This window comes from Streptomyces sp. NPDC041713, from assembly GCF_055591085.1.
Genome location: NZ_JBVIZY010000007.1, coordinates 283,445 through 341,115, shown reverse-complemented (window position 1 = coordinate 341,115; position 57,671 = coordinate 283,445). Strand labels below are relative to the sequence as shown.

At 71.3% G+C, this 57,671-nt stretch carries 44 protein-coding genes and 1 pseudogene (2 of these 45 running past the window's edge); 19 read left to right on the top strand and 26 right to left on the bottom strand.

The window, feature by feature from the left end:
- Positions 1-1,687: the 5' portion of an SF1B family DNA helicase RecD2 gene (recD2, locus tag ACZ6CV_RS23655; RefSeq protein ID WP_469252698.1), read on the bottom strand. It extends 617 nt beyond the left edge of the window; the window shows 1,687 of its 2,304 coding nt (coding positions 1-1,687); its start codon is at positions 1,685-1,687; its stop codon lies off the left edge, out of view.
- 309 nt (positions 1,688-1,996) lie between these two features.
- Here recD2 and ACZ6CV_RS23650 point away from each other — a divergent pair, with 309 nt between their 5' ends.
- Positions 1,997-2,539 (top strand): DUF937 domain-containing protein, encoded by a 543-nt coding sequence (locus ACZ6CV_RS23650; protein WP_469252697.1) that lies wholly within the window; start codon positions 1,997-1,999, stop codon positions 2,537-2,539.
- 65 nt (positions 2,540-2,604) lie between these two features.
- Here ACZ6CV_RS23650 and ACZ6CV_RS23645 read toward each other — a convergent pair whose 3' ends face one another.
- From ACZ6CV_RS23645 to ACZ6CV_RS23635, 3 genes are read right to left on the bottom strand one after another with little or no spacing between them, the layout of a single operon-like run.
- Positions 2,605-3,471 (bottom strand): sugar phosphate isomerase/epimerase family protein, encoded by an 867-nt coding sequence (locus tag ACZ6CV_RS23645; protein WP_469252696.1) that lies wholly within the window; start codon positions 3,469-3,471, stop codon positions 2,605-2,607.
- Positions 3,468-4,640: a dihydrodipicolinate synthase family protein gene (locus ACZ6CV_RS23640; RefSeq protein ID WP_469252695.1), complete on the bottom strand. Its 1,173-nt coding sequence runs from the start codon at positions 4,638-4,640 to the stop codon at positions 3,468-3,470. Before ACZ6CV_RS23640 ends, ACZ6CV_RS23645 begins: the two co-directional genes overlap by 4 nt.
- Positions 4,637-5,797: a Gfo/Idh/MocA family protein gene (locus ACZ6CV_RS23635; RefSeq protein WP_469252693.1), complete on the bottom strand. Its 1,161-nt coding sequence runs from the start codon at positions 5,795-5,797 to the stop codon at positions 4,637-4,639. The genes ACZ6CV_RS23640 and ACZ6CV_RS23635 overlap by 4 nt, the downstream gene beginning before the upstream one ends.
- A 175-nt stretch (positions 5,798-5,972) precedes the next feature.
- Between ACZ6CV_RS23635 and ACZ6CV_RS23630 the strand changes: the two genes are divergently transcribed.
- Positions 5,973-7,016 (top strand): LacI family DNA-binding transcriptional regulator, encoded by a 1,044-nt coding sequence (locus ACZ6CV_RS23630; protein WP_469252691.1) that lies wholly within the window; start codon positions 5,973-5,975, stop codon positions 7,014-7,016.
- A 227-nt stretch (positions 7,017-7,243) separates the two neighbouring features.
- Here ACZ6CV_RS23630 and pdxR read toward each other — a convergent pair whose 3' ends face one another.
- The gene (gene pdxR, locus ACZ6CV_RS23625; protein WP_469252689.1) at positions 7,244-8,803 is read right to left on the bottom strand and encodes a MocR-like pyridoxine biosynthesis transcription factor PdxR; all 1,560 of its coding nucleotides are present in this window, start codon (positions 8,801-8,803) and stop codon (positions 7,244-7,246) included.
- 28 nt (positions 8,804-8,831) lie between these two features.
- Between pdxR and ACZ6CV_RS23620 the strand changes: the two genes are divergently transcribed.
- Both ACZ6CV_RS23620 and ACZ6CV_RS23615 read left to right on the top strand, forming a co-directional pair.
- A complete protein-coding gene (locus ACZ6CV_RS23620) occupies positions 8,832-9,431 on the top strand; it encodes a LysE family translocator (RefSeq protein WP_362368998.1) in 600 nt (199 codons plus the stop codon).
- Positions 9,432-9,487: 56 nt separating this feature from the next.
- Positions 9,488-10,153: pseudogene (locus ACZ6CV_RS23615) on the top strand (sugar phosphate isomerase/epimerase family protein); the annotation flags it as partial.
- Here the strand turns inward: ACZ6CV_RS23615 and ACZ6CV_RS23610 are convergent.
- On the bottom strand, positions 10,152-11,144 hold the full coding sequence (locus ACZ6CV_RS23610) for an EamA family transporter (RefSeq protein ID WP_469252687.1): 993 nt from the start codon (positions 11,142-11,144) through the stop codon (positions 10,152-10,154). The pseudogene ACZ6CV_RS23615 and the gene ACZ6CV_RS23610 sit on opposite strands and share 2 nt — an antisense overlap.
- 91 nt (positions 11,145-11,235) lie before the next feature.
- Between ACZ6CV_RS23610 and ACZ6CV_RS23605 the strand changes: the two genes are divergently transcribed.
- Together ACZ6CV_RS23605 and ACZ6CV_RS23600 are read left to right on the top strand one after the other, a co-directional pair.
- Positions 11,236-12,132 (top strand): LysR family transcriptional regulator, encoded by an 897-nt coding sequence (locus tag ACZ6CV_RS23605; protein ID WP_469252686.1) that lies wholly within the window; start codon positions 11,236-11,238, stop codon positions 12,130-12,132.
- 1,204 nt (positions 12,133-13,336) lie between these two features.
- On the top strand, positions 13,337-15,154 hold the full coding sequence (locus ACZ6CV_RS23600; protein WP_469252760.1) for a glycoside hydrolase family 3 protein: 1,818 nt from the start codon (positions 13,337-13,339) through the stop codon (positions 15,152-15,154).
- A gap of 37 nt (positions 15,155-15,191) precedes the next feature.
- Here ACZ6CV_RS23600 and ACZ6CV_RS23595 read toward each other — a convergent pair whose 3' ends face one another.
- The 8 genes from ACZ6CV_RS23595 to ACZ6CV_RS23560 form a co-directional block, all read right to left on the bottom strand.
- Entirely contained in the window at positions 15,192-16,697 is a 1,506-nt protein-coding gene (locus ACZ6CV_RS23595; RefSeq protein ID WP_469252685.1) for an aminopeptidase, read from the bottom strand.
- 110 nt (positions 16,698-16,807) lie between these two features.
- Positions 16,808-17,215 (bottom strand): hypothetical protein, encoded by a 408-nt coding sequence (locus ACZ6CV_RS23590; protein ID WP_469252684.1) that lies wholly within the window; start codon positions 17,213-17,215, stop codon positions 16,808-16,810.
- 168 nt (positions 17,216-17,383) lie between these two features.
- Complete coding sequence (locus ACZ6CV_RS23585) at positions 17,384-21,145, bottom strand: ABC transporter ATP-binding protein (protein ID WP_469252683.1); 3,762 nt, start codon at positions 21,143-21,145, stop codon at positions 17,384-17,386.
- Positions 21,146-21,309: 164 nt separating this feature from the next.
- Complete coding sequence (locus ACZ6CV_RS23580; protein WP_469252682.1) at positions 21,310-22,263, bottom strand: serine hydrolase; 954 nt, start codon at positions 22,261-22,263, stop codon at positions 21,310-21,312.
- 185 nt (positions 22,264-22,448) lie between these two features.
- Entirely contained in the window at positions 22,449-23,225 is a 777-nt protein-coding gene (locus ACZ6CV_RS23575; protein WP_469252681.1) for a M48 family metallopeptidase, read from the bottom strand.
- Between the two features lie 5 nt (positions 23,226-23,230).
- Positions 23,231-26,833, bottom strand: coding sequence for a type I restriction endonuclease subunit R (locus ACZ6CV_RS23570; RefSeq protein ID WP_469252680.1), 3,603 nt, complete (start codon positions 26,831-26,833; stop codon positions 23,231-23,233).
- A 94-nt stretch (positions 26,834-26,927) separates the two neighbouring features.
- Positions 26,928-27,338, bottom strand: a complete 411-nt coding sequence (locus ACZ6CV_RS23565; protein WP_469252759.1) for a hypothetical protein — start codon at positions 27,336-27,338, stop codon at positions 26,928-26,930.
- Positions 27,338-27,598, bottom strand: a complete 261-nt coding sequence (locus ACZ6CV_RS23560; protein ID WP_469252679.1) for a hypothetical protein — start codon at positions 27,596-27,598, stop codon at positions 27,338-27,340. The genes ACZ6CV_RS23565 and ACZ6CV_RS23560 overlap by 1 nt, the downstream gene beginning before the upstream one ends.
- Positions 27,599-27,762: 164 nt before the next feature.
- Between ACZ6CV_RS23560 and ACZ6CV_RS23555 the strand changes: the two genes are divergently transcribed.
- Positions 27,763-28,557 carry a helix-turn-helix domain-containing protein gene (locus ACZ6CV_RS23555; RefSeq protein ID WP_469252678.1) on the top strand — a complete coding sequence of 265 codons (795 nt, stop codon included), beginning with the start codon at positions 27,763-27,765 and terminating at the stop codon, positions 28,555-28,557.
- Positions 28,550-28,771, top strand: a complete 222-nt coding sequence (locus ACZ6CV_RS23550; RefSeq protein WP_469252677.1) for a DUF397 domain-containing protein — start codon at positions 28,550-28,552, stop codon at positions 28,769-28,771. Before ACZ6CV_RS23555 ends, ACZ6CV_RS23550 begins: the two co-directional genes overlap by 8 nt.
- Before the next feature lie 75 nt (positions 28,772-28,846).
- Here ACZ6CV_RS23550 and ACZ6CV_RS23545 read toward each other — a convergent pair whose 3' ends face one another.
- The 7 genes from ACZ6CV_RS23545 to ACZ6CV_RS23515 form a co-directional block, all read right to left on the bottom strand.
- Positions 28,847-30,073: a restriction endonuclease subunit S gene (locus ACZ6CV_RS23545; RefSeq protein WP_469252676.1), complete on the bottom strand. Its 1,227-nt coding sequence runs from the start codon at positions 30,071-30,073 to the stop codon at positions 28,847-28,849.
- Positions 30,063-32,681 carry a type I restriction-modification system subunit M gene (locus tag ACZ6CV_RS23540; RefSeq protein WP_469252675.1) on the bottom strand — a complete coding sequence of 873 codons (2,619 nt, stop codon included), beginning with the start codon at positions 32,679-32,681 and terminating at the stop codon, positions 30,063-30,065. Before ACZ6CV_RS23540 ends, ACZ6CV_RS23545 begins: the two co-directional genes overlap by 11 nt.
- 69 nt (positions 32,682-32,750) lie before the next feature.
- Complete coding sequence (locus ACZ6CV_RS23535) at positions 32,751-33,434, bottom strand: RloB family protein (protein WP_469252674.1); 684 nt, start codon at positions 33,432-33,434, stop codon at positions 32,751-32,753.
- The gene (locus tag ACZ6CV_RS23530) at positions 33,434-34,702 is read right to left on the bottom strand and encodes an AAA family ATPase (RefSeq protein WP_469252673.1); all 1,269 of its coding nucleotides are present in this window, start codon (positions 34,700-34,702) and stop codon (positions 33,434-33,436) included. Before ACZ6CV_RS23530 ends, ACZ6CV_RS23535 begins: the two co-directional genes overlap by 1 nt.
- 126 nt (positions 34,703-34,828) lie before the next feature.
- A complete protein-coding gene (locus ACZ6CV_RS23525) occupies positions 34,829-36,523 on the bottom strand; it encodes a thiamine pyrophosphate-binding protein (protein ID WP_469252672.1) in 1,695 nt (564 codons plus the stop codon).
- Positions 36,520-37,512 carry an agmatinase gene (gene speB / locus ACZ6CV_RS23520; protein ID WP_362368975.1) on the bottom strand — a complete coding sequence of 331 codons (993 nt, stop codon included), beginning with the start codon at positions 37,510-37,512 and terminating at the stop codon, positions 36,520-36,522. Before speB ends, ACZ6CV_RS23525 begins: the two co-directional genes overlap by 4 nt.
- A gap of 77 nt (positions 37,513-37,589) precedes the next feature.
- Positions 37,590-39,053, bottom strand: a complete 1,464-nt coding sequence (locus ACZ6CV_RS23515; protein WP_469252671.1) for a sodium:solute symporter family protein — start codon at positions 39,051-39,053, stop codon at positions 37,590-37,592.
- Between the two features lie 191 nt (positions 39,054-39,244).
- Between ACZ6CV_RS23515 and ACZ6CV_RS23510 the strand changes: the two genes are divergently transcribed.
- Both ACZ6CV_RS23510 and ACZ6CV_RS23505 read left to right on the top strand, forming a co-directional pair.
- Positions 39,245-40,705, top strand: coding sequence for a PucR family transcriptional regulator (locus tag ACZ6CV_RS23510; RefSeq protein ID WP_469252670.1), 1,461 nt, complete (start codon positions 39,245-39,247; stop codon positions 40,703-40,705).
- Positions 40,706-40,846: 141 nt separating this feature from the next.
- Positions 40,847-41,644: a phosphatase gene (locus ACZ6CV_RS23505; RefSeq protein WP_469252669.1), complete on the top strand. Its 798-nt coding sequence runs from the start codon at positions 40,847-40,849 to the stop codon at positions 41,642-41,644.
- On the opposite strand, the gene ACZ6CV_RS23500 is transcribed toward ACZ6CV_RS23505, so the two are convergent.
- The 4 genes from ACZ6CV_RS23500 to ACZ6CV_RS23485 form a co-directional block, all read right to left on the bottom strand.
- The gene (locus tag ACZ6CV_RS23500) at positions 41,605-42,573 is read right to left on the bottom strand and encodes a cation diffusion facilitator family transporter (protein WP_469252668.1); all 969 of its coding nucleotides are present in this window, start codon (positions 42,571-42,573) and stop codon (positions 41,605-41,607) included. The two genes, ACZ6CV_RS23505 and ACZ6CV_RS23500, sit on opposite strands and share 40 nt — an antisense overlap.
- Before the next feature lie 70 nt (positions 42,574-42,643).
- Complete coding sequence (locus tag ACZ6CV_RS23495; RefSeq protein ID WP_469252667.1) at positions 42,644-43,513, bottom strand: acyl-CoA thioesterase; 870 nt, start codon at positions 43,511-43,513, stop codon at positions 42,644-42,646.
- A gap of 51 nt (positions 43,514-43,564) precedes the next feature.
- On the bottom strand, positions 43,565-44,722 hold the full coding sequence (locus ACZ6CV_RS23490; protein ID WP_358705399.1) for an acyl-CoA dehydrogenase family protein: 1,158 nt from the start codon (positions 44,720-44,722) through the stop codon (positions 43,565-43,567).
- 96 nt (positions 44,723-44,818) lie between these two features.
- Positions 44,819-45,409: an SACE_7040 family transcriptional regulator gene (locus tag ACZ6CV_RS23485; RefSeq protein WP_362368954.1), complete on the bottom strand. Its 591-nt coding sequence runs from the start codon at positions 45,407-45,409 to the stop codon at positions 44,819-44,821.
- A gap of 86 nt (positions 45,410-45,495) precedes the next feature.
- Between ACZ6CV_RS23485 and ACZ6CV_RS23480 the strand changes: the two genes are divergently transcribed.
- From ACZ6CV_RS23480 to ACZ6CV_RS23450, 7 genes are all read left to right on the top strand, one after another.
- Positions 45,496-47,112 (top strand): carboxyl transferase domain-containing protein, encoded by a 1,617-nt coding sequence (locus tag ACZ6CV_RS23480; RefSeq protein ID WP_469252666.1) that lies wholly within the window; start codon positions 45,496-45,498, stop codon positions 47,110-47,112.
- A 52-nt stretch (positions 47,113-47,164) separates the two neighbouring features.
- Entirely contained in the window at positions 47,165-49,102 is a 1,938-nt protein-coding gene (locus ACZ6CV_RS23475) for an acetyl/propionyl/methylcrotonyl-CoA carboxylase subunit alpha (RefSeq protein ID WP_469252758.1), read from the top strand.
- Positions 49,099-50,127: a hydroxymethylglutaryl-CoA lyase gene (locus ACZ6CV_RS23470; RefSeq protein WP_469252665.1), complete on the top strand. Its 1,029-nt coding sequence runs from the start codon at positions 49,099-49,101 to the stop codon at positions 50,125-50,127. Before ACZ6CV_RS23475 ends, ACZ6CV_RS23470 begins: the two co-directional genes overlap by 4 nt.
- A gap of 7 nt (positions 50,128-50,134) precedes the next feature.
- Complete coding sequence (locus ACZ6CV_RS23465) at positions 50,135-51,289, top strand: acyl-CoA dehydrogenase family protein (protein ID WP_469252664.1); 1,155 nt, start codon at positions 50,135-50,137, stop codon at positions 51,287-51,289.
- A gap of 140 nt (positions 51,290-51,429) precedes the next feature.
- Positions 51,430-52,473 carry an ABC transporter substrate-binding protein gene (locus tag ACZ6CV_RS23460; protein WP_469252663.1) on the top strand — a complete coding sequence of 348 codons (1,044 nt, stop codon included), beginning with the start codon at positions 51,430-51,432 and terminating at the stop codon, positions 52,471-52,473.
- 144 nt (positions 52,474-52,617) lie between these two features.
- A complete protein-coding gene (locus tag ACZ6CV_RS23455) occupies positions 52,618-54,036 on the top strand; it encodes a pyridoxal phosphate-dependent decarboxylase family protein (protein WP_469252662.1) in 1,419 nt (472 codons plus the stop codon).
- A gap of 25 nt (positions 54,037-54,061) precedes the next feature.
- Positions 54,062-54,631, top strand: a complete 570-nt coding sequence (locus tag ACZ6CV_RS23450) for a GNAT family N-acetyltransferase (protein ID WP_469252757.1) — start codon at positions 54,062-54,064, stop codon at positions 54,629-54,631.
- Between the two features lie 18 nt (positions 54,632-54,649).
- On the opposite strand, the gene ACZ6CV_RS23445 is transcribed toward ACZ6CV_RS23450, so the two are convergent.
- Positions 54,650-56,263, bottom strand: coding sequence for a beta-N-acetylhexosaminidase (locus ACZ6CV_RS23445; RefSeq protein ID WP_469252661.1), 1,614 nt, complete (start codon positions 56,261-56,263; stop codon positions 54,650-54,652).
- 178 nt (positions 56,264-56,441) lie between these two features.
- Here ACZ6CV_RS23445 and ACZ6CV_RS23440 point away from each other — a divergent pair, with 178 nt between their 5' ends.
- Together ACZ6CV_RS23440 and ACZ6CV_RS23435 are read left to right on the top strand one after the other, a co-directional pair.
- Complete coding sequence (locus ACZ6CV_RS23440; RefSeq protein ID WP_469252660.1) at positions 56,442-57,344, top strand: DUF4429 domain-containing protein; 903 nt, start codon at positions 56,442-56,444, stop codon at positions 57,342-57,344.
- A 134-nt stretch (positions 57,345-57,478) separates the two neighbouring features.
- Positions 57,479-57,671, top strand: partial view of a hypothetical protein gene (locus tag ACZ6CV_RS23435; RefSeq protein WP_362368930.1) — the 5' portion only. Its footprint extends 65 nt past the window's final position; 193 of the gene's 258 nt are visible here — the first part of the coding sequence; its start codon is at positions 57,479-57,481; its stop codon lies beyond the right edge, outside the window.

Genomic DNA, 57,671 nt, shown 5'->3' with positions numbered 1-57,671 from the left:
GGACCTGGACGTCACGGCGCGGGTCGAGGCCGAACTTCTGCGGGATGCGGCGCGCGGCGACGTCCACCGTGACGCGTCCCGCGTCCTCGGTCTCGTCCTCGACGAAGAGGAAGAAGTCCTTCATGCCCTGGGTGATGGGCGGGACACCGGAGTTGATGCGGTGGGCGTTGGTGACGACGCCGGACTCCTGGGCCTGCCGGAAGATGCGGGTGAGCCGGACGGCGGGGACCGGGCTTCCGGCGCTGAGCAGATCCCGCAGCACCTCGCCGGCGCCGACGCTGGGCAGCTGGTCCACGTCGCCCACGAAGAGCAGATGGGCGCCGGGCGGCACGGCCTTCACCAGCTTGTTGGCGAGCAGCAGGTCGAGCATCGAGGCCTCGTCGACGACGACCAGGTCGGCGTCGAGCGGCCGCTCCCTGTCGTACGCCGCGTCTCCGCCGGGCCGCAGTTCGAGCAGGCGGTGCACGGTGGAGGCGTCGGCTCCGGTGAGCTCGGCGAGGCGCTTGGCGGCGCGTCCGGTGGGGGCGGCGAGGACGACCTTGGCCTTCTTGGCGCGGGCCAGCTCGACGACGGAGCGGACCGTGAAGGACTTGCCGCAGCCCGGTCCGCCGGTCAGGACGGCGACCTTCTGGGTCAGCGCGAGCCGCACCGCCTCCTCCTGCTCGGGAGCGAGCGCGGCGCCGGTGCGCCCGGAGAGCCAGCTGAGCGCCCTGTCCCAGGCGACGTCCCGGAAGGCGGGCATGCGGTCCTCGTCCGTCCTGAGCAGCCGCAACAGCTGCCCCGCCAGGGACAGTTCGGCTCGGTGGAAGGGGACGAGGTAGACGGCGGCGATGTCGTCGCCGCCGTCCGGGTCGGGGAGCGTCTCGCGGACGACGCCCTCCTCCTCGCCGGCGAGTTCGGCCAGGCAGTCGATGACGAGGCCGGTGTCGACCTGGAGCAGCTTCACCGCGTCGGCGATGAGGCGCTCCTCGGGGAGGTAGCAGTTGCCCTGGTCGGTGGATTGCGAAAGGGCGTACTGCAGACCGGCCTTGACGCGCTCGGGGCTGTCGTGCGGAATGCCGACGGACTGGGCGATGCGGTCGGCGGTGAGGAAGCCGATGCCCCAGACGTCGGCCGCCAGGCGGTACGGCTCGTTCTTCACCACGGAGATCGAGGCGTCGGCGTACTTCTTGTAGATGCGCACGGCGATGGAGGTGGAGACGCCGACGCCCTGGAGGAAGACCATGACCTCCTTGATGGCCTTCTGCTCCTCCCAGGCGGCGGCGATCATCTTGGTCCGCTTGGGGCCGAGTCCGGGCACTTCGACCAGCCGCTTCGGCTCGGTCTCGATGATGTCGAGGGTGTCCACGCCGAAGTGGGTGGTGATCCGGTCGGCCATCACCGGGCCGATGCCCTTGATGAGGCCGGAGCCGAGATAGCGGCGGATGCCCTGGATGGTGGCGGGCAGCACCGTCGTGTAGTTCTCCACGGTGAACTGCTTGCCGTACTGCGGGTGGGAGCCCCAGCGGCCCTGCATCCGCAGGCTCTCGCCGGCCTGCGCGCCGAGCAGGGCGCCGACCACGGTCAGCAGGTCGCCGCCGCGGCCGGTGTCGACGCGCGCGACGGTGTATCCCGTCTCCTCGTTGGCGTACGTGATGCGCTCGAGGACCCCCTCGAGCACCGCCGTCGCCGCAGCTGGACTCGCCATGATCCGACGCTACCGTCCGGCACCGACAGCGTGGTGAGCCTGTGGAAAACTCCACGCGGCCCGAAACCCGCGGCAGCAACCTTCGAAGGGGCCCGGTCCGCGGACCGGGCCCCTTCGGGTTTCCCCTCCCCTGTCAGAACTCGCGATCCCCCCGGATCCCCCGGATCCCCCCAGATCCTGGTTCCCCCCTCATGGGTTCTGACGCCAAGTACGACACGCGTGGTGCCCGAAGGGTTGCACGGCGTTGCCATGAATTTTTTCGGCGGCTTGGAGATGCTGGCAAAGCGGGGCAGACGTAGCGTTTGTCGCATGAGCGATGAACCTCGGTCCTTCGAGCAGGACGTGCTGCACGAGCTCGGCGACGACAAGCTGCAGGAGATCGCCGGTGTGCTCGGAACGGATCAGTCCGGCGCCCAGGACGTCGTGGGCACCACGGTGTCCGCGCTCTCCGGGAATCTGCAGGAGAAGGCGGACACGTCGGACCCCGCGGAGGCGGAGGAGGTGCGCCAGGCCGTCACCGAGGTTGGCGAGGCGCCCGCGCCCGAGGAGGCGCCCCTCCAAGGAGTGGCGGCCTTCGGCGGGTTGGGCGGTCTGGCGGCCGGCGGGATGATGTCCGGCGTCCTCGCGAAGATGAGCAAGCCGGTGGCCAACGCGGTCGCCAAGAAGACCGGCATCCCCGCGCCGCAGGTCACCCGCGTCATCGAGATGCTCATCCCCGTCGTCCTCGCGGTGCTCTCCAAGCGCGCCGCGCGCACGAAGGGGCCCGGCGGTGCGGGACCCACGGCGTCCGGCCCCTCCGCGGGCGGCGGCATCGGCGACCTGCTGGGACAGATCCTGGGCGGCCGCAAGTAAGGACCGGGCGTACGGGTTCGCTGGGGACGGCACCTCAGACGTACGGGCCCACCGCGCCCCGCCCCTCAGGCGTGCGCCCGAAAGCGTTCCGCCGTCTCCCTGAGCGCCGCGCTCCCCTCGCGCGCCCACAGGGCCTCGTTGAAGATCTCCACCTCGATCCGGCCGCGGTACCCGGCGGCGTCCACCAGGGCACGCCACGCCCTGAAGTCGATGCTGCCGTCGCCCAGTTGCCCCCGCCCGAGCAGGACGCCCGCGGGCAGCGGCGTGATCCAGTCCGCCACCTGGAAGGCGTGCAGCCGGCCGCCCCTGCCCGCCCGCGCGATCTCCTCGGGCGCCCGGTCGTCCCACCAGACGTGGTACGTGTCCACGACTACGCCGACCTGCCGCGCGGGGAAGCGTTCCGCGAGGTCGAGGGCCTGGCCGAGGGTGGAGACCACGCAGCGGTCCGCGGCGAACATCGGGTGCAGCGGCTCGATGGCGAGCCGTACGCCCCGCTCCTCGGCGTAGGGGCCGAGGACGGCGAGCGCGTCCGCCACCCGCTCGCGCGCGCCCGCCAGGTCCTTGCTGCCGTGCGGCAGGCCGCCGGAGACGAGGACCAGGGTGTCGGTGCCGAGGGCGGCCGCCTCGTCGACCGCCGCGCGGTTGTCGTCGAGGGCACGCGCGCGTGCCGCCCCGTCGGGGTCGGTGAGGAAGCCGCCCCGGCAGAGGCTGGTCACCGTGAGGCCGGCGTCCCGCATCAGCCGGGCGGCGCGCTCCACCCCGTACTCCTGGACCGGTGCGCGCCACAGGCCGACCGCGTCGATGCCCTCCTTGGCGCAGCCGTCGGCGAGTTCGGGGAGGGACCACTGCTTGACGGTCTCCTGGTTGATGCTGAGCCGGGACAGCGACAGGGGCGGCTGGGGGCTCGGCGGGGCGCTGGGGGCGACGCTCATTGCGGGACTCCGTGGACGGTGAGCAGGGCGCGCATGCGGGTGGCCGCGAGGGCGGGGTCGGGGAACAGGCCGAGTCCGTCGGCCAGTTCGTAGGCGCGGGCCAGGTGCGGCAGTGTGCGGGCCGACTGCAGGCCGCCGACCATGGTGAAGTGCGTCTGGTGCCCGGCCAGCCAGGCGAGCAGCACGACGCCGGTCTTGTAGTAGCGGGTGGGGGCCCGGAAGAGGTGGCGGGACAGCTCGACGGTGGGGTCGAGGAGGGCGCGGAAGCCCTGGGGGTCCCCGGCGTCCAGGGACCGGACGGCCTCGGCGGCGAGCGGGCCGAGCGGGTCGAAGATGCCGAGCAGGGCGTGGCTGAAGCCGTGGTCGTCCCCGGCGATCAGCTCGGGGTAGTGGAAGTCGTCGCCGGTGTAGCAGCGCACGCCTTCGGGGAGGCGGCGGCGCAGGGCGATCTCGCGGTCGGCGTCCAGGAGCGAGACCTTGATGCCGTCGACCTTGTCCGGGTGGGCGGCGATGACCTGCAGGAAGGTCTCGGTGGCCGCGTCCAGGTCGGACGAGCCCCAGTAGCCCTCCAGGGCGGGGTCGAACATCGGGCCGAGCCAGTGCAGGATCACCGGTTCGCAGGCCTGGCGCAGGAGGTGGCCGTACGTCTCCAGGTAGTCGTCCGGCGACGTCGCTGCGGCGGCCAGCGCCCGTGAGGCCATCAGGATCGCGCGGGCGCCGACCGACTCGACGAGGGCGAGCTGCTCCTCGTACGCGCCGCGGACCTCCGCGAGCCGTGCGGGCGGGGCCAGTTGGTCGGTGCCCACGCCGCAGGCGATCCGGCCGCCGACCGCCTTGGCCTCGGCGGCCGATCTGCGGATCAGCTCGGCGGCGCCCGCCCAGTCCAGGCCCATGCCGCGCTGGGCGGTGTCCATGGCCTCGGCGACGCCCAGGCCGTGCGACCAGAGGTGGCGGCGGAAGGCGAGCGTGGCGTCCCAGTCGACGGCGGCGGGGCCGTCCGGGGTGACGTCCGCGCGGGCGTCGGCGACCACGTGGGCGGCGGAGAAGACGGTGCGGGAGGCGAGCGGCGGGCCGCCCGGCGTCGTCCGCAGCGGTTCACTGCGGGGGGTGTACGCGCGCGTGCCGCCGTCCGCGGCGGGGAGCAGGAGGGTGGCGCCGGCGGTCCTCACAGGGCGATCTCCGGGACCTCGATGCGGCGGCCCTGCGCGGAGGACTTGAGGCCCAGTTCGGCGAGTTGCACGCCGCGGGCGCCGGCGAGGAGGTCCCAGTGGTAGGGCGCGTCGGCGTACACGTGCTTGAGGAAGAGCTCCCACTGGGCCTTGAAGCCGTTGTCGAACCCCTCGGGACCCTGGTTGTCGGGGACCTCCTGCCACTGGTCGCGGAAGGACTCGGTGGCGGGCAGGTCGGGGTTCCAGACCGGCTTCGGGGTCGTACCGCGGTGCTGTACGCGGCAGGTGCGCAGGCCCGCGACCGCCGAGCCCTCGACGCCGTCGACCTGGAACTCGACGAGTTCGTCGCGGTGGACGCGGACCGTCCAGGAGGAGTTGATCTGCGCGATCGTGCCGCCGTCGAGTTCGAAGATGCCGTACGCGGCGTCGTCGGCGGTGGCCTCGTAGGGCTGGTCGTGCTCGTCCCAGCGCCGCGGGATGTGGGTCGCGGTGAGCGCCTGGACGCTGCGCACCCGGCCGAACAGCTCGTGCAGGACGTACTCCCAGTGCGGGAACATGTCGACGACGATCCCGCCGCCGTCCTGCGCGCGGTAGTTCCAGGACGGGCGCTGGGCGGGCTGGGTGTCGCCCTCGAAGACCCAGTAGCCGAACTCGCCGCGCACGGAGAGGATCCGGCCGAAGAAGCCGCTGTCGACGAGCCGCTTCAGCTTGAGCAGGCCCGGCAGAAAGAGCTTGTCCTGGACGACGCCGTGCTTGACGCCCGCCTCCTCGGCGAGCCGGGCGAGCCCGAGGGCGGCGTCGAGGCCGGTGGCGGTCGGCTTCTCGGTGTAGACGTGCTTGCCCGCGGCGATGGCCCGCTTCAGGGCGTCCTCGCGGGCCGAGGTGACCTGGGCGTCGAAGTAGATGTCGACGGCCGGGTCGGCGAGGACGGCGTCGAGGTCGGTCGAGACGTGCTCCAGGCCGTACCGCGCGGCGAGGGCGCGCAGCGCGGGCTCCCTGCGGCCGACCAGGACGGGCTCGGGCCACAGCACGGTGCCGTCGCCCAGGTCGAGGCCGCCCTGTTCGCGGAGGGCGAGGATCGAGCGGACCAGGTGCTGGCGGTGGCCCATGCGCCCGGTGACGCCGTTCATGGCGATGCGCACCGTCTTGCGTGTCACGAAAGTCCCTCCGTAGGGGCGGGCAAGCGAAGCGGCGCTCGTAGCAAGCGCTTTCTATACGGATGCAAGCTAGCCTGCCCGACAAGGTTCGGACAAGGGTCCCGGTCGAGAGCGGTGACCGGGCGCCGACATATGGGTGACCGGGCCGTGTGTCCGGTGACCGGAGGAGTACGAGATGACCGTGACCCTGGCGGATGTGGCGGCCCGAGCGCAGGTCTCCCCCGCCACCGTCTCGCGGGTGCTAAACGGGAACTACCCCGTGGCCGCCGCCACGCGCGAGCGCGTCCTGCGTGCCGTGGACGACCTGGACTACGTCCTGAACGGTCCCGCGAGCTCGCTGGCCGCGGCCACGTCCGACCTGGTCGGCATCCTCGTCAACGACATCGCCGACCCGTTCTTCGGGATCATGGCGGGGGCGGTGCAGTCCGAGATCGGCGGGCCGGGGGGACGGGCCGGCGGGGAGCGCATGGCCGTCGTCTGCAACACGGGTGGCTCCCCGGAGCGCGAACTCACCTACCTCACGCTCCTGCAGCGCCAACGCGCCGCCGCGGTCGTCCTCACCGGAGGTGCCGTCGAGGACCCGGACCACGCGGCCGCCCTCGCCGGCAAGCTGCGGCGCCTCGCGGAGGCGGGCGCCCGGGTGGTGCTCTGCGGCCGGCCGCCCGCGCCGGACACCGAGGCGGTGGCGCTCACCTTCGACAACCGGGGCGGGGGCCAGCAGTTGACGGAACACCTGCTGAGCCTCGGGCACCGGCGGATCGGCTACATCGCGGGTCCCGAGGAGCGCACGACGACCCGGCACCGCCTGGAGGGCCACCGCGCCGCGCTCGCCGCGCGCGGCATCGCGGACGACCCCGCCCTGACGGTCCACGGCCCCTACGACCGCCGCTCCGGATACGACGCGACGGCCGAACTCCTGCGCCGCGCGCCCGACCTGACGGCCGTCGTGGCCGCCAACGACACGGTGGCCCTGGGCGCGTGCGCGGCCCTGCGCGACAAGGGCCTGCGCATCCCCGACGACGTGTCGGTGACGGGCTTCGACGACCTGCCCTTCAGCATCGACGCGGTCCCCGCCCTCACGACGGTCCGCCTCCCCCTCCACGAGGCGGGCGCCCGGGCGGGCCGCATCGCGACGGCGAAGGAGAACCCGCCGCCGGGCGGAGTGGCCACGGTGCACGGGGAGTTGATGGTGCGGGGGTCCACGGCGGGGCCGAGGTAGGAGCGCGCCGTTGCGTGGGCGGCCCCTTGGGCGCGGGCGCGGCTTGGGGCGGGTGCCCCGGGGGCGGGGGCGAGGGCGTGGCCTGGGAGGGGTGGTGCCGGGGGCGTGTGCCGGATCCGGCTGGCGGCGTTGGCTGGGCGGTCGCCTCGCGGGGCGGAGTCTCGGGCGAGTCCGGCCCGGAGTGGGTGCGCGCCCGGGGCGGGGCTCAGCCCCCAAGCCCCCACCCCTCAGCGTCCACCCCCCACGCGTCCGCCCCCGGCGAGCAGGTCGCCCAGTACCCCCACCCCCTCCGCTATCTCCGCCGTCCCGGACGCCGCGTAGCCGAGTACCAGCCCCGGGGCGTGCGGGAGTTGGGTGTGCCAGGACAAGGGGTGGGTTTTCACTCCGTGGTGGAGGGCGGCCGTCGCCAGGGCCGTGTCGTCGCTCTCGTACGCGTACGGGTCCCAGGTGATCGTCAGGTGCAGGCCCGCCGCCGCGCCGTGCACCACCGCCCCGGGCAGCCGTCTCCCGATCGCCTCGATCATCGCGTCCCTGCGCCTGCGGTGCTGTCTGCGGACGAGGCGCAGGTGGCGTTCGAGGTCACCGGAGTCCATGAGGTGGGCGAGGGCGAGTTGGGGCAGGGCCGCGGTGCCGAGGTCGACGAGGCGTTTGGCGTCCACCAGCGCGTCCCGGTACGCCGGGGGCGCCAGCAGCCAGCCCAGGCGCAACGCGGGCGCCAGGAGTTTCGAGACGCTGCCCGCGTAACAGACCTGGTCCGGGAGCAGCGCGCGCAGGGCGGGGACCGCGGGACGGTCGTAACGGTGTTCGGCGTCGTAGTCGTCCTCGATGACGAGGCCCCCGTCGCGGGCCCACTCCATCAGCTCGCGGCGCCGTTCGCCGCCGAGGACGACGCCGGTGGGGAACTGGTGGGCGGGCGTCAGCAGCACGGCCGGCGCCCCGCTCGCCCGCAGGGCGTCCACGCGGATTCCCTGCGCGTCGACCGGGACGGGCGGCGTTGCGAGCGGCCGCAGATGCTGTCGTACGCCGAGCGACCCCGGCTCCTCGACCGCCACCCGCGTGATGCCCTCCGCGCGCAGCACGTCGACGAGCAGCCGCAGCGCCTGGGCCGTGCCGTTCACGATCAGCACGTCGTCGGGGTCGCAGCGGACGCCCCGGCTCCGGGAGAGCCAGCGCGCGACGGCGCCGCGCAGGGCAGGCGTGCCGCGCGGATCCCCGTACCCGAAGTCCGTCGGCGTGAGCCCCGCGAGCACGGACCGCTCGGCGCGCAGCCAGGCCGCGCGCGGGAAGGCGGAGAGGTCGGGCAGCCCCGGCGAGAGGTCGATCCGGGCGGGCACGGCCCGTACGGCGTCGAACACCCCGAGGTCCTCGGGCGGTGACGTGAAGAGGGCGCGGAGCTCCGGACCCTCGCCATCAGCCGTCGCCCGTACGGGAGTTGAGCCGCGCCGCACCTCCCTCGCCGCCGCGGCCCGCGGTACCGCCACCACCACCGTCCCCGCCCGCCCGCGCCCCGCGACGTGCCCGTCCTCGGTGAGGCGGCGGTAGGCCTCGGTGACGACGCCCCGCGAGACGCGGAGGTCACCGGCGAGGGTGCGGGTGGCGGGGAGACGGCTGCCCGCGGGGAGGCGGCCGTCGGCGATGGCGGCCCTGATCCGCCGGGTCAGCCAGTCGCTGAGCCCGCCGCGCGGGGCGTCCGCGGTGTTGAGCTGCAGCCAGTCGGAGGTGGCGGCGGTTGGGGGCGCGGGCGCCGGTATGGACCGGTCGGCGGGAGATCCAATGGACCTGTTCATGGAGCCATTGTGGCGGGAGGGTCGGGGCATGGAATTCTTCCTCACCTCCCTGGTGGTCTGCGTGACGCCCGGCACCGGCGTCCTGTTCACGATCGCGGCCGGCCTCGCGCGCGGCACCCGGGCCGCGATGATCGCGGCCGTCGGCTGCACGCTGGGCGTCGTCCCGCACATGGTGGCGGCGATCACCGGTCTCGCGGCGCTCCTGAACGCCAGCGCGGTGGCCTTCCAGACGCTCAAGTACCTGGGCGTGGCCTACCTCCTGTACATGGCGTGGAGCACGCTGCGCGACAAGAGCGAGCTGACCGCCGACCGGGAGAGCGAGCCGCGTTCGGCGGGCCGCACGATCCTGACCGGCGTACTCATCAACATCCTCAACCCGAAGCTGACGCTCTTCTTCCTCGCGTTCCTGCCGCAGTTCGTGCGCACCGACGAGCCGTACGCCGTCCTCCGGATGACGGAACTCAGCGCGTACTTCATGCTGATCACGTTCGTGGTCTTCGTGGCGTACGGGCGGTTCGCGGCGGCGATGCGCGACCACGTCATCTCGCGGCCCCGGGTGGTCGGTTGGATGCGGCGCACCTTCGCGGTGGCGTTCGCGGCGCTGGGGGCACGGCTGGCGTTCCTCTAAGAGTCGCCCGGGGCGGCGGTGTTGACCGCGTCCGCGTGCCGCCTACTGTCGGGTCCATGAAATTCGCCTTCTCCACGCTCGGCGTGCCCGGCCTGCCCGTCCCCGACGTACTGGCGCTCGCCACCGCCCACGGCTACCACGGCGTCGAACTCCGCGCGCACCCCGAGGAGCCGGTGCACCCCGGCCTCGGGCTCGCCGAACGGGCGGACGTGGCCGCCGAGTTCAAGGCGTCCGGCGTGGAGATCCTCGGCGTCGCGGGGTACGCGCGCGTGGCGGCGCCCGGCGACGACGAGCCGGTCCTCGACGAGATCAGCTCCCTCGTCGGCCTCGCCCGCGACCTGGGCGCCCCCTTCGTCCGCGTCTTCCCGGGCGGCGCCGACCAGAGCGCGGCGGAGGCCGACGCGACGGCCGCGCGCCGCCTTGGCACCGCCGCCCGGTACGCCGCCGACGCGGGCGTCCGCATCCTCCTGGAGACCCACGACTCGCACCGCACGGGCGCCGACGCGACCCGCGTCCTCGGCACGGTCGGGCACCGCCAGGTCGGCGCGCTGTGGGACGTGATGCACAGCTGGCTCGGCGGCGAACCCGTCGCCGACACCTTCGCCGCCCTCTCCCCCTACCTCGGCTACGTCCAGGTCAAGGACATCGCCTCGGCCGACGACACCACCCCGCTGCCGCTCGGCGCCGGGGTCCTGCCGCTCGCGGAGGTCGTGGCGCTGCTCAGCGGGGAGCACCGGGAGGGGTGGCTGTGCTGGGAGTACGAGAAGCGCTGGTACGAGGATGCGGCGCCGTTGGCCCCGCTGCTCGGTCCCGGCCGGGAGCTGCTGTCACGGCTCGTGGCCCGCTCCGGCTGACGCCGCCCGACCGCGCGAACGAGGTCAGCGCGACCCCGCCCACCAGCAGGGCGGCGGCGCACCACCGCAGCGCGCTCACCGACTCGTCGAGCACCAGGGCGGCGGACGACATGCCGAAGACCGGTACGAGCAGCGAGAACGGGGCGACCGTGGAGGCGGGGTGGCGGCGCAGCAGGTACCCCCAGGCGCCGAAGCCGAAGACGGTGGTGACCCAGGCGACGTAGACGATGATGCCCGCGCCCTGCCAGTCCAGCGAGCGCAGGGCGGCCAGGTCTCGCGAGGGGCCCTCGAAGAGCAGGGAGAGGCCGAGCAGGGGCAGCACCGGGACCGTGCTCACCCACACCATGAAGTTCAGGGCGTCCGGCGGGGCGGCCCTGCGGGTGAGGACGTTGGAGACGCCCCAGCATGCGGCGGCGCCGATCAGCAGGACGAAGGCGGTGAGCGGCCCGCTCTCCCCCTCGTCGACGGCGGCGACCCCGATCCCCGCGAACGCGACGACCATGCCGCAGGCCCGTACCCGCCCCGGCCGCTCGCCCAGCGCCGCGAAGGCGAACAGGGCGGTGAAGACGGCCTGGACCTGCAGCACGAGCGAGGAGAGCCCGGCGGGCATCCCGGCGTCCATGCCGATGAACAGCAGCCCGAACTTGGCCACGCCCAGCACGAGTCCGACCCCCACCACCCACTTCCAGGCCGCCTTCGGCGGGCCCACGAAGAGCACGGCGGGCAGCGCGGCGACGAGGAAGCGGAGGGCGGAGAAGAGCAGCGGCGGGAAGTGGCCGAGGCCCATCTCGATCACCACGAAGTTGACGCCCCAGACGGCGGCGACGAGGACGGCCAGGCAGACGTGTGCGGGTCTCATGCGTCGAGGATCACTCGACACGACCATGTAGCACCAGCACACATCTCTGCATGATGGGATGAAGCAACGCTTACGAATGGTGAGGCCCCCCGTGCTCGATCTCGCCCGGCTCCGCGCGCTGCACGCCGTCTCCGTGCACGGCTCCGTGGGCGCGGCCGCCACCGCGCTCGGCTACACGCCGTCCGCGGTCTCCCAGCAGATAGCCAAACTCGAACGCGAGACGCGCACGACGCTCCTCGAACGGCGCGGGCGCGGTGTCGCGCTCACCGAGGAGGCGCTCCATCTCGCCGACACGGCACGCCAGTTGATGGCCCTCGTGGAACGCGCCGAGACCGAGCTGGAGGAGCGGCGCGGGGTGCCCGCGGGGCGGCTCAGCGTCGCGGCGTTCGCCTCGGCGGCGCGGGGGCTGCTGCCGGGGGTCCTCGCGGACCTGGCGCGCCGTCATCCGGCGCTGGACGCACGCATGACGGAGATCGACCCGCACCTGTCGATCGACCTGGTGGCCAAGGGGGCGGTCGACGTGGCCGTCGTCCACGACTGGGACATCGCGCCGCTGCCCGCGCCGCCGGGGGTCGAGCAGGCGGTCATCGGCGACGACCTGTGCGACCTGGTGGTGCCGGTGGGGCACCGGCTCGCCGGGCGTACGTCGGTGCGGCGCGAGGAGCTGAAGTCCGAGCGCTGGATCACGCAGCCGCCGGGGCTCGTCTGCCACGAGTGGCTGATCCGTACGCTGCGTGAGGCCGGCTGCGAGCCGGACATCGCTCATATGGCGGAGGAGAACCCCACGTTGGTCGCGCTGGTCGCGGCGGGGCTGGGGGTCGCGCTCATCCCCCGCCTGGGCCGCGGCCCGCTGCCGGAGAACGCGGTGACCGTGTCCCTGGACCCGGTGCCGGTCCGCAGGCTCTACGCCTTGTGGCGCACGGGGGCCTCGCGCCGGCCGGCGATCGCGGCGACGGTCGACGCGTTGCGTTTGCACTGGGCCGGCTAGGCGGTGGCTCGGTGGGGGTCTCCGGGCGGCCCCCTACGCCCCGAACCAACACGCGGCCGCTCCGCGGGGGGCCAGGGGGGGGTGGGCTCCCCCTGCTCTAACCTGCGGGCACAAACAGCCCCGCCGCTCCGCGGCGGATACTCCCCACCCACCCACCCGTTTACCCCGCGACGCGGGGTTGGAGTAGGGGCGGGTGGGTGGGGCTATCCCTGCGAGGTGCGGCTGGGCCGGGGGCAGGTGGGTGGGTGGGGGGGGATCCCTGCGAGGTGCGGCTGGAGTGGGGGCGGGTGAGTGGGGCTACCCCTGCGACGTGCAGCTGGGCCGGGGGCGGGAGGGTGGGTGGACCCCTGCGACGTGCGGCTGGGCCGGGGGGCGGGAGGGTGGGTGGGCCCCTGCGACGTGCGGTGGAGCGGGGGCGGGAGGGTGGGTGGGCCCCTGCGAGGTGCGGTGGAGCGGGGGTGGGTGGTGTCGGCACCCTGCGACATACGGCTGGAGCGGGGCGGGTGGGTGTCGGCACCCTGCGACATGCGGCTGGAGCGAGGGCGGGTGGGTGGGTGTACTCCGCGACGTGTGGCTGGACCCGCGGATGAAGCCCGCGGCGTGAGGATGGGTGGGTGGGTGTGTCCCCGGTATGCGGCGGGAGTGGGCGGCGTCGGGCGTCCGCCGGGCCGCAGGCGCAAACGCTCGGGAGGGGACGTGGGGGTATGTGCGCACGGAGCACCGAGCCAGCAATAGCCCCGTTGTTCGTGAGGCGTGGCGAACAGTGGATGGCGAGTACGCACATACCCCCGCGGCCCCGCACCCCACGACGAAGCGAAGGCGCAGACCTCAACCCCCACGCCCCCGCACCCAAGAACCGGACCCCAGGCGCAGACGCCCCCCAGTCGGGAACCCCCACACCCCCACCCCCGTCCAACCTGCACGCTGACGGAGCGTTCGTATGGCGTTGGCCTCCCTCTCCGCCGCCTGCGGCCCCGCAGCCCGCCGTCACCGGCGCGGCCCCCTCCACCGCCCCGGTGACGGCCCCCACCCCTCCCTTGACCGGCAGAAATCTTCGGGATATCCGTAACTCCTGAAAGTTTCCTCAAGCCCGCAGGAGCCCACCCCGGTGTCCCAGCCCCAGCAGCCCGCCCGCCGCGACCACCGCCTCCGCGAACTCCTCCGCACGCTCTCCCTGGAGGACAAGGTCGGCCAGCTCTTCGTCATGCACGTGTACGGCCACACCGCCACCGACCCCGACCAGGTCGACGTCGACACCAACCTCCGCGAACTCGGCGTCCGTGACGCCGCCGAACTCATCGCCCGCTACCGGCTCGGCGGCGTCATCTACTTCGGCTGGGCCCACAACACCCGCTCCCCGCACCAGATCGCCGCCCTCTCCCACGGCATCCAGAAGGCGGCCGCGGCGTCGACGCGGCTCCCCGTCCTCATCTCCGTCGACCAGGAACACGGCCCCGTCGCCCGCATCGGCGCCCCCGCCACCCTCCTCCCCGGCGCCATGGCCCTCGGCGCCTCCGGCTCGCACGACCACGCCCGGGAGGCCGCCCGCATCGCCGGCACCGAGCTCCGTGCCCTCGGCATCCACCAGGACCACGCCCCGGACGCCGACGTCAACGTCGACCCCGCCAACCCCGTCATCGGCATCCGTTCCTTCGGCGCCGACGCCGACACGGTCGCCGGTTTCGTGACCGCCCAGATCGAGGGGTACCACCAGTCCGGCATCGCGACAGCGGCCAAGCACTTCCCCGGCCACGGCGACACCACCGACGACAGCCACACCGAGCTGCCGCACATCCACCACACCCGCGAGGAGTGGGACCGCCACGACGCGCCCCCCTTCCGCGCCGCCATCGCCGCGGGCGTCGACTCCGTCATGACCGCGCACATCGTGGTGCCCGCCCTCGACCCCTCGGGCGACCCCGCGACCCTCTCCCGCCCGATCCTCACCGGCATCCTCCGCGAGGAGCTCGGCTTCGACGGGGTGATCTCCACGGACTCGCTCGCGATGCGCGGTGTCCGTACGAAGTACGGCGACGACCGGGTGGCCGTACTCGCCCTCAAGGCGGGCGTCGACCAGCTCCTCAACCCGCCCCGCCCCGACGTCGCGTGGAACGCGGTCCTCCAGGCGGTCGCGGACGGCGAACTGACCGAGGAGCGCATCGACGAGTCGGTCCTCCGCGTCCTGCGCATGAAGGCGGACGCGGGCCTCCTCGACGCCTACCTGGGCGAGGACCAAACGGAAATCCCAGCCGCCCCCGCCACCCCCGCCACCCCTGCCACCCCCGTCCCCCTCGCCCCTCTCTCCCCCGAAGCGATCGACGCCACAGTCGGCAGTCCCGCCCACCTCGTCACCGCCGACGCCATCGCCGACGCCACGACCACCCTGCTGCTCAACACCGGCGGGCTGCTTCCCCTGTCGCCCGCCACGCACCGCGACATCCTGGTGGTCGGAGCTGACCCCCGTTCGCCGTCCGGCACCACGGGCCCGCCGACCACCGTCCTCGCGGGCGCCCTGAACGGCCTCGGGTTCCGGGCCGTGGCGCTGCCCACCGGCACCGCGCCCGACCTCTCGACGATCGAGGACGCCGTAGCCGCGGCGCGGGAGCGGCACGCCGTCCTGGTGGCCACGTACAACGTCACCACCCACACACGCACCCAGGACAACACCCAGGCCGCCAACGCCGATCTGGACGAGCCCGGCGGAAACGCCCGCATCCACCAGGCCACGGACCCGGCGGGAGACGGCACGGGACCCGACGGTCAGATCGCCCTCGTGAGGGCCCTCAAGGCCACCGGACTGCCGGTCATCACCCTCGCGATCCGCAACCCGTACGACGTGGCGCACCTGCCCCCCGTCGACGCCGCCCTCGCCTCGTACTGCTGGACGGACGTCGAACTCCGCGCCGCCGCACGGGTGATCGCCGGGAAGACCGCCCCCCAGGGGCGACTGCCGGTACCCGTGCGGCGGGCGGACGACCCGACGCGGGTGCTGTATCCGATCGGCCACGGCCTGACGTACTGACCGCGGACCCCTACAGCACGCCCGCCGGGTCACGGCCTCACGGCCTCAGCGTCGACTCCTTGCGCACGTCCCGCTTGTCGAGCTTCGTGTCGTACGGAGCCAGCGGCTTGCCCGCCTTCGACGAGGACGCCGACGGGGCGACCCCCGCCCACGCCTGGATCCGCTGCGTCGCCTTCGCCTTCTGGTCCGGGACGAGCTGGGCGACGTTCGCGCCGTGGTTGGCGCCGGGCGCGGTGAAGACGTGGCTGTCGTGCTTGGCGCCGCGCGCGGGGCGGAACCGCTCGGCGCCCCACGGGTCGAACTCCCCGTACACGTACATCATCTGGTGCGCGTTGTGCCGCACCCAGCGGTCGACGTCCGGCATCGCCCGCTTGTCGAACGTCATCGGGATGTCGCGCGGCACGAAGTTCCGCGGCGGCTGGTAGCCGTAGCGGCTCAGGTCGCCGAGCCAGGGCTGCTTGATGGTGGGCGCGCCGAGTTGCGTGCCCGCCTGGTAGTAGTACGGCGTGTAGCCCTCGAGTCCCTGGTCGGCGTAGGAGGACCAGCCGCCCACGGCGTCGACGTAGTCGAACAGCGCCTGGTCGGTCACGGTCGCCGGGTCCGGGATCTCACCGCAGGCGGTGGCGGCCGGCTGGTACTGCCAGAAGCCCCATACCAGGTCCATGACGACGGCCTCGTAGGCCTTGTCCAGCGTGCCGACGGTCTTGAAGGTGTAGCCCTCCGCCTCGGCGAGGGCCGCCAGCTTCGCCTTCAGCGGTTCCCTGCGCACCAGCGCCTCGCGCTGCACCGCCTGGATCCTGGCCCGGCACTCCTTGGGGCCGACGCCCGCGAGGAACTTGTCGTACGCCGAGTCCTCCTTGTCGACGACGTCGTTGGGGGCCACATAGGAGACGATGCCCGCCATGTCGCGCGGGTAGAACCGCTCGTAGTACGTCGCCGTCATGCCGCCCTTGGACGCGCCGGTGGCCAGCCACTTCTTGCCGTAGATCGGCTTGAGCGCCCGGTAGATGCGGTGCTGGTCGCTGGCGGCCTGCCAGATGTCGAGCTTGGTCCAGTCGGCGGGATCGGGACGCGAGGGCGTGAAGAAGCGGTACTCCATGGAGACCTGGTTGCCGTCGACGATCTGCGTCGGCTCACTGCGGCCGGGGCGCGTGGAGACGCTGTAGCCGCCGGTGGAGAAGACCATCGGGCGGGCGGTGTCCTTGTGCAGGACCGTGAGGCGCTGCTTGAAGGTGCCCTTGGACGGGTGCCGGTGGTCCACCGGCTGGGTGTAGTTGAGGACGAAGAAGCGGTACCCCGGATTGGGGTCTCCCCTGCTCGAACGGAGTTGAGAGCTTGGGGAAGGCTTCTCCTCGATCAGGCTCATGCCGGGTATGGCGAGCAGCCTGTCCTTGATGTCGGTGGCGGCCGCGCTCTTGGCGCCGGCCCCTGTGGTCCCGCCCGGTTCCGCGGCGGTGGCCGCTGTCCCGGTCGTCGCTCCGGCCACGCCCACCGTGCCTATCAGCACCACGAGCGACAGCAGCCATCTGAGCGCCTTGCGCATGCACCCTCCCCTGTCGACACAGCAATGCCCCGGAACCTAACGGAGCAACTGAATCCGCACCAGGGGGAGTTGCCGGGCCGCACGAGGGAGGGTGCGGCACAGGTCGGACGTCAGCAGAGAATCCAGCCCGAACTGACCCCGCGCTTGCCGATCTGGCCCTTCACCCACACGCAGCGGTGACCGGCGTGCACCGTCACCGGGCCCGCGTGGTGGGTGTAGCGGCCCTTGTCGCGGTCGGGCCTGCCGCCGCGCGCCTTGACGCTGACGGACATGGTCTTGCGGGCGCCGGTGTGCCTGGCGACGGCCATGGCGCACACGTAACCGCGGCTCTTGAAGACGTCGACGCGGCCGGTGACGAAGGAGAGCGAGCGCACCTTGCGGCCGGCGCAGCCGCCGGTGGCGGCCTCCGCGGACGCGGTGCCGGGGCCCGTGAGGGCGAGCAGGACGGCGGCGGCGAGCACGGCGGTGCCGAGCGCCACCCGCCGCCGTATGCGGCCTTCGCCGCGACCACTGCTCACAGTTGTCCCTCCCACCACGCCTGCATCACCCTTCACGCACGGACGTCCTTGCCTGCCGAACGTACGGACGCACCGTACTGACACTTCACGTACTGACGTACGGGTGTCCACGTACTGATGTACGGACGCAGGCCGCGGCCCGTGCGGTTGCGGGGTCCCCCGCCCTTTTCAGAACCCGCTCGGTCCTCGGACCGCCTCCACGGACTCCACGGGCTCCCCCACGAACGTCCGCCACAGCCGCGCGTACCGTCCGTCCAGCGCGAGGAGCTCCTCGTGCGTGCCGTCCTCCGCGACCCGGCCGTGGTCCATCACCACGACGCGGTCCGCGCGGGCGGCCGTGGTCAGGCGGTGAGCGACGACCAGCGTGGTGCGGCGGCCCGCGATGCGGTCGGTGGCCTGGTTGACCTGCGCCTCCGTGGCGAGGTCGAGGGCAGCCGTCGCCTCGTCGAGGAGCAGGATGTCGGGGTCGACCAGTTCGGCGCGGGCCAGCGCGATCAGCTGGCGCTGCCCCGCGGAGAGGTTGCGGCCCCGCTCGGTCACCTCGTGGAGGTAGCCGCCGTCCAGGGTGGCGATCATGTCGTGCGCGCCGACCGCGCGGGCGGCGGCCTCCACCTGGGCGTCGGTGGCGTCGGGCCGCCCGTAGGCGATGGCGTCGCGGACCGTGCCCGCGAAGAGGTACGCCTCCTGCGGCACCACGCCGAGGCGGTGGCGGTACGAGGTGAGGTCGAGGGTGCGCAGATCGGCGCCGTCGACGGTCACCCGGCCGCCGGTCGGGTCGTAGAACCGGGCGACGAGCTTCACCAGCGTCGACTTGCCCGCGCCGGTCTCGCCGACGAAGGCGACGGTCTGGCCCGCGGGTATCCGCAGGCGCACGTCGCTGAGCGCCTCCTCGGGGGCGCCCTCACCGGTGGCCGCGTAGGCGAAGTCCACGTCCTCGAAGACGATCTCGCCGCGCAGCGAGAGGACCTCCGCCGGCTCGTCCGCGGCCCGCGTCGACGTCGGCTCCTGGAGCAGCTCCTGGATGCGGCCGAGGGAGACGGTCGCCTGCTGGTAGCCGTCGAAGACCTGGGAGAGCTGCTGGACGGGGGCGAAGAACAGGTCGATGTAGAGCAGGTAGGCGACGAGCGCGCCGGTCGTCAGCGTGCCCGCCTCGGCCCGGCCCGCGCCGACGATCAGCACGGCGACGACGGCGACGGACGACAGGAACTGCACGAACGGGAAGTACACGGAGATCAGCCACTGACCGCGGATGCGGGCCTGGCGGTAGCTGTCGCTGTTCGCCGCGAACCGCTCGGCGCCCGCGTGCTCGCGCCGGAAGGCCTGCACGATGCGCAGCCCGGCGACGGACTCCTGGAGGTCGGCGTTGACCGCGGAGACGCGCTCACGCGCCAGTTCGTACGCCTTCACGCTGGACTTGCGGAAGAAGTACGTGCCGACGACGAGGAGCGGCAGCGTCGCGAAGACGACGAGGGCGAGCTGCACGTCGATGACGAGCAGGGCGACCATGATGCCGAAGAACGTGACGACGGAGACGAACGCGGTGACGAGGCCGGTCTGCAGGAAGGTGGAGAGCGCGTCGACGTCGGTCGTCATCCGGGTCATGATCCGCCCGGTCAGCTCCCGCTCGTAGTAGTCGAGGCCGAGCCGCTGGAGCTGCGAGAAGATCTTCAGGCGCAGCGAGTAGAGGACCCGCTCGCCGGTGCGTCCGGTCATCCGCGTCTCGCCGGTCTGCGCCGCCCACTGCACGACGACGGCGGCGAGGGCGAGCCCGGAGGCGGCCCAGACGGCGCCGAGGGCGAGCTGGTTGACGCCCTCGTCGATGCCGTGCCGGATCAGGACCGGGAGCAGCAGCCCCATGCCGGCGTCGACGGCGACGAGCAGCAGGCTGAACAGCAGCGGCCGCCCGAAGCCGGCGAGCAGCCTGCGCAGCCCGTACGACGTCTCGGGGGTGACGGCACGTGCCTCGTCGATGCCGGGGGTGTCGGTGGCCGGGGGCAGCGCCTCGACCTGCGCGAGGAGTTCGGGGGTCGAGGGCATCCCGGAGAGTGCCGGGTCCTTGCCGCCTGCCTCGCGGTCGCCGGTCCACAGGGCGGGCGTGATGCCGCGCTCGGCGTCGAACTCGGCGTCGAGCTCCTCGCGCAGGGAGGTGTCCTCGGGCAGGTCGGCGGGGAGGGCGTGGCCCGGCGAGACGCCGCCGAGCTCGTCGGGGTCGGTGAGCAGCCGCCGGTAGAGGGCGGAGCGCTCCTCCAGCTCCTCGTGGGTGCCGAGGTCGGCGAGGCGTCCGTCGTCCAGGACGGCGATGCGGTCGGCGAGGCCGAGGGTGGAGCGGCGGTGGGCGATGAGAAGCGTGGTGCGGCCTGCCATGACCTGCTTGAGGGCCTCGTGGATCTCGTGCTCCACGCGCGCGTCCACCGCGGAGGTGGCGTCGTCGAGGACGAGGAGGCGGGGGTCGGTGAGGATGGCGCGGGCGAGCGCGATGCGCTGGCGCTGGCCGCCGGAGAGGGTGAGGCCCTGCTCGCCGACGGTGGTGTCGTACCCCTCGGGCAGCTCGGAGATGAAGCCGTGGGCCTGGGCGGCGCGCGCGGCCGTCTCGATCTGCTCGCGGGTGGCCTCCGGGAAGCCGTAGGCGATGTTGGCGCCCACGGTGTCGGAGAAGAGGAAGGAGTCCTCGGGGACGAGGCCGATGGCGGAGCGCAGCGAGTCGAGGGTCAGCTCGCGCACGTCGTGGCCGCCGATGAGGACGGCGCCGTGGGTGACGTCGTAGAAGCGCGGCAGGAGCAGCGAGACGGTGGACTTGCCGCTGCCGGAGGAGCCGACGACGGCGAGGGTCTCGCCGGGGCGTATCTCGAAGGAGAGGCCGTCGAGGACGGGGCGGTCGTCCTCGTAGGCGAAGCCCACGTCGTCGAACTCGACGGTGGCCGGGGCGTCGGCGGGCAGCTCCTTGGTGCCGTCCGTCATGCTCGGCTCGGTGTCGATGAGTTCGAGGACGCGCTCGACGCCGGCGCGGGCCTGCTGGCCGACGGTGAGGACCATGGCCAGCATCCGCACGGGGCCGACGAGCTGGGCGAGGTAGGTGGAGAAGGCGACGAAGGTGCCGAGCGTGATGTCGCCCTTGACCGCGAGCCAGCCGCCGAGGGCGAGCATGGCGACCTGACCGAGCATGGGGACGGCCTGCAAGGCGGGCGTGTAGCGGGAGTTGAGGCGGACGGTGCGCAGCCGTCCGGCGAAGAGCTTGCGTCCGACCTCGCGGAGCTTGCCGGTCTCCTGCTCCTCCTGGCCGAAGCCCTTGACCACGCGGACACCGCTGACGGCCCCGTCGACGACTCCGGCGACGGCGGCGGCCTGGGCCTGCGCGTACCAGGTGGCGGGGTGCAGGCGGGAGCGGGAGCGGCGGGCGATGACCCACAGGGCGGGAGCGACGGCGAGGGCGACGAGGGTGAGCGGCAGCGAGAGCCACGCCATGATCCCCAGGGAGATCACGAAGAGCAGGATGTTGCCGATGGTCATCGGCAGCATGAAGAGCAGGCCCTGGATGAGCTGGAGGTCGCTGGTGGCGCGGCCGACGACCTGTCCGGTGGACAGCTCGTCCTGGCGCCGCCCGTCGAGCCGCGTGATGGTGCCGTACATCTCGGTGCGCAGGTCGTGCTGCACGTCGAGGGCGAGGCGGCCGCCGTAGTAGCGGCGTATGTAGGTGAGGACGTAGACGACGAGGGCGGCGCCGATCAGCGCGCCGGCCCAGGGGCCCATGGAGCGGCCGCCGCCCTGGCCGTCGTCGCCGATGACGTCGTCGATGATCACCTTGGTGATCAGCGGTACGAGGGCCATCACGGCCATGCCGCCGAGCGAGGAGCCGAGCGCGAGCACGACGTCCTTCGGATACCGCCACGCATATCCGGTGAGCCGTTTCGCCCAGCCCCGTTGCTCTGTCACGCGGTGCCTCCCAGTCGTCTTCCCTGCCGGAAGGCACCAACGTCGGACCGGACGGATTTCATCCCGCCGCAACAAACCGGGCCCCTCAAGGGGCGCGGGGCTGTGACATGTGCGGCTCCGCCGCGTGGGCGCGACAAGCAACGACGAAGCCGCAGCCGGGCGGCTCAGGCGCCGGGCACCGCCACAAACGCCTCACGCGGCGTGATCGTCGGGGCGTACCCGCCGGCCGCCGCGGCAGCCCGGGGCGCGAGGTCCTTGTGGACCGCCCTGGCCACGCCCTGAATCGTGGCGACGCCATAGTTCATCGTGCTGTTGCCGTGCGTGAGCACGGACAACGTGTAGTCGTGCCCACCGCCCTTGAACGCCCCGATGCTGTGCACCCGCCAGCCGTGCGTGGCGCGCTGCAGCCAGCCGTTCTTGACGTGGATGGCGACGCCGGAGGGCGCGCCCGCGGGGGTGCCCCAGCGCTGGGAGGGGACGACCTTGCCCATCAGCGTGAGGAGGTACCCGCGGGAGGCGTCGGTGAGGACGGCGTTACTGCCGGTGATCAGGGCGAGGAGCTTCTGCTCGTCGGCGGCGTTGATGCGGGTGAGCCCCCAGTAGCCGCCGGAGCCGGGCACGGTCCCGGTCATCTTCGCCGCCCTGAGGAAACCTTTCACCTTGGTCACGCCGAGCTGGCGCCACAGCGTGCTGGTCGCCGCGTTGTCCGACTTGGTGATCATGGCCGTGGCAAGGGACTTCTCGCGGGACGTGAGGGACCGGCGGCTCTTCTGGGCGTCCCACAGGAGCGTGGCGAGGACGGTCGCCTTGACGACGGACGCCGAGTCGAACGAGGTGGTCGCACGCAGGGTGCAGGTCGTGTTGGTGGTGCGGTCGTGGAGGCCGACGGCGACCGTGCCCTTGCGGTTCTTCAGGGCGGCGGCGATGTCCTTGCCGAGCTTGGCGGCCAGGCCGGGCTGCGCGGAGGTGCAGGCCGGCTTCGGGGCCGTGGCGGCGGTGGCAGGCGTGGCGGCCACGGCGAGTGGCAGGAGCATCCCGGCGGTGAGGCCCACCGAAAGGACGCGAGCACGCCTGGATATGCAGGCACGGCTGTATATACCGGATGTCCGGTGAGTCATGGAGCTTCCCATCCCCTGGTGCGAAACGAGTGCGCTTACGGCCCACTCGCCCCACTTGACTCACCCATGATGGCGAAAAGTTGCACGAAAACGGGAAATGTGTGCGAAGGCTCACGGCATCCAGTCCAGCTTCGCGGGCCGCTGGCTCAGCCCAGATGCGTCGGCGCGAATATCCGCAGCAAGAGCTACGCGATCTCTCCCATCCACATCCGTCGACCCAGCTCGTCCAGATCCGCTCTGCGCTGTTCGTACTCCGGCAAGGCGATCCGCACGAGCCGCCAGAAATCCGCGCGATGGCCCGGGACAGCGACATGCGCCAGCTCATGCGCGATGACGTAGTCGATCAAGTGCATGGGGAGCTGGAAGAGCGGCCATCCGAGACTGATCACACCCGGCTGTCCCGCTCTGCCCGGCGCCCGGTAGGAACCCCACCGCTGTCCGAGGTCTCGAACCTCAAGGCTCGGCTCGACCACACCCATCCGTGCCGCCCAGGGCTGGAGCCGGTTCCGCGCCCATGCCCGGCCCGTCCGGCAGTACCAGTCGACCAACGCAGCCCGGCCCACCTCCGGGTTCTCGGCGGCAGCCTGTCCCATGACAAGCCGCCCCGCCACGAGCCGAACTCGGGAATCCGGCTCCTCCCCATCCGAAAGAGCGAGCCGGTACGTTCTGCCGAGATAGCGGAAAAGTTCCCCGTCGATCAGCCGCTTCGCCGCGTTGACCGACCGGACACGCTCCCGCTCCGCAAGCTTGGTGACCAGCCACGACCGGTGTCCTCGAACAAAGCTCTCCGCCTCCCAGACCGTACGCTCCTGGGGCACGTGCAGGACGAGCCTGGCGTCGGGGGTGACGGTGAGTGCGAACCTCTTCCTGCGCGGACTGACCCGCATCCGCAGGGCCAAGCCGTCGACGGTGAGCAGCTCACCGTCGACAGGAGCGGTCTGGTTCTCGGCGAGGACGGTCACACCCTCTATTCTCCCCGGGCCCTGCCCAGGAATCGCGGCCGGTTGTCCTGCGCGTACGCGGCGAGTCGCTGAGCCGCCGCTTCCAAGGCTGCCCAGTCGCCTCCTGCGGGCCTCAGTCCTCCCCTGAGCAAGTCGGTGTGGAGGGCACTGGCGAGATTCGTGATGTCCTGGTGCTGCCCTTGGTACGAGGCCTTGGCCATGATGTGGGCTGCTGTGTCACAGACCGCGGTCACGAGCGGCCGGACGTCGTCCTCCGTCTGCCGGATACCGGGGCTGTCCGCCACGAGTTGCTCCACCAGGCGGTAGACCTTCTGTTCCAGCGGAGAGAGACCGGCGAGCGCGGGGTCCTCCTCGTCCTCCTGCCTGGCCTCGTCGATCAGCTCCCCGAACTTCTCCACCTGTTCCTCGAAGCGGCCGGGGATCTCCCGCAGGATCTCTTCGAGCCGCTGGGAGAGCCGGGTGTACTTCTCGGGGTCCTCCCGCTTGACGCGCTCCTCCAGGTGGAAACGGAGCGCGTGCCCCATCTCGGCCGCGGCGTCCTTGGCCGGCAATGGGCGTACCGCGTCGTCGAAGCCGTACGCAGCGATCGAGACCGGCGGGATCGCCTGCTCGATCTCGGGCCCCTCCAGATGGTCGGCGATCATGGCCCGGACCTTGCGGCCGTAGCGACGCATCGTGAAGGTCCCGCCCTCGCCGTCCCGGTGCAGGCGACGGATGCGCTTCTGCAACAGGGCCCACCGTCGGGCGTCCGCTACGTAGTTGAGAGCCTCTTCGTGGGGCAGCACGCGTTCCATGGTGGCGAGGAAGGCGTGCAGGACCTCGTCGTAGCCGAACCGGACGTCTTCCGCGTCGAACCGCGCCAGGGCGTCCCGCAGCCGGACGGGGTCGGCCAGGTCCGCGTCCGTGACGCCGTTCCGGAGCAGGAACGCACGCACGGTGTCGGCAGCCGGTTTCAGGGCGTCGACCTCTTCGGACATGCTGCGCATGGTGTCGTCGACGTCGGCGTTCCGGTATCCGCGCAACGCCTCGGTGAGATGCCCGAAAACGCCGTAGTAGTCCACGACGTACCCGATTCCCTTGCCCGGGTACGGCCTGTTGACGCGGGCGACCGCCTGAAGCAGCTCGGCGTCCCTGATCGGCCGGTCCAGGTAAAGCACCTGCTCTCGTGGGGCATCGAATCCCGTCAACAGCATGGACTTCACGATCAGGAAGGCGATGGGGCTTTCCGGGTGCACGGGGTCGGGAACGGTCCGCCGCTGGGCTTCCTGGCCACCTGCCGGGGCTTCGGACCAGGGAGAGTTGCCGCTCCCCGAGCCTCCGCCATTGTGCCCGTCACTCGGCGTGGGCGGCGGGTACAGGGGCGTCGTTGCCACCCACTCAGGCTCCGGCGCCGGCTGCGGAAACCCCTTCTGGAAGCGCTCGATGTAGGCCTCCTGCCGCTTGCCGTCGGTCCACTCGGCCCACCGGCCGCGCTTGTCGTCGGCACTCGACGAAATGACGGGCACGAAGTCGATACGGCGAAGCAGCGACCGGAAGCGGTACGCCTCATGGAGATACCGAAGCCGCCCTCCGAGCTTCTCCAGCGGGATACCAGCCACGGACTCCGGGTCGTAGCCGTCGAGTTCGGCAAGCAGCCGGTCGCGCGCCGCCCGCAACGCGTGGTGGTACTGCACGGCCGCCTTACGACTCACGGCCGCGACCTGAGCCTTGAAGCCCCCGCTGGACAACACCGTTGTCACCCAGTGCTCCAGCATGTCGTCGGCCTTCGCCGCGATCATTGGCACGGACTCGGCAACGTCCCGCTCGGTGGGCCAGCGTCTGAGCAGAGCTGCCCGCTCCTCAGGGCTGCGGTCCCGCACCAAGTCGTCGAAGTTCCGGTCGAGGCTCGCCCCGTCCCGGACCTCGCCCTCGCCGGTGCGCCCTTCGTAGCGGATGCGGACAACGACACCGTCGTGCTCGGCGTCCTCCATCCGGTACTCGTCGAGGAAGCCCCGTTCGGAATCCCCGCGCCCGAAAATCCGCCGGGTGTCCTCCTCCCGACCGGTGACGATGGGCGTTCCCGTGAAGCCGATCTTCGCGGCGTTGGGGATCGCCTTGCGCAGGGCGGCGTGCAGGTAGTTGGTGTGCGAGCGGTGGGCCTCGTCGACGAGTACGAGGACATCGGACGAGGTGCTGCACTCGGGGAACTCGGGTTCCCGCTTCTTGTCCTTGCCCTTCCTCCTGGCTTTCTTCGACTTCTTGGCCTGCTCGAACTCCGCTACGAGGTTCCGGTCGTCGGCCTCCGATTCGGCCTCACCGGAGAAGGTCAGACCAGCACCGTACTTCTGGATCATCCCGAAGACGACGCGCGGCCCTCCGTCCCTCAGCAGCCCCTCCAACTGCGTGCGCGTGGTGGCTGTCTCGACATCGGACTCGCTGAGCTTCAGCGTCCGCGTCAGCTGACGCTGCAATTGAGTCCGGTCGGTGACGACCACGACCATGAACTGGCTGAGCCTGGGATGCAGATGGATCCGACGCACCAGGAACGTCATGGTCAGACTCTTGCCGGAGCCCTGGGTGTGCCAGATGACCCCGCCGCGCTCGTCCTCGTCGCCGGTCTCCCGCCGCGTCTTGCCGGTCAGCAGCCTGCGTACGGCTTTCTCAGCCGCGCGGTATTGCTGGTGCCGGGCCACGGCCTTGACGAGCCGTACAGCTCCGTCATCGGACTCGACGGGCAGCGAGATGATGTAGTGACGTACGACGTTGAGCAGCGCCGCCGGACGCAGTACGACACCGACGAGCTTCTGTTGCTCGGTGAGAGGCCGAGGGCGGTCGGAACTTCTGTCGTCACCGGTCGCGACCAACTCGGCTTCGCGCAACTCCCCCCGCAATACGCCCTCTTCCTCCGGCTGGACGCTGCGCCAGGGGTGGAAGTGTGCGGGGGTGGAACTGATCGTTCCCAGGTGCGCGGTGTCACCGGTGGCGGCGACGAGGAGCTGTACGGTCCGGAAGAGCTCGGGCACCTCGGCGGGCGCCGTCACCTCGGCGCTTGCCCGAACGTCGTCATCGTCCTCGTCGAGCGGATCGCCCGCGTAGTGCCGCAGATCGAGAACGGCCTCACGGACAGGTTCGGCCAGATCAGGGCTCTTGCATTCGACGGCGACGAGCGGGATGCCGTTGACGAAGAGGACGATGTCGAGAATGGACAGCTCACCGGAGCTGTTGATGACGCGGAGCTGGTCGACGACCGTGAAGTCGTTGGCGTCGACGCGGTCCGGGGCCCACTCGACGTACTGCACCGTGGCGGAGGGGCCGCCGTGCCCGGCGGAAGGCGCGTTGAGCACGTGCCCGTTGAGCAGGAGGTCGGTGGCGGCGAGGTTGGCGGTGAAGACGCCTTGGCCGAGCGGGACGGAGGCGAGCTCTTGGATGGAGCGCTCGATGTCATCGCGGTCCATCCACGATGCCCCGTCGGCGGCGCGGAGGTTGATGCGCCGCAGCGCGTCGGCCAGCTTGCTCTTGAGCAGCGGCATGCCGGCGTCGAGCGTGCCGACGTCCGCACCGGACTGGTGCTGCCACCCCATGGCCTTCAACTGCGCGACGAACGGCCGCTCCACCTCGTCCCGCTCCACCTGTGCCACCGTGAACCCGCGCCTCTCTTCGCACAAACGCCCTGGTGGTCCATTGTGCGCTTTGGGTGCGGGGTGCGGGAGGGGTATCCGGGGCTCAGCTGGTGCGGCCTCGGTCCGTTTCTCTCTCCTCGTCCTCCTCTTCCTCTTCGTCGCCCTCCTCTTCGTCGCCCTCCGCTTCGGAGTCGTCGTCGTACGCGGGTACGGGGAGGCGGGCCCCGCGGCTTCGGGCGATCCGGGTCACGTCTCGCAGGGACTCGGCCATGCGGGCGGCCAAGTAGCAGAGTTGGGGCACGGTGGCCTTCGTGTCGTCGGTCAGATCGGCGGCGTGTCCTAGGAGCTCGTCAGCCATGCCGAGTTGGATGGATTCGATGTTGTCGGCAATACGGGAGATGTGACCGGTTCCGTCACCGATGAGGTAGCAGGGGTTGCTGTCGGAGTTGGACCAGGGGAGGAGGCGAGGGGCCGTCGTGCTGATGGAGGAGGCCTCGGGGGCCTCGTGTGCGATCACGCGGCGGCCACCTCGATGCCGTGGATGTGGCGGGGTCCTACGTCGACGCCATGCACGGCGAGCCACAGGGCGCGGCGGCGGGAGCGTTGACGCTTGGCCTCCTCGCGTTGCTCGTAGGTAAGGAGGTAGGGGCGGATGAGGGGATTGTCCTCGCCGCGCAGGGTGGTGTCGTACGGGAGGGGGTGGCGGTGACGCCCGGATGCGGGCCAGACGTACCGCAACAGCGGCTCGGCAAGGCGGGTGATACGGCGCAACACGTCTTCAACTCCTGAGTGAGGGCCTTTGCGTGCGGGCCGGCCATGAAGGTCGCAGCACCGCTTACGCACCTCTGTGTAGCGATCCACTCACAGAGTGAGACGTCCCGGACTACCCTCACCAGGGGGAAGCGCGTGACAAAGCGCCTGTCACACGGGAGCTGACGATGAGTAACATCTATGGGGAATGGCTGCGGGACCAACGGGAAGCGGCTGGGCTCACACAGCAGGAGCTGGCCGACATGGCACTCATGACGCGTTCGCACATCGCGCACATCGAGGCGGGGCGCCGGATCCCTTCCAAGGAGGACGCGCGCCGGCTCGACAGGGCGCTGGGCACGGGGAATGTACTGAGCAGCTTCCTGCCGGACGACGACATGGCGGTGGCCGAGTACTTCGAGACGGCGCTGCAACTCGAACAACAGGCGACGATGATCAGGGAGTTCGCCCTGTCGTTCATCCCCGGCATCCTCCAGACGGAGAGGTACGCGCGTGCGGTTCTGGGCACGTCGTTCCCTCCTGTGAGTGAACAGGAATGTGACAGGCTCGTTGTCACACGCCTGGACCGCGCGAAGATCCTGGAGGATCCGGTGCGGCCCGTAGTGTGGGCGTTGCTTGATGAGGCGGTGCTGCGTCGGGTCGTCGGTGGCCCAGGGGTGATGGCGGAGCAGCTACGGCACGTTGTGGGTTTGGTGGAGTCAGGGCGCGTGCGTGTACACGTGCTGCCGCTCACGTTGGGTTTCCATCCACTGCTGGAAAGCATGCTCACACTGCTCTGGTTCGAGGACCAGCCACCCGTGGCGTACAGCGAAGGGGTGGGCATGGGCAAGGTGCATGACTCCCCCTCCATGGTCCACCAGCTGCAAGCTCGTTACGATCACGCACTGAGCGATGCACTGCCGCTGAAGCAATCACTCGCCTTGTTGCGGGCAACAGCGAAGGACTATGAGAACTGTGACTAGCCACAACACCCCAGACGCTGCCGTACTGAACGGCTGGCGGAAGTCGTCCTACAGCGGCAGCGAAGGGGGGAGCTGCGTGGAGGTCCTGGACAACCACCCCACCGGCATTCCGGTCCGCGACTCCAAGGTGCCGCACGGCCCCGCACTGGTCTTCCCGTCGACAGGCTGGTCCTCGTTCATCACGGCGCTCAAGACCGGCCACCTCACCAACTGACACCCCCTCTCGGCGAGCGTGACAACCCCTGCGTCACACTCTCCGAACCTGCCCTCCCAGGGACGTGCCCCGACCTCAGGCCGCCATCGCCACCTTGACTCGTCCGGAGAGCAAGTCATCCACGAGCCCCTGCTTCAGCTTGCGGAGCTTTTCCAACTCCTCCGACTCACGGGCAATCTGCGCATCACAGGCTTCGAGCGTGGCGATAATCTCCCTCTGCTCATCCAGCGATTCCGGCAGATCGATCTCCATGTTCCGCAGCCGGGACGGATTCACATTCACCTGCTGCACAGCAACGGTGGAGATAGCCCGAACCCGCTGCCTGATCACGGGGTGCATCAACCATTCGACGAGGTATTCGGGGAGAACCCGTCGCACATTCGGATTCAGGCGCACCAGATACGACGCAAAGGTCGCTCCTGGTAGCTCGTCACGCCACAGCGCTGCCTTACCGATGTGATCGATGCTGTTGGTCCGATTGAACAGGACGTCGCCCTGGCGGAGATAAAGCCTTTCGGGAACCGCCACCGGACAATACCGAAGCTCGCCCACGTCGACGCGGCTGCCCTGGATGTTGTTCATACGCAACACAGGAACACCGCCAGCATCCCTGTCGAGCGCTTCGGAGATCCCGTACTCGGCCGCAGGAACGACATCCTTGAGCGGCACACGAATCCAACCCGGCGAAGGCTCTTTGTGGGCAATGGATTCCAACGATGCCAGCAACACCCCCTGCCGCACGCTGCGCAGCTTGGCAATCGACGCCTCAATGTCACGCTCCAACTCTGTGACACTGCCGATCACCTCAACGATCCGCCTCTGCATCTCCAGTGGAAGGCGAGGAACACGGAGTCGGCGGAGGGTCTCACCAGAGATCTTGACCATGCTCTCCGAGGTTCCCTGAGCCATCGCCATGATGCTCCGCCGGGTGCGCGGCCAGCGCAGCACGATCTCCAGGAATCCGGTCAGGTACTCATCAGCCGGTCGAAGACGCATCATCAGGTCCGGATAAATGCAGGGGGTTCCAACGTCCCGGTAAATTCCTGCCAACCCCACCAGGGTCCGGGTGTTCGCACGGCTAACCAATAGGTCGCCATCCTGAAGGGCAGCTGAGTGTGTCTCTTTCACCGACGAGGGGGCATTCTTCAGCTGGACAGGTACAAACCCATCCGGTGAAAGACAGCCCAGGCCCAGCATTTGCACCCCGGTCCACGGCTCACTCTCAGCGGGCGAGAACCCGTTACGGATCGGCTCAGCCAGGACATCGCCGAGCGGCAGCGTCGGCCATACCTCATCCGACATAGCACAGCTCCTTCAAAAACCCGTCCAGCTCCCTCTCAGCCCGCTCCCGCCCCTCCCGAATCTCCCGCAAAGAGACCCCATACTTCCGCTCCCACACTTCATAAGACGCCGCCAACTCCCGCTGCCACCGCACCACATGACCCTCCAGCTTCGCCGCCAGGTCATCCCGCAGTAGGTCCAGCACCACCCGGCGTCGCCCTTCCTCCCCCAGCTCGTCCCGCGCCCGGAACAAGCGGGGCGGCTCCTCGCCCAGCTTCGGCGGGTCGCTCGGGTACGGCTGGTACCAGAACTCCCCCTCAAGCCGCTTGATCGTCGCGTTCGCCTTCGTACGGGCCTTCTTCACGGCGGCGATCTCAGTCAGCAGTTTCGCCAACTCCTCTACGGAGAGCGCAACTTCCTCGATGTCTACCGCGTCCTCGGCGTCCGGGGCGGCCTCGCCCTCACCCTCGTCGCCCTCCCCCTCGGACGAGGAACCCGGCACCCGCCCCTCCAGCTCCTTCAGCCGCGCGTCCAGCTCCGCCTTCTTCGCGTCCGCCTTCGCCAGCTCCTCCAAGAAGTCGGGCGCGATCGCCGCGACCACCTTGTGGTCGTACGCCTGGCGCCGCTCGGCCGCCGTCCGCTTCCGCAGCTTCCGCGTACGGGGGTCCTGTTCCGGCGCCAGCATCGTCTCCACGTTCTCGACCCAGCCGTCGATCACGCCCTTGAAACCGTTCTCGGACAGCGCCAGCAGGTCGTACTTGGCCTCGTACCACCACCCGGCAACCGCCCCCGCCAGCGCATACCGGTCAAGGAGCCCGACCTCGCTCAACCGCTCCACGAACGACTTCATCAGCGACGCCCGTACCCGCATCAGCGCGGCCTTCCGCTCCGAGGCCGTCGACGTGGCCAGAGACTCCTTGGTCGCGGCCACCGCCTCCAGTTCCCGTGCCTCCGCCGCCCACCACGCGGCGAACGCCTCCCGCAACGCCTCCTCCCGGGGCCGGGCCAGCTCGCCCATGTCCGGCCGCTCGCCCTCCCTCCGGAAGTCCACATACGCCGGGTCCGCCGGCTCCCGCTCCACGAACAGGTCTCCGACCCCGATCCCGTACGCGTCGAGCAGCGGCTTCTTCGCCTCGATCTCCGCGCGCGGCACCCCACCCACCAGGTGGGCCCGCACGTCCTGCGGCTCGGGCGGCGGCGTGTTGTCCACGTAGCGGCGGATGTTGAGGTTGTCGTCGTTGGCGGCCAGTTCCTCGCGGCTCACGATCCGGGAGAACCCCGGGACCTCCGCCCACGAGCGGAACGTGGACACGATCTTCTCGGCATGCTCGGGCAGCAGGACGTTCTGCGCGCGCTCCGCATGGAATTCCCGGTCCGCGTTGATGAACAGAACGCCCTTGTTCGTCCGCTTCCCCGGCGGGCGCAGCACCAGGATGCAGGCCGGGATGCCCGTCCCGTAGAAGAGATTCGGAGCCAGACCGATGACGGCCTCAACCGCGTCGTCGTCCAAGAGCTGCGTACGGATGGCCTGTTCACCGCCGCCCCGGAACAGCACCCCGTGCGGCATGACCGTAATGACCATGCCACCGCGCCCCTCCCGCTTTGTCTCCCACAGCATGTGCTGGAGGAACATCAGGTCGGCCTTGCCGCGCTCGCTCGTCGCCCCGTACTTCGTTCGCTCGGTCCGGTGTGCCAGCTCTTCGAGGACGTAGTCCATGGAGAACGGCGGGTTGCTGAGCACCCCGTCGAAGCGGTCCGCGTCAGACTTCGGCACATGCGTGGGGTGCGCCAAAGTGTCGCCGGTCGTGAGATCGAAGCGGCCCACGCCGTGCAGGACCATGTTCATCGTCGACATGATCCAGGAGCCACTGTTCGCGTCCTGGCCGGCGAAGAACATGTTCGAGATATCACCGCCGTGCTCCTCCACGTACTCCTTGGCGTGGATCAGCATGCCTCCCGAGCCGACACACGGGTCGTAGATCCGCATGCCCTGCGTCGGGGCTAGGAGCTCGACCATCATGCGGACCACAGCACGCGGAGTGTAGAACTCACCGCCCTTACGGCCCGCCGAGTCCGCGAACTCCTTGATCAGGTACTCGTACGCGGCGCCGATCAGGTCAGGGAACTCGAAGTCGTCCGTGCGCAGCCGGATACGCCCGAAGTGCGCGATGAGCAGCCTGAGCCGCTGGTCGGCGAGCTTGGCCGCGCCCGAGGCGACACCGGATCCGCCGATGCGGTTGAAGTCGAGGTGGTCAAAGAGCCCCTTGAGCTTGTCGTTCTGCCCTTCGAGGAGCTGAAGCGCGGGACGCAAGGCGCTCTCATTGATGTTGGAGGCAGCGGCCGCAATGATCTGCCAGCGGGCTTCAGCCGGCACGAACAGCACATCGCGCTGGCGGTATTCGGACGGCCGCTCCAGGTAGGTGTCCAGGTCCTCGCCTTCGAGGCGGAGCTCCTTCGCCGCGTACTGCTTGATCTCCTCCCGCGCCGCCTCGAACTCGTCATTGGCCCGCTTCAGGAAGAGCAGACCGAAGATGTAGTCCTTGTACTCGGAGGCGTCCATCGTGCCCCGGAGAATGTCCGCAGCGGCGAAAAGGTGCCGCTCCAGCTGGGCGAGCGTGAGCTTGGCCACGTACCGACTCCCTACGACCTGAGATGACCGGCCAACACTATGGCCCTCCCCGGTCCGCACTGAAATCCGTCAGTACGAGGAGATCCCGAGAGCCTCTTCCACGAAGATGTGCATGTCCGTGTACGGGTCCCGGTCGATCTTGGCCACGTGCGGGCCATGCTGAGCGTTCATCTGCTCGGCGTTGTCCTTCGCCTTCTGGAAGCGCTTCAGGACCTGGTGCGGGAGAACGACCTTGGAGTTCTCCGCGTCCTGTGAGCCCGGCGTGAACGGCAGCCGCTTGGCGGCCTCGCCGCACACCCCGGAGAACATTCCGCTCACCGGACGGTAGTGGGCAAGGCGCCACACCTCGAAGCACGGGTGCGAGAAAGCGACCTCGACACCGGCCTCCTTGGCCTGCTTCATGGCTTCTGCGAGATACGGGTACTTGTCGTGGTCGAAGACGCACCACACCTGCGGCATCATCGCCGACTTCAGCTTCGCCCGCTTGGCCTCGCGAGTGACCTCTCGCTTGAGCCGGGCGGCCTTCTCCACCAGATCGAGCGGCTTGCGGTGGCTCTTGCGGTTCCGCTCTTCGATGTGCAGGACGACCTGGAGCCCTGGGTCCTTGCGGACGCAGTTCTCGTCGTCCGTGATGATGTCGAAGTAGGAGGGCTCGGTCTCCTTTCCCTCGGTGAAGACGTAGACCTCGCGTCTGCGTCGCCCGGCCCCCTTGGACCGCTTCAGCGAGTCCTTGCCCCGGTCCCCCCGCGCCATCAGTCCTGCCCCACCTGGTCGGCCATCTCCTCGTACGCACCGAACTCGCGGGCAGCGTAAGCCCGCCGAGCGATCTGGCCCTCCAGCAGCGAGGGCACGCCGCCGAAGACACCGGCCAGATAGGACCGGGTCAGATCCTCGTCCTTGCCCGGGTCGGCGTCCGTCAACGGATAGAGGGTCGTCGCCCCCTCCTTGTCCTTCTCCGTCAGCCACACCTGGCCTGGGGCAAGGAGCCGCTCGCCGATCGGCGTGGTGAGGACCGTCGCGTCGTGCGACGTGAAGACCAGCTGGGCCCCGTTCGGGTTCGCCTGCGGGTCGTGGAAGAGCCGGATGACCTCTGCGGCGAAGCGCGAATGCAGACTCGCGTCGAGCTCGTCCACGAGCAGAACCGCGCCCTCGTCGAGGGCCAGGAGCATCGGGCCCAGAAGGGCGAACCAGGAGCGTGTGCCAAACGACTCGGCCTGCCAGTCGAAGGGAACATCCCCGGCCGCCGAACGGTGTGTCAGCTTCACCCCCTGCTGCCCGGGGCCCTCCTGCACGATCTCCGCACCGGTGATGCCGAGGTCGGCCACACGGAGCAGCTCCCGGATGCGCAGTGCCCTCTCGCCCGAAAGTTCACGGGTGGTGAATTTCTCGCGCTGGGGTCGGTCGTCCTCCGGATTGATCATCCACAGATTGCGCCGGAACCAGTGGAACAGGGGGGACAGCTGCGGGTGGTTGTCCGTACCCGCCGTGGACAGCAAGAGGGCGTTCGGGCGCGTGCGGCGCACGAGTTGGGCCCTGTCACGGACACGTCCGCCCGGCCATTTGAAAGCATCCGCACGCGAGGCATCGCGGTCAAGCCACTCCTGGCGGCGACCACGCGGGTAGCTGTGCAGCCATTCCGACTCGACTCGTGTGGGCCCGAGCTCGAAACCGTACGTCCAGCGGACCGAGTCGATGATGATGTCGACTTCGAAGAAGGATGGTTCGCCCTCGCTCTTGGGGCTCAGGGCGAAGACATTGCGTTTGATGCCTTCGTACGCGGCCCAGTGCGCGTAGGAGTTGAGGACTGCGTCGCGCATGTCGCCCATGGCGGCCAGGACATTCGACTTGCCTGACGCGTTCGCGCCGAAGATGCCGAGCAGGGGATATACCTCTACGGAGTCGCCTCCCGCGAGCTCCAGCGAGTTCGCCGCCCCTTCCGGTTCCTCCTCAGGTGCGATGAAGGACAGTTCCTGCTCCTCGCGCAGAGATCGCACGTTCGCGGCACGGAACCTCAGCAGCACGCTGTCCTCCTCTCCGATTCTCCGAGCTCAGCGTAGTCGGCGGTTCTGACATGAGCCCGTCCTGGGACGTCCGCGACCTCGCGAAAGATACCCCCCGCCGCGGGTCGCGGACAGCCGAACGGGTGATCAGTCCCCGGTGAGATGTGTCGGAGCGAACATCTTCAGGAGCGCCGGCAGCACCACCACCGAAGGACCCGGCTCCGCCAGCGCCTTCGCGAGGTCCTCGCGCAGGGTCTCCGGGGTCGTCCTGACCCCCGGCACCCCGAAGGACTCCGCGAGCGCCACGAAGTCGGGGCGGGCCAGCTCCGTCGCCGTGGCCTCGCCGAAGGCGTCGGACATGTACTCGCGCAGGATGCCGTAGCCGCCGTCGTCGACGATCAGCCAGGTGACGTTCAGCCCGTACTGCCGGGCGGTCGCCAGCTCCGCGATCGAGTACATCGCGCCGCCGTCGCCGGAGACCGCGAGGACCGGGTGCGAGGGGTCGGCGGCCGCCGCGCCGAGCGCCGCGGGGAAGCCGTAGCCGAGGCCGCCCGCGCCCTGCGCCGAGTGCATGGTGTTGGGGCGCCGCGCGTCGAACGCCGACCACGCCCAGTACGCCAGGATCGTCATGTCCCAGAAGGACGGCGACGTGTCCGGCAGGGCCTCGCGGACCGCGGCGAGCACCTGCCGCTCCAGGGCGAGGTCCTGCGCGTCGATCCGCTCACGGACCGCGGCGAGCACCCGCGCCACCCGCTCGGGGGCCGAGGGGTCCTCGCGGGGCGCGTCGATCGTCTCCAGGAGCGCGGAGAGGGCGATGCGCGCGTCCGCGTGGATGCCGATGCCGGGGTGGTTGGACTCCAGCTTCCCGGCGTCCGCCTCGATCTGGATCACCCGGCCGCGGGGCTGGAACGTGTGGTAGTTCGAGGACAGTTCGCCCAGGCCCGAGCCGACCACGAGGAGGACGTCCGCGTCCTCCAGGAAGTCCGTGGTGTGCCGGTCCTCCAGCCACGACTGCAGCGAGAGCGGGTGCTCCCAGGGGAAGGCGCCCTTGCCGCCGAAGGTGGTCACCACCGGCGCGTTCACCAGCTCGGCGAGCGCGCGCAGCTTGCCGGAGGCGTCCGACCGGACGACTCCGCCGCCCGCGATGATCGCGGGCCGCTCGGCGCGCGCCAGCAGGTCGGCGGCGACCGCCGTCAGCTCGGGGCGCGGAACGACGTCCTCCGGGGTGGCGTCCATCGCCGTGACGGCGGGCAGCGTCGTCTCGGCGAGCAGCACGTCCTGCGGGATCTCCACCCAGACCGGGCCGTGCGGCGCGGTGAGCGCCGACTCCCAGGCCGCGGCGATGGCGGAGGGGATCTGCGAGGCCGTACGGACGGTGTGCACGGACTTGACCACGTCGCGGAAGGACGCCTGCTGGTCGCGGAGCTCGTGCAGATAGCCGTGGCGGCCGCCGCCGAGCCCGGCCACCGGGACCTGGCTGCCGATGGCGAGGACCGGCGAGGAACCGGCCGCCGCCTCCTGGAGCGCGGCGAGCGACATCAGCGCGCCGGGCCCGGTGGAGAGCAGCAGCGGGGCGACCTCGCCGGTGATCCGGCCGTACGCGTCCGCCGCGAAGCCGGTGTTGTTCTCGACGCGGAAGCCCACGTACGAGAGCGCGGAGCGGCGCAGCGCGTCGAACATGCCGAGGGCGTGCTGGCCGGGCAGGCCGAAGACCGTCGTGGCGCCGAGGCCCTGGAGGGTCTCGACGACGAGGTCGCCGCCGTTGCGCCCCGGCGGCGGGTTCAGGGCGGCCTCGGTCTGGGCGGCGGTGGGCCTGAGGACCACGTCGTGGTCGTGCGTCACCGCGTGGCCCCCGTCCCGCGGGCCTCCGCGATCTGGCGGGACATGATCGTGGTCAGTTCGTACGCGGTGTGGGAGGCGGCGACCGCCGTGATCTCCGCGTGGTCGTAGGCGGGCGCGACCTCGACGACGTCGGCCGACACCAGGTTGCAGGAGGCGAGGCCGCGCAGGATCTCCAGGAGCTCGCGGGAGGTCATGCCGCCGGCCTCGGGGGTGCCAGTGCCGGGCGCGTGGGCCGGGTCGAGGCAGTCGATGTCGATGGAGATGTACAGCGGGCGGTCGCCGATGCGCTGGCGCAGCTGGTCGGCGACCTCGTCGGCGCCGCGGCGGTAGATGTCCGCCGAGGTGACGATGCCGAAGCCCATCTTCTCGTCGTCGGTGAGGTCCTTCTTGCCGTACAGCGGGCCGCGCGTGCCGACGTGCGAGAGCGCCTCGGTGTCGAGGATGCCCTCCTCGACGGCGCGACGGAACGGCGTGCCGTGGGTGTACTCGGCGCCGAAGTAGGTGTCCCAGGTGTCCAGGTGGGCGTCGAAGTGGAGCAGCGCGACCGGGCCGTGCTTCTTGGCGACGGAGCGGAGCAGCGGGAGCGCGATGGTGTGGTCGCCGCCGAGGGTCATCATGCGGGCGCCGGAGCCGAGCAGGTCGTCGGCGGCGGCCTCGATGGTCTCCACCGCCTCGTTGATGTTGAACGGGTTGGCGGCTATGTCGCCCGCGTCGGCGACCTGCGCGAGCGCGAAGGGCGAGGCGTCCTGCGCCGGGTTGTAGGGGCGAAGCAGGCGGGAGGCCTCACGGATCGCGTTGCCGCCGAAGCGGGCGCCGGGGCGGTAGGAGACACCGGTGTCGAAGGGCACGCCGACCACCGCGACGTCCGTCTTGCCGCCGACCTCGTCGAGGCGGGGCAGGCGGGCGTACGTCGCCGGGCCCGCGTACCTCGGGATGCGGGAGGAGTCGACGGGGCCGCGGGGGGTCGTCGGGGTCTCGGCGCTGCTCATGGTCGGTTTCCTCCTGTTGGTACGGGTACTGCGGTTCAAGTGTCGCGCGGCCCACCGACAGCGGGCCGCGCGGACGTCTAGACGGTCACCGGGGTCTCCGGTTCCGGTTCCTCGGCGCCGCGTCCGGCCAGGCGTTCACGCCAGGCGGCGAGCACGGCGGCGTCGGTAGGCTTCGTGGCGAGGGAGACGGCGACGTACACGGCCAGCGAGATCAACAGGCCGTAGGAGACGGGCTCGTTGGCGAGGATCCCGTACCCCCACATCAGCCCGATGACGGAGAGTCCGCCGGCGACGACGGCGGCGAGCGCGCCGGCCGCGGTGCCGCGCCGCCACAGGAGCCCGCCGAGGATCGGCACCAGCAGGCCGCCGACGAGCAGGTTGTAGGCGACGGTCAGGGCCTCGACGACGTCGTTGAGCACGATGGCGATGGCGATCACGGCGACGCCCATGACGAGGATGAAGGCGCGGTTGCCCTTGACCTCGTCGTGCGCCTCGCCGGCCGGCCTGCCGACCGCGCCGCGCAGCCGCGACCAGATGTCGTTGTTGGCGACGGTCGCGCAGGCGATGAGCGCCCCGGAGGACGTCGACATGACCGCGGCGAGCGCGGCGGCCAGGACCAGCCCCCGTACGCCCACGGGCAGTTCGTCCTTGACGATGGTGGCGAAGGCCGCGTCGGCGCTCGGCAGCTTCGGGTACATGACCTTGGCGGCGGTGCCGATGACGGCGCCCGCGATGGCGTAGACGAGGCAATAGGTACCGGCGACGGTGCCTCCGTAGCGGGCCACCTTGTCGCTGCGCGCGGTGAACACGCGCTGCCAGATGTCCTGCCCGATGAGCATGCCGAAGGTGTAGATCAGCACGTACGTGAAGATCGTCTCGCCGCCGACGCCGAGCGGGTCGAAGTAGGAGGTGGGCAGCTTCGCCTTCATCGCGCCGAAACCGCCCGCCTTGACGACGGCGATGGGCAGGAGCAGCAGGAGCACGCCGATGGTCTTCACGACGAACTGCACCATGTCGGTGAGCGTGATGGACCACATGCCGCCGAGCGTGGAGTACGCGACGACGATCGCGCCGCCGAGGACGATCGCCACGGTGCGGTTCAGGTCGAAGAGGACGTCGAAGATCGTTGCGTAGGCGATGGTCGAGGTGACCGCGAGCATCAGCGTGTACGCCCACATGACCACTCCGGAGATGACGCCCGCGCGCCCGCCGTAGCGCAGGTCGAGCATCTCGGAGACGGTGTACACCTTCAGGCGCGCGATGCGGGCCGAGAAGAACACGCTGAGCGCGAGGAGTCCGAGGCCGATGGTGAAGACCATCCAGGCACCGGAGAGCCCGTACTGGTAGCCGAGGCCGACGCCGCCGATGGTGGAGGCGCCGCCGAGGACGATCGCGGCCATGGTCCCGGAGTACATCCAGGGTCCGAGGCGGCGGCCCGCGACCAGGAACTCACTCTTCGACTTGGCGCGGCGCATGCCCCACCAGCCCATGGCCAGCATCCCGGCGAGATAGACGACGATCACTGTGTAGTCGACGGCCATAAGGGGGCCTCCTTCGCGCACCTCGGTGGCGTGTCGTGCAGATGGAGTGGGGGGTCCAGCCAGCGACCGGCCGCGGGGACATCCGCCCGTACCCGCTGCCTGTGGTCGGCACGACCTTAGGTGGCCGGAAAGCAACGCTGAAGTGTACGTTTCCTCCATTCCGCCCGACCGATACGGATGGAACGTCCACCATGACCGATCCGGCCGCCCCACCGACCCCGCCCGTCCCGCTCGCCGCCCTGCTGGCCCGCGAGGACCTGGGCCTGCGACAGCTCGCGGGTCCCGACGCGCGGGACGCCGGCACGGCCGTGCAGTGGGTGCACACCTCGGAGATGCCGGACCCCTACCCGTACCTGCTCGGCGGCGAGCTGCTGCTCACCGCGGGCGTGCACATCACCGACCCGGCGGGCGCGGACGGCCACCTGGACGACTACGTGGCCCGCATCCTCGCGGCGGGCGGCGCGGCCCTCGGCTTCGGCGTCGCGCCGCTGCACGACACGGTGCCGCGCGCCCTGGTCGAGGCCTGCGACCGGCTGGGCCTGCCGCTGGTCGAGGTCCCGCCGCGCACCACGTTCAGCGGCGTCGCCCGCGCCGTGTGGCGGCTGATGGCCGAGGCACGGCACGCGGAGCTGCGCCGGGTGACGGAGGCGCAGCAGGGCCTCGCCACGGCGGCGGCCCGCCCCGACCCGGTCCCGGCCGTCCTGCGGCAGCTCGCGGCCCGGCTCGGCGGGGTCGCGGTGCTGTACGGGCCGGACGGGGCGGAGCTGCAGCGGGCCGGGCACGCGCCGGACGACGGGGTGCGGGGCGCGCTGCGGGAGCTGACCGCGGTCGTCCGGCGCGCCGCCCCCGCCGCCCCGGCGTCCGCCGCCGACACCGCGGGGTCCACGCACCTCGCGGCCTACGCCCTGGGCGGCGGCCGGGGCTTCGCGCTGGGCGTCGCCACGGAGCGCCGGGAGCCGGGGGACCACACCATCGCCGGGGCGGCGGTCGTGCTGCTCTCGCTCCTCACCGGCGAGCACCAGGGCGCCTCCGAGGCGGCCCGCTCGGCGGCGCTGGTCCGGCTGCTGCTCGGGGCGCCGGTGGCGGAGACCGGCGCTCTCCTGGGCGGCGAGCGGTGGACCGTGGTGCACGCGCGCGGGGAGGGCGGTCCGCTGGCCGCGTCGGCGCTCGCGGCTGCGCTGGGCACGGGTCTGGTGGACCCGCGCGAGCCGGGGGACGCGGTACGGCTCCTCGTCCCGGCCGACCGCGAGGTCGCCCCCGCCGACGGCTGGACGCTCGGGGTCTCGGCCGCCGCGCCGCCCGCCGAACTCCCGGCCGCCGACGCGCAGGCGGCCCGCGCCCTGCGCCGCGCGGAGGCGACGCGCGTCCCGCTGGTGCGGCACCGCGAGAACGGGCTCGCGGGCCTCGTCGCCCCGGAGGAGGCCGACGCCCACGCGCGCGTGCTGCTCGCCCCGCTGGCCGCGGGCGAGGCCCTGACGCCGACACTGCGCACCTGGCTCTCCCTGCACGGCAGCTGGGACCGCACGGCGGTGGCCCTCTCCGTCCACCGCAACACGGTCCGCCAACGCATCGCCCGCTGCGAGTCCCTCCTGAACACGGACCTGAACGACCCGGACGTCCGCATGGAACTCTGGTTCGCCCTGAGCCGCTAGGGGCGCCCCATTAGGGGCGCGGGGAACTGCGCGACAAGCCACAACGCACCCGCACGGCAGGCCCCCGCGTAGCGCACCCGTCCCGCACCGCAGCCGCAGGCTGAACAACCCGCCCCCTGCGCAGAGCACTCGTCCCGCACAATGAGAGGCATGCCCATACCCACCCGCCCCGAGCTGGTCGACCACCTCGTCCGCACCCGCATCGCGGGCGACGTCGCCACGCCCCGCGAGAACAACCTCAGCCACTACAGGAAGCTCGCGAACGGCGACCGTCACTACTGGCTCGGTCTGGAGCTCGGCGACCGCTGGACGGACGAGCAGGACGTCCTCGCGGTGATGGCCGAGCGCTGCGGCGTCATCGACGACCCCGAGTACCGGTACGGCCAGGACACCATCGACCCGGAGCTGACGGTCGACGCCCTGGAGCGGATGGCCGCGCGGCTGCGCAAGGCGGCCGCCGGCAAGGAGCGGGTGCTGTTCGCCACCGGCCACCCCGGCGGCCTGCTCGACGTGCACCGCGCGACCGCCGCGGCACTGCGCGCGGCGGGCTGCGAGATCGTGGTGATCCCCGAAGGCCTCACGGCCGACGAGGGCATGGTCTTCCAGTTCGCCGACGTGGCGATGCTGGAGCGCGGCGCCACCCTGTGGCACACCCACTCCCCCGAGCCGATGAACGCGATCCTGGACGGCCTGGAGCGCGAGGGCAGGCCGCAGCCCGACCTCGTCGTCGCCGACCACGGCTGGGCGGGCCGCGCGGGCCAGCGCGGCCTGGACTCCGTGGGGTACGCGGACTGCAACGACCCGGCGCTGTTCCTCGGCGAGTCCGAGGGCACCCTCCAGGTGACGGTCCCGCTCGACGACCACGTCACGAGCCCGCGCCACTACGACCCGATGACGGCCTACCTGCTGGACGCGGCGGGGCTCACGTCCGGCTCCTGACCGGGCCCCGGCGTCGGGTCCAGGTACACCCGCCGGATCGCCGGGAAGCGTTCCTGCAGGCGCCGTGCCATCCGGTCGCAGGCCCGCTCGATGTCCCCGGCCGACGACATGTCCCGGAAGTCGACCTTCGCGGCGACCAGCGCCTCCTTGGGCCCCTGGAGCAGCGTGGTCAGTTCCAGGACGTCGACGACGTGCGGGTCGGCGAGCAGTTCCGCGCGGACCGCGGACCGCATCTCCGCGGGCAGCGGGCGCCCGATCAGGAGCTCGGAGTTGGCGTGGCCGAGGACCCACGCCACGTAGACGAGCAGGACGCCGATGCAGAGCGAGGCGACGCCGTCCCACGCGCCGGAGCCGGTGAGCTGTCCGCCGAGCAGTCCGGCCGCGGCGAGCACCAGGCCCACGAGCGCCGCCGAGTCCTCCATGACGACGGCCTTGACCGCGGTGTCCGGGGTGTGGCGGAGGTAGCGCTTGATGTGCACCCCGAAGCGGTCGGCCTCGCCGCGCGCCTGCTTCAGGCCGGTGCGCAGCGAGTACCCCTCCAGGAGGAAGGCGACGGCGAGCACGATGTACGAGACGAGCGGGTCGCCGGGGTCCTCACCGTGCGTGAGGGTGTGGATGCCGTCGTAGACGGCGAAGACGCCGCCGCCGACGAAGGTGGCGACGGAGGCGAGCAGCGCCCAGATGTAGCGGGCGCCCCCGTAGCCGAGCGGGTGTTCCTCGTCGGCGGGCCGGTCGCTGGCCTTCAGGGAGACGAGCAGCATCAGCTCGGTGACGGTGTCGGCCACGGAGTGCGCCGCTTCGGAGAGCATCGCACTGGACCCGCTGATGACGCCCGCGACGGCCTTGGCCAGCGCGATCCCGAGGTTGGCGACGGCTGCGACGACGACCGTGAAGGTGCTCTCTCCGCCCTGCGACGGTTGCTCACTCATGTGTCGGACGGTATGTCCGATCAGCGGGCGACGCGAACCCCGGGGCTCACCGCGGTACCCGGATCAGGGCTCACCGCGGTACCCGGATCAGCCCCTCCTGGATGACGGTGACCGCGAGCCGGCCGTCCTGCGTCCAGATCCGCGCCTGCCCGATGCCCCGCCCGCCGGACGAGGTGGGCGACTCCTGGTCGTACAGCAGCCACTCGTCCGCGCGGAAGGGCCGGTGGAACCACATGGCGTGGTCGAGCGAGGCGCCGACGACGTCGCCGACGGCCCAGCCCCCGCGCCCGTGCGCGAGCAGCACGGAGTCGAGCAGCGTCATGTCGGAGACATAGGTGGCGAGGCAGACGTGCAGCAGCGGGTCGGCCGCGTAGTCCGCCAGCTTGCCGTTGGCGCGGAACCACACCTGGGAGCGCGGTTCGCGCGGCTCTCCGACGGTGCCCCAGGGCGGTGCGTCGGCGTAGCGCAGGTCGACGGCGGCGCGGGTCTCCAGGAGCCGGTCGGCGACATCGCGCGGCAGGTGGCGCGGGAGCATCTCGGCGGCCGTGGGCAGCGTCTCCGGGTCCTGCGCGGGCGGCATCGGGGCCTGGTGCTCCAGCCCCTCCTCGTACGTCTGGAAGGACGCGGAGAGGTGGAAGATCGGCTGCCCGTGCTGGACGGCGACGACGCGGCGCGTGGTGAAGGAGCGGCCGTCGCGGATCCGGTCGACCGTATACACGATGGGCGCGCCCGGGTCTCCGGGGCGCAGGAAGTACGCGTGCAGGGAGTGGGCGGGCCGATCGTCGGGGACGGTGCGTCCGGCGGCGACGAGGGCCTGCGCGGCGACCTGGCCGCCGAAGACGCGGGGCACGAGCGCCGAGCGGCTCACGCCCCGGAAGATGTCCTCCTCGATCTGCTCCAGGTCGAGCAGATCGAGAAGGGCGTCAAGTGCCTGGTTCATGAAGCTAGTTCTACAGGGCGTCTCTACCGGCCTGCCTCTCCCGGGTGATCCCTACAGGCCCATGTTCTTCGCGATGATCATCTTCATGACCTCGCTGGTGCCGCCGTAGATGCGGTTGACGCGGTTGTCCGCGTACAGGCGGGCGATGGGGTACTCGTTCATGAAGCCGTACCCGCCGTGCAGCTGCAGGCACTTGTCGATGACGCGGTGCGCGACCTCGGTATTGAAGAGCTTCGCGGAGGCGGCCTCGGCGGCGGTCAGCTCGCCGGCGTCCAGCGCCTCCAGGGCGCGGTCGGCGACGGCCTCGGCGGCGTCCACCTCGGCCTGGCAGGCGGCCAGTTCGAACTTGGTGTTCTGGAAGGAGGCGACCGTCTTGCCGAACACCGTACGGTCCTGCACGTACTCCTTGGCGAACCGGACGGCGGCCTTGGCCTGCGCGTACGCGCCGTAGGCGATGCCCCAGCGCTCGGAGGGGAGGTTGCTGCCGAGGTAGTAGAAGCCCTTGTTCTCCTCGCCGAGGAGGTCCTCGACGGGCACCTTCACGTCGACGAAGGCGAGCTCGGCGGTGTCGGAGGTCTTCAGGCCGAGCTTGTCGAGCTTGCGGCCGATGGAGTAGCCCTCGGACTTGGTGTCGACGGCGAAGAGGGAGATGCCGTACCGGCGGTCCTCGGCGGTGGGCGCGGAGGTGCGGGCGCAGACGATCACGCGGTCGGCGTGCACGCCGCCGGTGATGAAGGTCTTGGAGCCGTTGAGGACGTAGTGGCTGCCGTCGGCGGAGAGCTTGGCGGTGCTCTTCATGCCCGCGAGGTCGGAGCCGGTGCCCGGCTCGGTCATCGCGAGGGCCCACATCTCCTCGGCGGAGACGAACTTCTCCAGGTAGCGCTTCTTCTGCTCGTCGGTGGCGAGCGCCTTGATGTACGGCAGGGCGAGCAGCACGTGCACACCGGAGCCGCCGAAGGTGACGCCCGCGCGGGCCGTCTCCTCGTACTGGATGGCCTCGAACTTGTGCGTGTCCAGGCCCGCGCCGCCGAACTCCTCGGGGACGTTGATGCCGAAGAGGCCCAGCTCGGCGAGCTTGTAGTAGAACTCGCGCGGCACCTGACCGGCGGCGAACCACTCGTCGTGGACCGGGACGACCTCGGCCTCGATGAAGGCGCGCAGGGTCTCCCGGAACGCCTCGTGGTCCTCATTGAAAACGGTACGGCGCACGGGAAGCTCCCTCTACACGACGTCGACTAAGCGCTTGCTCAGACAACGTTACCCGCCGGTCACCGGGCCGTCCAGAGAAACCTCCTGTCGCCCCCGTCACCCGACCGCCGCCGCGAACGCCCCGCGCGCGAGGCGGTGCAGCAGGTCCGCCATGGCCGCCCGGCTCGGCAGCGCGTCCCGCCGGCTCAGGTGCGGGGTGGAGTTGAGCAGCCCGAAGACCGCGTGCACGGCCACCCGCGCCGCGTTCTCGGCGAGGTCCGGGTAGACCTTGCGCACGACGTCGACCCAGATCTCCACGTACTGCCGCTGGAGCTGGCGGACCAGCTTGCGGTCGCTGTCCCGCAGGCGGTCCAGCTCCCGGTCGTGCAGGGTGATCAGGGAGCGGTCGTCGAGCGCGAAGTCGATGTGGCCCTGGATGAGCGCGTCGAGCACCTGCCCCGGCGGCCCGCCCACCTCCGCCGCGCACCGCTTGCCGCCGGTCAGGAGCTGCCCGCTGATGCCGACGAGCAGCTCGGCGAGCATCGCGTCCTTGCCCGCGAAGTGGCGGTAGAGGCCGGGGCCGCTGATGCCGACGGCGGCTCCTATCTCGTCCACTCCGACTCCGTGGAAGCCGCGCTCGGCGAAGAGCCGGGCGGCTTCCTTGAGGATCTGCTCGCGACGGGTGGGGGCGTCGGTTCTCGTGGCCATGGAATTGATTCTAGACAGGCCGGTTAGCGATCGTTAACCTAAGGGAAACCGTTAACGGTCATTAACCGAGCAAGGGGGCTCGACTGATGCGGCAGGCACCAGTGCTGGCGAGCGCGGCTGACCCCGCGTCCGAGGCGTGGCGGGCGAACGAGGCGGCGCACACCGCCCTCGCCGAGGAGTTGCGGGCCAAGCTCGCGGCGGCCGGGCTCGGCGGCGGGGAGCGGGCGCGGACCCGCCATGTGGCGCGCGGCAAGCTGCTGCCCCGCGACCGGGTCGACGCGCTCCTGGACCCCGGCTCCCCCTTCCTGGAGCTGGCCCCCCTCGCGGCCGACGGGCTGTACGGCGGGGACGCCCCCGCGGCCGGCGTCATCGCCGGCATCGGCCGGGTCTCGGGCCGCGAGTGCGTGATCGTCGCCAATGACGCCACGGTCAAGGGCGGCACGTACTACCCGATGACCGTCAAGAAGCACCTGCGCGCGCAGGAGGTGGCCCTGGAGAACCACCTCCCGTGCCTCTATCTGGTCGACTCGGGCGGCGCCTTCCTGCCGATGCAGGACGATGTCTTCCCCGACCGCGAGCACTTCGGGCGGATCTTCTACAACCAGGCCCGGATGTCGGGGGCCGGCATCCCGCAGATCGCCGCGGTCCTCGGCTCCTGCACGGCCGGCGGGGCGTATGTGCCCGCGATGAGCGACGAGGCGGTGATCGTCCGCAATCAGGGCACGATCTTCCTCGGCGGCCCGCCCCTGGTGAAGGCCGCGACCGGCGAGGTCGTCACGGCCGAGGAGCTCGGCGGCGGCGAGGTCCACTCACGGACCTCCGGCGTCACCGACCACCTCGCCGAGGACGACGCCCACGCCCTGCGCATCGTGCGCACGATCGTCGCGACGCTCCCCGAGCGCCCCGAGGCGCCGTGGTCGGTGCAGCCCGTGGAGGAGCCGAAGGTCGACCCCCTGGGGTTGTACGGCGCGGTCCCGACGGACTCCCGCACCCCCTACGACGTGCGCGAGGTCATCGCGCGCGTGGTGGACGGCTCCCGCTTCCAGGAGTTCAAGGCGGAGTACGGCACGACCCTGGTGACCGGCTTCGCCCACATCCACGGCCATCCGGTCGGCATCGTCGCCAACAACGGCATCCTGTTCTCCGAGTCCGCCCAGAAGGGCGCGCACTTCATCGAGCTGTGCGACCAGCGCGGCATCCCCCTGGTCTTCCTGCAGAACATCTCCGGCTTCATGGTCGGCCGGGACTACGAGGCGGGCGGCATCGCCAAGCACGGCGCGAAGATGGTGACGGCCGTGGCCTGCACCCGCGTGCCCAAGCTGACCGTCGTCGTCGGCGGTTCGTACGGCGCGGGCAACTACTCGATGTGCGGGCGGGCCTACAGCCCCCGCTTCCTGTGGATGTGGCCCAACGCCAAGATCTCCGTGATGGGCGGCGAGCAGGCCGCCTCCGTCCTCGCCACGGTCAAGCGCGACCAGCTGGAGGCCGGCGGCGAGGAGTGGTCCGCCGAGGACGAGGACACCTTCAAGGCCCCGATCCGCGCGCAGTACGAGGAGCAGGGCAACGCCTACTACGCCACGGCCCGGCTCTGGGACGACGGCGTCATCGACCCCCTGGACACCCGGCAGGTCCTCGGCCTCGCCCTGACCGCCTGCGCGGGCGCCCCGCTGGGCGAGCCCGGCTTCGGCGTCTTCCGGATGTGAGGGGCCGACGATGAGCGACTTCAAGGAACGGACCACCCCGGGGAGAGGGACCATGTTCGACACGGTGCTCGTCGCCAACCGCGGCGAGATCGCGGTGCGCGTCATCCGTACGCTGCGCGAGCTCGGCGTCCGCTCGGTCGCGGTCTTCAGCGACGCGGACGCCGACGCCCGGCACGTGCGCGAGGCCGACACCGCGGTGCGGATCGGTCCGGCGCCGGCCGCCGAGAGCTATCTGCGCGCGGACCGCCTCCTGGAGGCGGCGGCGAAGTCCGGCGCCCAGGCGGTCCACCCGGGGTACGGCTTCCTCGCGGAGAACGCCGAGTTCGCGCAGGCCTGTGCGGATGCCGGGCTCACCTTCATCGGCCCGCCCGCCTCCGCCATCTCCCTCATGGGCGACAAGATCCGCGCCAAGGAGACGGTGCGGGCGGCCGGCGTGCCGGTCGTCCCCGGCTCCTCCGGCAGCGGCCTGACCGACGCCCAACTGGCCGACGCGGCGCGCGAGATCGGCACCCCGGTACTGCTCAAGCCGAGCGCGGGCGGCGGCGGCAAGGGCATGCGCCTGGTGCGCGACGAGGCGCTCCTCGCCGACGAGATCGCGGCGGCCCGGCGCGAGGCACGCGCCTCCTTCGGCGACGACACGCTGCTCGTGGAGCGGTGGGTCGACCGCCCCCGGCACATCGAGATCCAGGTCCTGGCGGACGGCCACGGCAACGTGGTGCACCTCGGTGAGCGCGAGTGCTCGCTGCAGCGCCGCCACCAGAAGATCATCGAGGAGGCGCCCAGCGTCTTCCTGGACGAGGCCACGCGCGCGGCGATGGGCGAGGCGGCGGCCCAGGCGGCCCGCTCCTGCGGCTACGCGGGCGCGGGCACGGTGGAGTTCATCGTGCCGGGCAGCGACCCGTCGTCGTACTACTTCATGGAGATGAACACCCGCCTCCAGGTGGAGCATCCGGTCACCGAGCTGATCACCGGACTCGACCTGGTGGAGTGGCAGCTGCGGGTCGCCGCCGGTGAGCGGCTCCCCTTCACCCAGGACGACATCACCCTCACCGGGCACGCGGTGGAGGCGCGCGTCTGCGCGGAGGACCCCTCCCGCGGCTTCCTGCCGTCCGGCGGCACCGTCCTGGCGCTGCACGAACCGCAGGGCGACGGCGTGCGCACCGACTCCGGGCTGAGCGTGGGCACGGAGGTCGGCAGCCTCTACGACCCGATGCTGTCCAAGGTCATCGCGTACGGCCCGGACCGGGCGACGGCGCTGCGCAAGCTGCGCGCGGCCCTCGCCGACACGGTCACGCTCGGCGTGCCGACGAACGCCGGCTTCCTGCGCAGGCTCCTGGCCCACCCGGCGGTGGTGGCGGGCGAGTTGGACACCGGCCTGGTGGAGCGCGAGGCGGACGGCCTGGTCCCGGACGGCGTCCCCGGGGAGGTGTACGAGGCGGCGGCCGCGGTCCGCGCGGACGCGCTGAAGCCCACCGGCGACGGCTGGACCAACCCCTTCTCGGTGCCCAGCGGCTGGCGGCTCGGCGGCACACCGGCGCCGGTGACGCACTGGCTGCGCATCGCCGGGCACGACCCGGTCGACCACCGGCTGCGCGGCACCGGCCACACCGTCACCCCGGACCAGGTGCGCGTCACGGTCGACGGCACCCTGCACACCTTCCGCCGCGCGGGCGACTGGCTCGGCGCCGGGGGCGACGCCTGGCACGTCCAGGACCACGACCCGGTGGCGGCCTCCCTCACCGGCGCCGCGCACGCCGGGGCCGACGCCCTGACCGCCCCCATGCCCGGCACCGTCACCGTCGTGAAGGTCTCCCCCGGCGACCAGGTGGCCGCGGGCCAGAGCCTGCTGGTGGTCGAGGCGATGAAGATGGAGCACGTCATCGCCGCCCCGCACGCCGGCACCGTCACCGAGCTCGACGTCACCCCGGGCACGACCGTCGCCATGGACCAGGTCCTCGCCGTCGTCACCCCCGAGGAGGAGCAGGAATGACCAGCCCCACCCCGACATCGGAGGACGAGCCGCTGGAGCTGGCACAGGCGCCGCTCCCCATGGTCGTGCCCACCCGGGGCCTGCCCGCCCGCGTCCGCATCCACGAGGTCGGCGCCCGCGACGGACTGCAGAACGAGAAGGCGGTCGTCCCCACCGAGATCAAGGCGGAGTTCGTCCACCGGCTGGCCGACGCGGGCCTGACGACCGTCGAGGCGACGAGTTTCGTGCACCCCAAGTGGGTGCCCCAACTGGCCGACGCCGAGCAGCTGTTCCCGCTCCTCGGCGACCTCGACGGCATCCACCTGCCGGTCCTGGTGCCGAACGAACGCGGCCTGGACCGCGCCCTCGCGCTCGGCGCGCGCCGCGTCGCCGTCTTCGCCAGTGCCACCGACTCGTTCGCCCGGGCCAACCTCAACCGCACGGTGGACGAGGCGCTCGCCATGTTCGCCCCGGTGGTGGCCCGCGCCCGCGAGGAGGGCGCGCACGTGCGCGGTTACCTCTCGATGTGCTTCGGCGACCCCTGGGAGGGCGCGGTGCCCATCTCCAAGGTCGTCCGCGTCTGCCGCGCCCTGCTCGACATGGGCTGCGACGAGCTGAGCCTCGGCGACACCATCGGCGTGGCCACCCCGGGCCACGTCTCCGCGATGCTCGCCGCGCTCAACGCGGTACAGGTGCCGACCGAGCGCATCGGCGTGCACTTCCACGACACGTACGGCCAGGCGCTCACCAACACCCTGGCCGCGCTGCAGCACGGCGTGAGCACGGTGGACGCGTCCGCGGGCGGCCTCGGCGGCTGCCCGTACGCGAAGAGCGCCACCGGCAACCTCGCCACCGAAGACCTCGTCTGGATGCTGCACGGCCTCGGCATCGAGACCGGCGTCGACCTGGTCCGTCTCAGCGCCACCAGCGCCTGGATGGCCGATCAGTTGGGCCGACCCAGCCCGTCCCGCACCGTCCGCGCCCTCACGGCCCGCTCGCAGGACGAGCAGACCGCGTCGCGCGACGCCTCCCACCAGGAGCAGTGAAGACACGATGGACCATCGCCTGAGCCCCGAGCACGAGGAACTGCGCCGCACGGTGGAGGCGTTCGCCCACGACGTCGTCGCCCCCAAGATCGGCGACTTCTACGAGCGCCACGAATTCCCCTACGAGATCGTCCGCGAGATGGGCCGCATGGGCCTGTTCGGCCTGCCCTTCCCCGAGGAGTACGGCGGGATGGGCGGTGACTACTTCGCCCTCGGCATCGCCCTGGAGGAGCTCGCCCGCGTCGACTCGTCGGTGGCGATCACCCTGGAGGCGGGCGTCTCGCTGGGCGCCATGCCGCTGCACCTCTTCGGCACCGAGGAGCAGAAGCGCACCTGGCTGCCGAAGCTGTGCGCGGGCGAGATGCTCGGCGCGTTCGGCCTGACCGAGCCGGACGGCGGCTCGGACGCGGGCGGCACCCGGACGACGGCGGTGCGCGACGGCGACGAGTGGGTGATCAACGGCTCCAAGTGCTTCATCACCAACTCCGGTACGGACATCACGGGCCTGGTCACGGTCACCGCCGTCACCGGCCGCAAGGAGGACGGCCGGCCGCTGATCTCCTCGATCATCGTGCCGTCCGGGACGCCCGGCTTCACGGTGGCGGCGCCCTACTCGAAGGTGGGGTGGAACGCCTCGGACACCCGCGAGCTGTCCTTCGCCGACGTCCGGGTCCCCGCCGCGAACCTGCTGGGCGAGGAGGGCCGCGGGTACGCGCAGTTCCTGCGCATCCTCGACGAGGGCCGGGTCGCGATCTCCGCGCTCGCCACCGGTCTCGCCCAGGGCTGCGTGGACGAGTCGGTGCAGTACGCCAAGGAGCGGCACGCCTTCGGCAGGGCGATCGGCGCGAACCAGGCGATCCAGTTCAAGATCGCCGACATGGAGACCCGGGCGCACATGGCCCGGGTCGGCTGGCACGACGCGGCATCGCGCCTGGTCGCGGGCGAGCCCTTCAAGAAGCAGGCGGCCATCGCCAAGCTCTACTCCTCGACGGTCGCGGTGGACAACGCCCGGGAGGCCACACAGATCCACGGCGGGTACGGCTTCATGAACGAGTACCCGGTGGCCCGCATGTGGCGGGACTCCAAGATCCTGGAGATCGGCGAGGGCACCAGCGAGGTGCAGCGCATGCTGATCGCCAGGGAGCTCGGCTTCGCGGGCTGAGGCGGGCCCGCGCGCGGGCCGGGCCGGTGTGACGCGGGGGACGCCGGGGGACGCTGGACCGGAAGTTAGCTTAGGTTAGCCTAAGCTTTAGTTCCGGCCAGCGGCCCCCGCCGCCGTACGTCACGAAAGCAGAGACCCCCATGCCCCAGGCCCGCTTCCCCCAGCCGTCCCGTCGCGGCATCCTCGCCGCCGGCGGCGCCCTCGGCCTCACCGCCGCACTGGCGGCCTGCGGCACCGAGAAGAAGGACGGCTCCGGCACCGAGGGCGGCGGCAAGACCGGCCCCTGGAGCTTCAAGGACGACCGGGGCACGACCGCGAAGCGCGACGCGACGCCGAAGAACATCGTCGCGTTCACCGGTGTCGCCGCCGCCCTGTTCGACTACGGCATCGAGGTCAAGGGCGTGTTCGGCCCGACGAGGACCAAGGACGGCAAGCCCGACGTCCAGGCCGGGGACATGGACGTCAGCAAGCTGACGGTGATCGGCAACACCTGGGGCCAGTTCAACATCGAGAAGTACGCGGGCCTCGCCCCGGACGTGCTGATCTCGACCATGTTCGACGACAAGGGCACCCTCTGGTACGTGCCCGAGGAGAGCAAGGACAAGATCCTGAAGCTCGCCCCGAGCGTCGGCATCAGCGTCTACGACCGCCAGCTCACCCACCCGCTGCAGCGCATCCAGGCGCTCGCCGAGTCGCTCGGCGCGGACGTGAAGTCGGCGAAGGTCACCAAGGCGAAGAAGCGCTTCGAGGACGCCTCCGAGCGGCTGCGCAAGGTCGCCAAGGCGCACAAGGACATCAGGGTCCTCGTCGGCTCCGCGAGCCAGGACCTGTTCTACGTCTCCGGCTCGAACCTCTCCGTCGACCTGGAGTACTTCAAGGCGCTCGGCGTGAACCTGGTGGAGCCGCCGGAGGCGGCGAAGAAGGAGTCCGGCGGCTGGTTCGAGAACCTCAGCTGGGAGAACGTCGACCGGTACGATGCGGACGTCATCATGATGGACAACCGCACCTCCGCCCTGCAGCCGGCCGACCTCGACAAGTCCAAGCCGACCTGGAAGAAGTTGCCCGCGGTCAAGGCCGGTCAGGTCATCTCCCGGGTCACCGAGCCCATTTTCTCGTACGACAAGTGCGCGCCGATCCTGGAGGACCTGGCCGACGCGATCGAGAAGGCGAAGAAGCTGAAGTAGGGCCCCCACGCGCCCGGTTCCACCGACTGCCCCCTCCCCCTCGGGAGGGGGCGGTTCCGTTTTCCGGCCCCGGACCCCACCCGAACACTGAATTAGGTTAGGCTTACCTTACTTTCTCACGTCCCCTCACCAGGAGGGCAGTTCATGCGCTCGCACCTGCTCAACGACACCAACGCGGAGCGGTACCGCGGCTCCGTGACCGAAGGGGTCGAGCGGGTGGCTGCCCGGCTCGCCACCGCCTCCCGGCCGTTCACCGGGATCACCGCCGACGCCCTCGCCCCCCGCGTCGACGCCGTCGACCTGGACGAGCCGCTGCACGACACCCTCGCCGCGCTCGACGAGCTCGAAGAGCTGTACCTGCGCGACGCCGTGCACCTCCACCACCCGCGCCACCTCGCGCACCTGCACTCCCCCGTCGTCATCCCCGCCCTGGGGGGCGAGGCCGTGCTCAGCGCCGTCAACTCCTCCCTCGACACCTGGGACCGGTCCGCGGGCGCCACCCTCATCGAGCGCCGCGTCGTCGACTGGACGGCCGGACGCATCGGCCTCGGCCGGGACGCCGACGGCGTGTTCACCGGCGGCGGCGCCGAATCCGACCTGCACGCCCTGCTGCTCGCCCGCGAGGCGGCCGGGGACCGGGACCCCGCCACCCTGCGGGTCTTCACCTCACAGGCCGCGCGGCCGGGCATCCGCAGGGCGGCCCGGGTGCTCGGTCTCGGCGAGGACGCCGTCGTGAGCCTCCCCACCGACCGGAACAAGCGCCTGCAGACCGTGGCCCTCGCCCGCGCCCTCGATCGCTGCCGGCGCGAGGACCTCTCGCCCATGGCGGTCGTCGCCACCGCGGGCACCCCCGACTTCGGCTCCATCGACCCGCTGCCCGAGATCGCCGAGCTGTGCGCGCAGTACGGCACCTGGCTGCACGTCGACGCCGCGTACGGCTGCGGGCTGCTCGCCTCGCGCAGGTACCGGCACCTCCTCGACGGCATCGAGCACGCCGACTCCGTCACCGTGGACTTCCACAAGTCCTTCTTCCAGCCGGTGGGTTCGTCGGCGCTCCTGGTGCGCGACCGGGCGGCGCTGTCCCGCACGACGCACCGCGAGCGCGTCCCCGACCAGGCGGACAAGTCCCTGCGCACGACCCGGCGCTTCGACGCCCTGAAGCTGTGGATGGCGCTGCGCGTGATGGGCGCGGACGCCGTCGGCGACCTCTTCGACGAGGTGTGCGCGCTGGCCACCGAAGGCTGGAAGCACCTCGTCGCCGACCCGCGGTTCGACGTCGTGGTCGAACCCCAGCTGTCCACGCTCGTCTTCCGCTGCGTCCCCGCCGCGATCTGCGCGCCCGCCACCATCGACCGCGCCAACCTGTACGCCCGCAAGGCGCTGTTCGCCGCCGGGGACGCGGTGGTGGCGGGGGCCACGGTGGGCGACCGCCAGTACCTGAAGTTCACGCTGCTCAACCCGGAGACGACCCTCGCCGACCTCACGGCCGTCCTGGACCTGATCGCCGGCCACGTCGAGCAGTACCTCGCGGAGAGGGGGGAGCACCTTGACCGCGCTTGCTGACCTCCGCCGGATCACCGGCCGCGGGATCACCGGCCGCGGACGAGCCGACTTCACGCTCCGGCGGCTCGATCCCCTGACCGACTCCGAGCTGGTGCACACCTGGGTGACGCACCCGGAATCGGAGCACTGGATGATGCGGGGCGCCACCCTGACGGACGTCGAGCGCACCTACATGGCGATCGCCGCCTCCGGGCACCACGAGGCGTTCCTCGGTCTGTACAAGGGCGTGCCGTCGTTCCTGGTGGAGCGGTACGACCCCGCGTACGCGGAGCTGGTCGGCCTCTACGAGCCGCGCCCCGGCGACGTCGGCACGCGCCATCTGACCGCCCCGTCCGCCGTGCACGTCCCCGGCTTCGCCCGTGGTGTGCTCACCGCGGTGCTGCGGGAGCTGTTCGACGACCCGGCGGCCGAACGGGTGGTGATCGACCCCGACGTACGCGACACGCGGGCCCACGCCCTCAACGAGTCCGTCGGCTTCCGCGCCGAGACGGTCGTCCAGAAGCCGGAGAAGGAGGCTCTCCTGAGCTTCTGCACCCGGGAGCGGTTCCAGGCCGGGCGGGGCTTCCGGGACGGTCCCCGGGAGCCCCGCTCCTGAACGTGCCCGATCTCCCCGCTACTTGGCGGGCCAGGGCACCTGCGGCGACTTGTAGTAGCCGATGCCGAGCGCGTCCCAGCGCGGGGCCTGCGCGGCGAGCCGCACCTTGTAGGTGTCCCAGTCGTGCGTGGCCGCGGGCGACCAGCCGAGCTCGGCGATGCCGGGCAGCCGCGGGAACGCCATGTAGTCCAGGTGCGCGGAGGTGGAGAGGGTCTCCGTCCACAGCGGCGCCTCGACACCGATGACCGAGTCCGCGGGGGCGCCCTGGAGGTAGGTGGCCGGGTCCCAGTCGTAGGAGCGCCGCACCTCCACGTATCCCGCCCAGGACAGCCCGAGCGGGGTGTCCTTGGTGTACTTGTGGTCGATGTAGGCGCGGTCGGCCGGCGAGAGGACCAGCTTGGTGCCGTTCTTCGCGGCGTTCACGACCTGCTGGCGCTCGGCGGCGCCGGTCTGGTCGTAGCCCCAGTACTGCGCGACGGCCCCGGCCACCGGCTTGGCGGCGGTCAGCTGGTGCCAGCCCACCACCGTCTTGCCGTACTTGCCGACCACCGGCTGCACCTTGTCCATGAAGGCGACGAAGTCCTCGTGGCTGGTGGAGTGGGCCTCGTCGCCGCCGATGTGGAGGTACTTGCCGGGCGTCATCGCGGCGAGCTCGCGGATCACGTCGTCCACGAAGTCGTACGTGACGTCCTTCTTGACGCAGAGCGAGCTGAAGCCGACCTCGGTGCCGGTGTAGAGCGGCGGGGCGACGCCGTCGCAGTTGAGTTCGGCGTACGAGGCGAGCGCGGCGTTGGTGTGCCCCGGCATGTCTATCTCCGGGACGACCTCCAGGTACCGCGAGGCGGCGTAGTCGACGATCTCCTTGTACTGCGCCTTCGTGTAGAAGCCGCCCTGCCCGCCGCCGACCTGCGTGGAGCCGCCGTACGTCGTGAGCCGCGGCCAGGAGTCGATGGCGATGCGCCAGCCCTGGTCGTCGCTGAGGTGCAGGTGCAGCTTGTTCATCTTGTAGAGCGCCGCCTGGTCGATGTAGCGCTTGACCTGGTCGACGGTGAAGAAGTGCCGGGAGACGTCGAGCATGGTGGAGCGGTAGCCGTAGCGCGGCGCGTCCTTGATGGTGCCGCCCGCGATCCGCCACGGCCCGCGCTGCCTGCTCTGCTGCTCGGCGGCGGCGGGCAGTTGCTGGCGCACCGTCTGGACGCCGTGGAAGAGTCCGGCGCCGGTACGGGAGGTGATGGTGAGGGAGCCGTGCGCGGAGACCACGCGGTATCCCTCGGCGCCGAGCGCCTTGTCCGCCGGCGCGTTGCTGATGCGCAGCCGGATGCCGTCGCCGCCCCGGTCGGCGGTGACCGGGAGCCGGTAGCCGGTGGAGGGCCGCAGCACCCGGGCGAGGTACTCGCCGACGCGCCGCTCCTCCGCGCTGCTCTTGCCGACCCGGATCCGGGTCTTGGCGGTGATTTCGTATCCGGCCCCGCCCGGGTCCGCCTCGAGCGGCGCGGGCACGATCTGGCCCAACGGGGTGACGGGCGGTGCGGCCGGCGCCGGGGCGGGCGCGGCGGCGAACGAGGAGATTCCGGCGGCCGCCACCAGCAGCAGCGCGCCGAACAGTCGTGTCGATCTTCTCTGCGAGCTCACAAGCGGGTCCCTTCGACGGGCCTGCGCCGCGGTGGGGCACGTGTGCGGCGCGTCTGTGGTGGCGCGTGGCGCAACTGTGGTGCATCGCAATCGAACGGTCCCCATTGGTAACCCGGCCCCTACAAGGGGTCAAGGGGTGTAGACCTTTTGTCCGAGGGGCCGATGCGAGAATCCCCGCATGGCGGAAATCATCCAGCGCGACGGGACCTGGACCTTCGACGGCGAGACGCTGCGCCTGGTGCCGGGTCACGACAAGAACGTCTCCCCACTGCGCAGGGCACTGGGCGAACTGACCGTGCCGCTCGGCGCGTTGGCGGGCATCGCCTTCGAACAGGGCAAGAGGTCGGGCCGGTTGCGGCTGCGGCTGCGGGACGGCGCCGACCCGCTGCTCCTGGCGACGGGCGGGATGCTGTCGGGCTCCGCGGACCCGTACCAGCTGGGCGTGGAGCCGGACCGGTACGGGGTGGCGGAGTATCTGGTCGACGAGGTCCGCACCGCCCATCTGCTCGCACAGGTGCCGGCCACGCCCTGTGACGCGTATCTGCTCGCGGGCCCGGCCGTGCCGCTCTCCGTCTCCGCGGGGGACGGCACCGCGAACTTCGACGGGGAGACGGTCCGCCTGGAGTGGAACTGGAAGACGGAGGAGGCGAAGTCGGCGGCCGGGCCGCGGTCGCTGGCGCTCGACGACATCGCCGCCGTGGAGTGGCAGCCCGCGGCCGGCCTGGAGAACGGCCACCTCCGGTTCACCGTGCGGAACGCGCCGACCAAGGCGCCGCCGAAGTACGACCCGAACGCCGTCGAGCTGTGGGGGTTCAAGAAGGACCCGCTGATGGCGCTGGTGGCCGCCGCGGTCCAGGTCCGCCTCCCGCACCCCTCGGCGCCGCCGGCCGCGCCGCCGACCGGGAAGTCGCTCGCTCCCCCGCCCGCCGCCGCACAGGGCGTCGCCGCCCCGCAGTCCGGCGCCGAGGACCATGACGCGCTGCTGCGGCGCCTGCGCGAGCTGGGCGAGCTGCACCAGGCCGGGATCCTCACCGAGGCGGAGTTCACGACGGCCAAGCAGGCGGTGCTGCGCCGCATGTGAGCGCGCCCCCGAGCCCCCTGCCGGCCCTTGGTCGGTACCGCTGGCCCGTACCGCCGGAACCCGTTGCGACACGATCCTGCCCGATTCCGGGCAGGATTCTTGCGAAGCACCCTGCGATACCCCAGGATCAACGCATGCACGACGACCTGGTGGATCACCTCACCCGCAGCACCCCGCTCCAGCGGGGCGAAGCGCTGCGGGTCATCCAGGACGTGCTCGCCTACTTCGACGAGACGACCGAGGAGTTCGTCCGTCGCCGCCACCGCGAACTGCAGGGTCAGGGCCTGCTGAACGCGGCGATCTTCGAGAAGATCTCGGCGGATCTCG

Coding starts and splice junctions, on each gene's coding strand:
- ACZ6CV_RS23650 (WP_469252697.1), top strand. CDS start 1,997: ATGAGCGATGAACCTCGGTCCTTCGAGCAGGACGTGCTGCACGAGCTC.
- ACZ6CV_RS23645 (WP_469252696.1), bottom strand. CDS start 3,471: ATGAGCGTCGCCCCCAGCGCCCCGCCGAGCCCCCAGCCGCCCCTGTCG.
- ACZ6CV_RS23630 (WP_469252691.1), top strand. CDS start 5,973: ATGACCGTGACCCTGGCGGATGTGGCGGCCCGAGCGCAGGTCTCCCCC.
- pdxR (WP_469252689.1), bottom strand. CDS start 8,803: ATGAACAGGTCCATTGGATCTCCCGCCGACCGGTCCATACCGGCGCCC.
- ACZ6CV_RS23620 (WP_362368998.1), top strand. CDS start 8,832: ATGGAATTCTTCCTCACCTCCCTGGTGGTCTGCGTGACGCCCGGCACC.
- ACZ6CV_RS23610 (WP_469252687.1), bottom strand. CDS start 11,144: ATGAGACCCGCACACGTCTGCCTGGCCGTCCTCGTCGCCGCCGTCTGG.
- ACZ6CV_RS23600 (WP_469252760.1), top strand. CDS start 13,337: ATGCACGTGTACGGCCACACCGCCACCGACCCCGACCAGGTCGACGTC.
- ACZ6CV_RS23595 (WP_469252685.1), bottom strand. CDS start 16,697: ATGCGCAAGGCGCTCAGATGGCTGCTGTCGCTCGTGGTGCTGATAGGC.
- ACZ6CV_RS23580 (WP_469252682.1), bottom strand. CDS start 22,263: ATGACTCACCGGACATCCGGTATATACAGCCGTGCCTGCATATCCAGG.
- ACZ6CV_RS23555 (WP_469252678.1), top strand. CDS start 27,763: ATGAGTAACATCTATGGGGAATGGCTGCGGGACCAACGGGAAGCGGCT.
- ACZ6CV_RS23545 (WP_469252676.1), bottom strand. CDS start 30,073: ATGTCGGATGAGGTATGGCCGACGCTGCCGCTCGGCGATGTCCTGGCT.
- ACZ6CV_RS23535 (WP_469252674.1), bottom strand. CDS start 33,434: ATGGCGCGGGGGGACCGGGGCAAGGACTCGCTGAAGCGGTCCAAGGGG.
- speB (WP_362368975.1), bottom strand. CDS start 37,512: ATGAGCAGCGCCGAGACCCCGACGACCCCCCGCGGCCCCGTCGACTCC.
- ACZ6CV_RS23515 (WP_469252671.1), bottom strand. CDS start 39,053: ATGGCCGTCGACTACACAGTGATCGTCGTCTATCTCGCCGGGATGCTG.
- ACZ6CV_RS23510 (WP_469252670.1), top strand. CDS start 39,245: ATGACCGATCCGGCCGCCCCACCGACCCCGCCCGTCCCGCTCGCCGCC.
- ACZ6CV_RS23505 (WP_469252669.1), top strand. CDS start 40,847: ATGAGAGGCATGCCCATACCCACCCGCCCCGAGCTGGTCGACCACCTC.
- ACZ6CV_RS23500 (WP_469252668.1), bottom strand. CDS start 42,573: ATGAGTGAGCAACCGTCGCAGGGCGGAGAGAGCACCTTCACGGTCGTC.
- ACZ6CV_RS23495 (WP_469252667.1), bottom strand. CDS start 43,513: ATGAACCAGGCACTTGACGCCCTTCTCGATCTGCTCGACCTGGAGCAG.
- ACZ6CV_RS23485 (WP_362368954.1), bottom strand. CDS start 45,409: ATGGCCACGAGAACCGACGCCCCCACCCGTCGCGAGCAGATCCTCAAG.
- ACZ6CV_RS23480 (WP_469252666.1), top strand. CDS start 45,496: ATGCGGCAGGCACCAGTGCTGGCGAGCGCGGCTGACCCCGCGTCCGAG.
- ACZ6CV_RS23475 (WP_469252758.1), top strand. CDS start 47,165: ATGTTCGACACGGTGCTCGTCGCCAACCGCGGCGAGATCGCGGTGCGC.
- ACZ6CV_RS23470 (WP_469252665.1), top strand. CDS start 49,099: ATGACCAGCCCCACCCCGACATCGGAGGACGAGCCGCTGGAGCTGGCA.
- ACZ6CV_RS23465 (WP_469252664.1), top strand. CDS start 50,135: ATGGACCATCGCCTGAGCCCCGAGCACGAGGAACTGCGCCGCACGGTG.
- ACZ6CV_RS23460 (WP_469252663.1), top strand. CDS start 51,430: ATGCCCCAGGCCCGCTTCCCCCAGCCGTCCCGTCGCGGCATCCTCGCC.
- ACZ6CV_RS23455 (WP_469252662.1), top strand. CDS start 52,618: ATGCGCTCGCACCTGCTCAACGACACCAACGCGGAGCGGTACCGCGGC.
- ACZ6CV_RS23440 (WP_469252660.1), top strand. CDS start 56,442: ATGGCGGAAATCATCCAGCGCGACGGGACCTGGACCTTCGACGGCGAG.